62 protein-coding genes, 5 tRNA genes, 1 other RNA gene and 1 other annotated feature (1 of these 69 running past the window's edge) are annotated in these 57,671 nt (G+C 39.2%); of the genes, 11 read left to right on the top strand and 57 right to left on the bottom strand.

Features of this window, described 5'->3' with window-relative positions; genetic code table 11:
• The 4 genes from secA to AC6UD2_RS04725 form a co-directional block, all read right to left on the bottom strand.
• On the bottom strand, positions 1-88 hold the start of the coding sequence (gene secA, locus AC6UD2_RS04740) for a preprotein translocase subunit SecA (RefSeq protein ID WP_039144502.1). 2,279 nt of this gene lie to the left of the window's left edge; only the first 88 of its 2,367 coding nucleotides appear in the window; it begins with the start codon at positions 86-88; its stop codon lies off the left edge, out of view.
• Between the two features lie 138 nt (positions 89-226).
• Positions 227-760, bottom strand: coding sequence for a ribosome hibernation-promoting factor, HPF/YfiA family (hpf, locus tag AC6UD2_RS04735; protein WP_500698177.1), 534 nt, complete (start codon positions 758-760; stop codon positions 227-229).
• 88 nt (positions 761-848) lie between these two features.
• Positions 849-1,475, bottom strand: coding sequence for a phosphoribosyltransferase family protein (locus tag AC6UD2_RS04730; RefSeq protein WP_500698176.1), 627 nt, complete (start codon positions 1,473-1,475; stop codon positions 849-851).
• Between the two features lie 52 nt (positions 1,476-1,527).
• Positions 1,528-2,868, bottom strand: a complete 1,341-nt coding sequence (locus tag AC6UD2_RS04725; RefSeq protein ID WP_500698175.1) for an ATP-dependent helicase ComFA — start codon at positions 2,866-2,868, stop codon at positions 1,528-1,530.
• Positions 2,869-2,912: 44 nt separating this feature from the next.
• Between AC6UD2_RS04725 and AC6UD2_RS04720 the strand changes: the two genes are divergently transcribed.
• Complete coding sequence (locus tag AC6UD2_RS04720; RefSeq protein ID WP_039144510.1) at positions 2,913-3,563, top strand: YigZ family protein; 651 nt, start codon at positions 2,913-2,915, stop codon at positions 3,561-3,563.
• 7 nt (positions 3,564-3,570) lie between these two features.
• On the opposite strand, the gene AC6UD2_RS04715 is transcribed toward AC6UD2_RS04720, so the two are convergent.
• On the bottom strand, positions 3,571-4,725 hold the full coding sequence (locus AC6UD2_RS04715) for a glycosyltransferase family 4 protein (RefSeq protein WP_082019971.1): 1,155 nt from the start codon (positions 4,723-4,725) through the stop codon (positions 3,571-3,573).
• A 200-nt stretch (positions 4,726-4,925) separates the two neighbouring features.
• Between AC6UD2_RS04715 and AC6UD2_RS04710 the strand changes: the two genes are divergently transcribed.
• The 3 genes from AC6UD2_RS04710 (at position 4,926) to ade (ending at position 7,850) form a co-directional block, all read left to right on the top strand.
• The gene (locus tag AC6UD2_RS04710) at positions 4,926-5,348 is read left to right on the top strand and encodes a CidA/LrgA family protein (protein ID WP_039144512.1); all 423 of its coding nucleotides are present in this window, start codon (positions 4,926-4,928) and stop codon (positions 5,346-5,348) included.
• Positions 5,349-5,354: 6 nt separating this feature from the next.
• A complete protein-coding gene (gene lrgB, locus AC6UD2_RS04705) occupies positions 5,355-6,092 on the top strand; it encodes an antiholin-like protein LrgB (protein ID WP_039144514.1) in 738 nt (245 codons plus the stop codon).
• 84 nt (positions 6,093-6,176) lie between these two features.
• The gene (gene ade, locus AC6UD2_RS04700; protein ID WP_500698174.1) at positions 6,177-7,850 is read left to right on the top strand and encodes an adenine deaminase; all 1,674 of its coding nucleotides are present in this window, start codon (positions 6,177-6,179) and stop codon (positions 7,848-7,850) included.
• A gap of 51 nt (positions 7,851-7,901) precedes the next feature.
• On the opposite strand, the gene kimA is transcribed toward ade, so the two are convergent.
• The 20 genes from kimA to AC6UD2_RS04600 form a co-directional block, all read right to left on the bottom strand.
• Positions 7,902-9,737 (bottom strand): potassium transporter KimA, encoded by a 1,836-nt coding sequence (kimA, locus tag AC6UD2_RS04695; RefSeq protein ID WP_010021815.1) that lies wholly within the window; start codon positions 9,735-9,737, stop codon positions 7,902-7,904.
• Positions 9,738-9,888: 151 nt separating this feature from the next.
• Positions 9,889-11,514 (bottom strand): chaperonin GroEL, encoded by a 1,626-nt coding sequence (gene groL, locus AC6UD2_RS04690; protein WP_010021813.1) that lies wholly within the window; start codon positions 11,512-11,514, stop codon positions 9,889-9,891.
• A 32-nt stretch (positions 11,515-11,546) separates the two neighbouring features.
• Positions 11,547-11,831, bottom strand: a complete 285-nt coding sequence (gene groES / locus AC6UD2_RS04685) for a co-chaperone GroES (protein WP_010021812.1) — start codon at positions 11,829-11,831, stop codon at positions 11,547-11,549.
• 144 nt (positions 11,832-11,975) lie between these two features.
• Complete coding sequence (locus AC6UD2_RS04680; RefSeq protein WP_010021811.1) at positions 11,976-12,611, bottom strand: redox-sensing transcriptional repressor Rex; 636 nt, start codon at positions 12,609-12,611, stop codon at positions 11,976-11,978.
• A 151-nt stretch (positions 12,612-12,762) separates the two neighbouring features.
• The gene (gene tsaD / locus AC6UD2_RS04675) at positions 12,763-13,776 is read right to left on the bottom strand and encodes a tRNA (adenosine(37)-N6)-threonylcarbamoyltransferase complex transferase subunit TsaD (protein WP_500698259.1); all 1,014 of its coding nucleotides are present in this window, start codon (positions 13,774-13,776) and stop codon (positions 12,763-12,765) included.
• A gap of 33 nt (positions 13,777-13,809) precedes the next feature.
• Positions 13,810-14,406: a ribosomal protein S18-alanine N-acetyltransferase gene (gene rimI, locus AC6UD2_RS04670; protein WP_500698173.1), complete on the bottom strand. Its 597-nt coding sequence runs from the start codon at positions 14,404-14,406 to the stop codon at positions 13,810-13,812.
• Positions 14,390-15,115 carry a tRNA (adenosine(37)-N6)-threonylcarbamoyltransferase complex dimerization subunit type 1 TsaB gene (gene tsaB, locus AC6UD2_RS04665; RefSeq protein ID WP_500698172.1) on the bottom strand — a complete coding sequence of 242 codons (726 nt, stop codon included), beginning with the start codon at positions 15,113-15,115 and terminating at the stop codon, positions 14,390-14,392. The genes rimI and tsaB overlap by 17 nt, the downstream gene beginning before the upstream one ends.
• A gap of 1 nt (position 15,116) precedes the next feature.
• Entirely contained in the window at positions 15,117-15,884 is a 768-nt protein-coding gene (locus AC6UD2_RS04660; RefSeq protein ID WP_500698171.1) for an acyl-[acyl-carrier-protein] thioesterase, read from the bottom strand.
• 11 nt (positions 15,885-15,895) lie between these two features.
• Entirely contained in the window at positions 15,896-16,777 is an 882-nt protein-coding gene (gene rsmI, locus AC6UD2_RS04655) for a 16S rRNA (cytidine(1402)-2'-O)-methyltransferase (protein WP_500698170.1), read from the bottom strand.
• A 5-nt stretch (positions 16,778-16,782) separates the two neighbouring features.
• Positions 16,783-17,109: a DNA replication initiation control protein YabA gene (locus AC6UD2_RS04650; RefSeq protein ID WP_010021802.1), complete on the bottom strand. Its 327-nt coding sequence runs from the start codon at positions 17,107-17,109 to the stop codon at positions 16,783-16,785.
• Positions 17,110-17,122: 13 nt separating this feature from the next.
• Entirely contained in the window at positions 17,123-18,148 is a 1,026-nt protein-coding gene (gene holB / locus AC6UD2_RS04645; protein WP_500698169.1) for a DNA polymerase III subunit delta', read from the bottom strand.
• An 8-nt stretch (positions 18,149-18,156) separates the two neighbouring features.
• Complete coding sequence (gene darA / locus AC6UD2_RS04640; protein WP_010021798.1) at positions 18,157-18,483, bottom strand: cyclic di-AMP receptor DarA; 327 nt, start codon at positions 18,481-18,483, stop codon at positions 18,157-18,159.
• Positions 18,484-18,494: 11 nt separating this feature from the next.
• Positions 18,495-19,145 carry a dTMP kinase gene (gene tmk, locus AC6UD2_RS04635; protein ID WP_500698168.1) on the bottom strand — a complete coding sequence of 217 codons (651 nt, stop codon included), beginning with the start codon at positions 19,143-19,145 and terminating at the stop codon, positions 18,495-18,497.
• A gap of 97 nt (positions 19,146-19,242) precedes the next feature.
• Positions 19,243-19,461, bottom strand: coding sequence for a YaaL family protein (locus AC6UD2_RS04630; RefSeq protein ID WP_225416838.1), 219 nt, complete (start codon positions 19,459-19,461; stop codon positions 19,243-19,245).
• A gap of 37 nt (positions 19,462-19,498) precedes the next feature.
• Entirely contained in the window at positions 19,499-20,098 is a 600-nt protein-coding gene (recR, locus tag AC6UD2_RS04625) for a recombination mediator RecR (protein WP_010021794.1), read from the bottom strand.
• A gap of 17 nt (positions 20,099-20,115) precedes the next feature.
• The gene (locus tag AC6UD2_RS04620; protein WP_010021792.1) at positions 20,116-20,430 is read right to left on the bottom strand and encodes a YbaB/EbfC family nucleoid-associated protein; all 315 of its coding nucleotides are present in this window, start codon (positions 20,428-20,430) and stop codon (positions 20,116-20,118) included.
• A 15-nt stretch (positions 20,431-20,445) separates the two neighbouring features.
• Entirely contained in the window at positions 20,446-22,245 is a 1,800-nt protein-coding gene (gene dnaX, locus AC6UD2_RS04615) for a DNA polymerase III subunit gamma/tau (protein WP_500698167.1), read from the bottom strand.
• A 132-nt stretch (positions 22,246-22,377) separates the two neighbouring features.
• Positions 22,378-22,464, bottom strand: an RNA gene (gene ffs / locus AC6UD2_RS04610) — signal recognition particle sRNA small type.
• A gap of 47 nt (positions 22,465-22,511) precedes the next feature.
• Positions 22,512-22,976, bottom strand: a complete 465-nt coding sequence (locus AC6UD2_RS04605) for a nucleoside deaminase (protein WP_500698166.1) — start codon at positions 22,974-22,976, stop codon at positions 22,512-22,514.
• Positions 22,969-23,583, bottom strand: a complete 615-nt coding sequence (locus AC6UD2_RS04600) for a class I SAM-dependent methyltransferase (RefSeq protein WP_500698165.1) — start codon at positions 23,581-23,583, stop codon at positions 22,969-22,971. Before AC6UD2_RS04600 ends, AC6UD2_RS04605 begins: the two co-directional genes overlap by 8 nt.
• 160 nt (positions 23,584-23,743) lie before the next feature.
• Between AC6UD2_RS04600 and nrdH the strand changes: the two genes are divergently transcribed.
• From nrdH to nrdF, 3 genes are all read left to right on the top strand, one after another.
• Positions 23,744-23,974 (top strand): glutaredoxin-like protein NrdH, encoded by a 231-nt coding sequence (gene nrdH, locus AC6UD2_RS04595; RefSeq protein ID WP_010021786.1) that lies wholly within the window; start codon positions 23,744-23,746, stop codon positions 23,972-23,974.
• Between the two features lie 78 nt (positions 23,975-24,052).
• Positions 24,053-26,218 (top strand): class 1b ribonucleoside-diphosphate reductase subunit alpha, encoded by a 2,166-nt coding sequence (nrdE, locus tag AC6UD2_RS04590; RefSeq protein ID WP_500698164.1) that lies wholly within the window; start codon positions 24,053-24,055, stop codon positions 26,216-26,218.
• A gap of 17 nt (positions 26,219-26,235) precedes the next feature.
• Complete coding sequence (nrdF, locus tag AC6UD2_RS04585) at positions 26,236-27,243, top strand: class 1b ribonucleoside-diphosphate reductase subunit beta (RefSeq protein ID WP_010021783.1); 1,008 nt, start codon at positions 26,236-26,238, stop codon at positions 27,241-27,243.
• A gap of 48 nt (positions 27,244-27,291) precedes the next feature.
• Here nrdF and mprF read toward each other — a convergent pair whose 3' ends face one another.
• From mprF to AC6UD2_RS04515, 14 genes are all read right to left on the bottom strand, one after another.
• Positions 27,292-29,850, bottom strand: coding sequence for a bifunctional lysylphosphatidylglycerol flippase/synthetase MprF (gene mprF, locus AC6UD2_RS04580; protein ID WP_500698258.1), 2,559 nt, complete (start codon positions 29,848-29,850; stop codon positions 27,292-27,294).
• Positions 29,851-29,998: 148 nt separating this feature from the next.
• Entirely contained in the window at positions 29,999-30,364 is a 366-nt protein-coding gene (rplL, locus tag AC6UD2_RS04575; RefSeq protein WP_010021780.1) for a 50S ribosomal protein L7/L12, read from the bottom strand.
• Between the two features lie 38 nt (positions 30,365-30,402).
• Positions 30,403-30,921 carry a 50S ribosomal protein L10 gene (gene rplJ / locus AC6UD2_RS04570; RefSeq protein WP_010021778.1) on the bottom strand — a complete coding sequence of 173 codons (519 nt, stop codon included), beginning with the start codon at positions 30,919-30,921 and terminating at the stop codon, positions 30,403-30,405.
• Positions 30,922-30,947: 26 nt separating this feature from the next.
• Positions 30,948-31,063: a sequence feature (ribosomal protein L10 leader region), on the bottom strand.
• A 56-nt stretch (positions 31,064-31,119) separates the two neighbouring features.
• The gene (rplA, locus tag AC6UD2_RS04565) at positions 31,120-31,812 is read right to left on the bottom strand and encodes a 50S ribosomal protein L1 (RefSeq protein WP_010021777.1); all 693 of its coding nucleotides are present in this window, start codon (positions 31,810-31,812) and stop codon (positions 31,120-31,122) included.
• 91 nt (positions 31,813-31,903) lie between these two features.
• A complete protein-coding gene (gene rplK, locus AC6UD2_RS04560) occupies positions 31,904-32,329 on the bottom strand; it encodes a 50S ribosomal protein L11 (protein ID WP_010021774.1) in 426 nt (141 codons plus the stop codon).
• Positions 32,330-32,453: 124 nt separating this feature from the next.
• Positions 32,454-33,014, bottom strand: coding sequence for a transcription termination/antitermination protein NusG (nusG, locus tag AC6UD2_RS04555; RefSeq protein ID WP_010021773.1), 561 nt, complete (start codon positions 33,012-33,014; stop codon positions 32,454-32,456).
• Positions 33,015-33,116: 102 nt separating this feature from the next.
• Positions 33,117-33,296 carry a preprotein translocase subunit SecE gene (secE, locus tag AC6UD2_RS04550; RefSeq protein ID WP_010021772.1) on the bottom strand — a complete coding sequence of 60 codons (180 nt, stop codon included), beginning with the start codon at positions 33,294-33,296 and terminating at the stop codon, positions 33,117-33,119.
• 13 nt (positions 33,297-33,309) lie between these two features.
• Positions 33,310-33,459, bottom strand: coding sequence for a 50S ribosomal protein L33 (rpmG, locus tag AC6UD2_RS04545; protein ID WP_010021771.1), 150 nt, complete (start codon positions 33,457-33,459; stop codon positions 33,310-33,312).
• A 48-nt stretch (positions 33,460-33,507) separates the two neighbouring features.
• Positions 33,508-34,089, bottom strand: coding sequence for a sigma-70 family RNA polymerase sigma factor (locus AC6UD2_RS04540; RefSeq protein WP_039144555.1), 582 nt, complete (start codon positions 34,087-34,089; stop codon positions 33,508-33,510).
• Positions 34,090-34,279: 190 nt separating this feature from the next.
• Positions 34,280-35,032 carry a 23S rRNA (guanosine(2251)-2'-O)-methyltransferase RlmB gene (gene rlmB / locus AC6UD2_RS04535; protein WP_500698163.1) on the bottom strand — a complete coding sequence of 251 codons (753 nt, stop codon included), beginning with the start codon at positions 35,030-35,032 and terminating at the stop codon, positions 34,280-34,282.
• Positions 35,022-35,447, bottom strand: coding sequence for a Mini-ribonuclease 3 (locus AC6UD2_RS04530; RefSeq protein ID WP_500698162.1), 426 nt, complete (start codon positions 35,445-35,447; stop codon positions 35,022-35,024). Before AC6UD2_RS04530 ends, rlmB begins: the two co-directional genes overlap by 11 nt.
• Positions 35,448-35,452: 5 nt before the next feature.
• Complete coding sequence (gene cysS / locus AC6UD2_RS04525) at positions 35,453-36,862, bottom strand: cysteine--tRNA ligase (RefSeq protein WP_500698161.1); 1,410 nt, start codon at positions 36,860-36,862, stop codon at positions 35,453-35,455.
• A gap of 99 nt (positions 36,863-36,961) precedes the next feature.
• Positions 36,962-38,344 (bottom strand): DNA repair protein RadA, encoded by a 1,383-nt coding sequence (gene radA / locus AC6UD2_RS04520; RefSeq protein WP_500698160.1) that lies wholly within the window; start codon positions 38,342-38,344, stop codon positions 36,962-36,964.
• Between the two features lie 15 nt (positions 38,345-38,359).
• Positions 38,360-38,896, bottom strand: a complete 537-nt coding sequence (locus AC6UD2_RS04515; RefSeq protein WP_500698159.1) for a dCTP deaminase/dUTPase family protein — start codon at positions 38,894-38,896, stop codon at positions 38,360-38,362.
• 158 nt (positions 38,897-39,054) lie between these two features.
• Between AC6UD2_RS04515 and rpiA the strand changes: the two genes are divergently transcribed.
• Positions 39,055-39,744 (top strand): ribose-5-phosphate isomerase RpiA, encoded by a 690-nt coding sequence (gene rpiA, locus AC6UD2_RS04510; RefSeq protein ID WP_010021762.1) that lies wholly within the window; start codon positions 39,055-39,057, stop codon positions 39,742-39,744.
• Positions 39,745-39,839: 95 nt separating this feature from the next.
• Here the strand turns inward: rpiA and AC6UD2_RS04505 are convergent, their stop codons facing one another.
• The 3 genes from AC6UD2_RS04505 to AC6UD2_RS04495 are packed head-to-tail and all read right to left on the bottom strand — an operon-like array spanning position 39,840 to position 42,511.
• The gene (locus tag AC6UD2_RS04505; protein ID WP_039144573.1) at positions 39,840-40,511 is read right to left on the bottom strand and encodes a 2,3-bisphosphoglycerate-dependent phosphoglycerate mutase; all 672 of its coding nucleotides are present in this window, start codon (positions 40,509-40,511) and stop codon (positions 39,840-39,842) included.
• Positions 40,512-40,534: 23 nt separating this feature from the next.
• On the bottom strand, positions 40,535-41,512 hold the full coding sequence (locus AC6UD2_RS04500) for a DMT family transporter (protein ID WP_500698158.1): 978 nt from the start codon (positions 41,510-41,512) through the stop codon (positions 40,535-40,537).
• A 51-nt stretch (positions 41,513-41,563) separates the two neighbouring features.
• Positions 41,564-42,511 carry an AEC family transporter gene (locus AC6UD2_RS04495; protein WP_056998348.1) on the bottom strand — a complete coding sequence of 316 codons (948 nt, stop codon included), beginning with the start codon at positions 42,509-42,511 and terminating at the stop codon, positions 41,564-41,566.
• Positions 42,512-42,698: 187 nt separating this feature from the next.
• Here AC6UD2_RS04495 and AC6UD2_RS04490 point away from each other — a divergent pair, with 187 nt between their 5' ends.
• The gene (locus tag AC6UD2_RS04490; protein ID WP_500698157.1) at positions 42,699-43,853 is read left to right on the top strand and encodes an LCP family glycopolymer transferase; all 1,155 of its coding nucleotides are present in this window, start codon (positions 42,699-42,701) and stop codon (positions 43,851-43,853) included.
• Between the two features lie 48 nt (positions 43,854-43,901).
• On the opposite strand, the gene AC6UD2_RS04485 is transcribed toward AC6UD2_RS04490, so the two are convergent.
• The 7 genes from AC6UD2_RS04485 to AC6UD2_RS04455 all read right to left on the bottom strand — a co-directional run bounded on the left by AC6UD2_RS04485 (position 43,902) and on the right by AC6UD2_RS04455 (position 51,546).
• Positions 43,902-45,344: a catalase gene (locus AC6UD2_RS04485; RefSeq protein WP_500698156.1), complete on the bottom strand. Its 1,443-nt coding sequence runs from the start codon at positions 45,342-45,344 to the stop codon at positions 43,902-43,904.
• Positions 45,345-45,493: 149 nt separating this feature from the next.
• Positions 45,494-45,579, bottom strand: a tRNA-Leu gene (locus AC6UD2_RS04480).
• Positions 45,580-45,635: 56 nt separating this feature from the next.
• Complete coding sequence (gene thrB, locus AC6UD2_RS04475; protein ID WP_039144584.1) at positions 45,636-46,523, bottom strand: homoserine kinase; 888 nt, start codon at positions 46,521-46,523, stop codon at positions 45,636-45,638.
• 6 nt (positions 46,524-46,529) lie between these two features.
• Positions 46,530-46,979, bottom strand: a complete 450-nt coding sequence (locus AC6UD2_RS04470) for a SprT family protein (RefSeq protein ID WP_500698155.1) — start codon at positions 46,977-46,979, stop codon at positions 46,530-46,532.
• 12 nt (positions 46,980-46,991) lie between these two features.
• Positions 46,992-49,160 (bottom strand): Tex family protein, encoded by a 2,169-nt coding sequence (locus AC6UD2_RS04465; RefSeq protein ID WP_500698154.1) that lies wholly within the window; start codon positions 49,158-49,160, stop codon positions 46,992-46,994.
• 70 nt (positions 49,161-49,230) lie between these two features.
• A complete protein-coding gene (nadE, locus tag AC6UD2_RS04460; protein WP_500698153.1) occupies positions 49,231-50,070 on the bottom strand; it encodes an NAD(+) synthase in 840 nt (279 codons plus the stop codon).
• Positions 50,071-50,079: 9 nt separating this feature from the next.
• Positions 50,080-51,546 carry a nicotinate phosphoribosyltransferase gene (locus AC6UD2_RS04455; RefSeq protein ID WP_500698152.1) on the bottom strand — a complete coding sequence of 489 codons (1,467 nt, stop codon included), beginning with the start codon at positions 51,544-51,546 and terminating at the stop codon, positions 50,080-50,082.
• 84 nt (positions 51,547-51,630) lie between these two features.
• On the opposite strand from AC6UD2_RS04455, the gene AC6UD2_RS04450 reads away from it, so the two are divergent.
• Positions 51,631-52,365: a WecB/TagA/CpsF family glycosyltransferase gene (locus AC6UD2_RS04450; protein WP_500698151.1), complete on the top strand. Its 735-nt coding sequence runs from the start codon at positions 51,631-51,633 to the stop codon at positions 52,363-52,365.
• A gap of 36 nt (positions 52,366-52,401) precedes the next feature.
• On the opposite strand, the gene AC6UD2_RS04445 is transcribed toward AC6UD2_RS04450, so the two are convergent.
• The 4 genes from AC6UD2_RS04445 to AC6UD2_RS04430 form a co-directional block, all read right to left on the bottom strand.
• On the bottom strand, positions 52,402-53,103 hold the full coding sequence (locus AC6UD2_RS04445) for a GntR family transcriptional regulator (protein WP_039144602.1): 702 nt from the start codon (positions 53,101-53,103) through the stop codon (positions 52,402-52,404).
• A gap of 69 nt (positions 53,104-53,172) precedes the next feature.
• Positions 53,173-53,244, bottom strand: a tRNA-Gln gene (locus AC6UD2_RS04440).
• Between the two features lie 8 nt (positions 53,245-53,252).
• Positions 53,253-53,335, bottom strand: a tRNA-Tyr gene (locus AC6UD2_RS04435).
• 128 nt (positions 53,336-53,463) lie between these two features.
• Positions 53,464-54,948 (bottom strand): peptide MFS transporter, encoded by a 1,485-nt coding sequence (locus tag AC6UD2_RS04430; protein WP_500698150.1) that lies wholly within the window; start codon positions 54,946-54,948, stop codon positions 53,464-53,466.
• 127 nt (positions 54,949-55,075) lie between these two features.
• Between AC6UD2_RS04430 and mscL the strand changes: the two genes are divergently transcribed.
• Complete coding sequence (gene mscL, locus AC6UD2_RS04425; protein WP_039144668.1) at positions 55,076-55,441, top strand: large-conductance mechanosensitive channel protein MscL; 366 nt, start codon at positions 55,076-55,078, stop codon at positions 55,439-55,441.
• A gap of 37 nt (positions 55,442-55,478) precedes the next feature.
• Here mscL and glnA read toward each other — a convergent pair whose 3' ends face one another.
• From glnA to AC6UD2_RS04405, 4 genes are all read right to left on the bottom strand, one after another.
• A complete protein-coding gene (gene glnA / locus AC6UD2_RS04420) occupies positions 55,479-56,819 on the bottom strand; it encodes a type I glutamate--ammonia ligase (protein ID WP_039144605.1) in 1,341 nt (446 codons plus the stop codon).
• Between the two features lie 12 nt (positions 56,820-56,831).
• A complete protein-coding gene (locus AC6UD2_RS04415) occupies positions 56,832-57,215 on the bottom strand; it encodes a MerR family transcriptional regulator (protein WP_010021739.1) in 384 nt (127 codons plus the stop codon).
• A gap of 250 nt (positions 57,216-57,465) precedes the next feature.
• Positions 57,466-57,538: transfer RNA gene (locus AC6UD2_RS04410), tRNA-Thr, on the bottom strand.
• Positions 57,539-57,594: 56 nt separating this feature from the next.
• Positions 57,595-57,667, bottom strand: a tRNA-Asn gene (locus AC6UD2_RS04405).
• Positions 57,668-57,671: the final 4 nt, after the last annotated feature.

Genomic DNA, 57,671 nt, shown 5'->3' with positions numbered 1-57,671 from the left:
ATGAGCTGACTTTATCGGCGAGCTTACCTAATCGTTTGAGTTCGCTTTTATCACTTTCAACCCATTTCTTTAAAAGGTTTGTTGCCATTGATTAATTTCTCCTCTAGTGTCTAAACCGCTTTTGTTGCTCGAATTCTTAGTCTATTTTCTCATTTTAACATTTTATCAAATCAATTAAAAACTCACCACAAAAAAACAGAAATATCTCATTTCTGCTTCTTTCTATCTATTGATCCGTTTTAATTAATCCATAATCACCATCGTGGCGACGATAAACGATGTCAGTCCGATCATCACTAACGTCAATGTAAACAAAAAAGTCATGACCAATTAAATTCATTTGAATAATGGCTTCCTCGGCCGTCATTTTTTGTAAGGGGACTCGTTTCTTTCTAACAATTTTAGATTCAGTTATCTGACTCCTGGGATCCTTAAATGCCAAATTCTTGCCGTGTTCGGTTAATTCTTCATTGACCTTCGACCCATACGTATCAATTTGTTGCTTAATATCATGAACGGCGATGTCGATGCTTTTATGAGTATCGTTTGAATTTCCTTCCCCGCGCAATAAAAAGTTTGGAAGCACAATTGTGATTTCCGCTTTAATTCGTTCGTTTGAGTAGTTCATCAGGTCAACATGAGCTGTACCCTGAATGTTCATATTGAACCGTTCGTCAATTGTTTTAATGTGTTGATTAATGTAATCACGTAGATCACTGGTGATTTCAACGTCATCACCTCTTAGTTTAGTTTCAAGCATCTTGATCTCTCCTACGTTTAGCGTCAAATATATCAAACGAACCTTCTATCATCATTATAAATTTTAATCTATTAAATAACAATTAATACTAATGCGCAAACGTAATGCTTGAGACGTTTTTAGCTCCATATGAATATAAAAGGTCCGCTGCTAAATGTAAAGTGGTCCCAGTAGTATAGACATCGTCAATTAGACAAATTGACCGATTTTTAAGGCGCCCCTCCCAAGCATTTCGAACTGAAAAGGGTTGTTTTAATTGCATTCGTTCCCGTTTGTCTTTTTTAGACTGCGGTAATCCAACCCGTGATTCAGCTTCTAGCACCCTTTGATAAGACAGACCTTCTAACCATCCCTCAACCTGATTAAACTTTCTCACCGCAAACGTCTTCTCACTGATCGGGATGGGAACAATCAGTGCTCCAGATGTAGATGCCAAAATAAAGCTTTGAAACTGCTTTTGAAATAATTTTCGTAGTTCATAATCTCCCTGAAATTTATACCGACTCATGTATTCCTGCACCGTAGCATACGGGAATAGTGCTCGATTAGATAATTGCGGCTCATACCTAGTTTGCCAAATTTGGCAATCTTCACATAATCTTGGCTGCTTCTGCCTTCTACCACAACCTGGGCATGCCGTCGCTTGATCAATGGGTGAAAAAAGTTGTCGACACTTTTCACACATAAGAACCGCAACATAGGGCTTAAAGCTCATGATAAAAGAAACCCTTAGCTCTTGACTGATTGTTTGCTTACACCATAAGCATTTATTTGCCATCTTTTAATTGCTTCCCCTTTCGATTCATGATCGTAATTTCTGCTTGAGCTCTTCTAATTCTCCCAGAATAATTCCCAACGAAAAAATCCACGTTTCCAGTGGGTCTCGTTTTCTTTCGCCCCACTCTTCCAGCAATTTGAACTAATGAAGACGTGGAGAAGACCGGGTCGTCCGCTCCAAGGACCATGACATCAATGTCAGGAAAGGTCACACCACGCTCCAAAATGGTGGTGGTAATTAAGAATAAAACATCGTGATCTCGCATGGCCTGAACTTTCGCCATTCGTTCACTATCAGCTGAATAAACACAGTCCCAGACCTTCTTCCCCCTCAGTTCCTTCTGTAGGATCTGATCAATCACCGCTAAGTCTTTGATTTGAGGAACAAATAACAAAAACCTTCTTCCAATGGCAATGTTATGCTGACACATTTTAATCAAAATCTTAGATAATTTCTTTTTAGTTAGTTTCATCCGCCAATTCCTTGAAAGATGAATCTTAATCTGTGGCAAAAGATGACCATGAAAACGCAACGGTAGATAACTAACATCCCCATGTTCTTTAATCACTTTTTCTCTTAGTTTTATTCCCGGCGTGGCACTTAACATGATAGTCTGACCATCACGCTTTCGGGCATGAGTAACAGCAAATTTAAGGTTGACATTTGCGACAAAGGGAAAGGCATCGACTTCATCAATTATTAATAGATCAAAGGCGTGAAAAAAACGCATCAACTGATGAGTGGTACAGATTGTTAATTGACAATATTGATATTGTTCCTTACTTTTACCATGCAATAAAACCATATCTAGATTAGAAAAGGCTGCCTGTAAGCGGGGATATAGTTCAGAACATACGTCAACTCTGGGAGATGCAATCGCGATTCGTTTTTGATGCTCAATTGCCCACTTTAAGACTGGAAATAGCATCTCCGTCTTCCCCGCTCCGGTCACGGCCCACAATAAATGGTTCCGATGATGTTGAACGGATGTAATGATTTTACTAGCACAATCCTTTTGAAATGCCGTCAGGTGACCTTTCCAGGTCAGGATTTCCGGTGGGATCATAAAATCATTTGCCTCGGGCACGGTTACTAACTTCATGCTGGTATCAATTCTTCCCATTTCAATACAATTCGGACAATAAAAAATCCCATTAGGAAGTTTACACTTCGTCTTTTCACAATTAAAACCACATCGGTTACAATGAATACTAGTTTTATTAACCACTACTGCTGAAGTAAACTCAAGTAACGGATCACTTAGAAGTAAGGGATCAACTAAAACATCGGGAATGAATCTTCCCATTAGGTCTGTTCGATCTTTAATCATCAGTATCCCCTCCGATCTAAAATACGCAGAATAGGAATATCGCAATGAAAAATTCTTTTCTAACCATCAAACAAGTTGACAGTAACGAGCTTGTCATCAAAAAATCAAAATTCATCGCTCACGTCGATCGGGTTACGACCGAGGCTGAAGCTCAACAATTTATTACCAAGATTAAAGATCAAAATAAAAAGGCCACTCATAACTGTTTTGCCTACGTCGTGGGTGCCACTGACAGTATTCAACGTGAAAGTGATAACGGTGAACCCAGTGGTACCGCTGGAGTGCCAATTCTTGATGCCATTAAGAATATGAACCTTCATAATACTGCCGTGGTGGTAACAAGGTACTTTGGAGGCATCAAACTGGGAGCTGGTGGATTAATTCGGGCATACAGTAACTCGGCTTCAGATGTCATGGAAAAGAGTGGCATTAGTCAAATGACACTGAAAACCGGGATCACCGTTTCTGTATCTTATAAGTTAAACGAACAACTGCAATACTTTCTTAAGCAAAATGGATTACAGGTTTACAAAACTAATTATGGAACTGACGTCCAAGTTGAAACGGCCGTTATTAGTGACTCCGTTTCAAAATTTGAGAACCAGGTCACCAACTTACTTGCAGGTGACGTTCAATTCAAAATTGGTCAGGAATCATACTTCGAAAGTCCATATCATCCAAATAAAAAGGAGTAACCACGGGTTACTCCTTTTTATTATTTTGTTTGGCTTTATTTTTAGCCTTCATTTTAGTGACTTCAATTTCATGATTTGATTTACTGGTAGTTCCAGTAACCACCCGCTTAATCAGGTTCAGTAATGGTTGCCGATTTTTCCCGACTAACCCGATGGCTTCGACAAAAAGCTCGATACCGATCAGGGTTGCCACGGTTAGTAAGATCGAACCCCAAAAACTCGACAATGGATACAGGAGGGAAATAAACGCAAAGATTAACGCAATTCCATAAATCACTAGCACCGTTTGGCGATGGGTTAAACCGATCTGCATTAATCGATGGTGTAAGTGATGTTTGTCAGCGTGAGAAATTGGTTGTTTGTTAAGCAATCGTCGTAAGATTGCGTAGGCCGTATCCGAAATGGGAACACCCAGAATAACCACGGGAATAATAACGGAGATAAAGGTCGCGTTTTTTAAACCCTGTAACGAAAACACCGAGATCATGAATCCAATTAGTAGTGATCCCGTATCACCTAGATAAATTCTGGCTGGGAAAAAGTTGTACGGCAAAAACCCTAAACAGGCGGCCGCAAAGGTAAAGATCATAATGGAAACATAGATGTTATCGACGTTCAAGAAAAATAACGCAATGATCCCCATCGTGGTCAGCGCAATAATTGCCACTCCCGTTGCCAGACCGTCAAGGCCATCAATTAAATTAATCGAATTAGTAATACCTAAGATCCAAATCCAGGTCAAAGGTAGGCTCAACCATCCCAACTGGATGTTACCTAATACTGGGAGCGTAACCGAACTTACCTGAATTCCAGCAAAAATGTAAACCCACAACGCCGCTAACGAAATTCCAATGACCTTTTGTCTCGGTTTTAAGACAAAAATATCATCGATAATTCCAGTCATGACGATAATTAATTCTCCACCAAGAATTCCCCATAGCTTACTCGACGGAATCTGATTGCGTAAAAACACGCAGGTTGTAACGGTGTAAGCAATCAAAATCGCCAAACCACCTAAAGTAGGCATTGGAATCTTGTTGACACGTCTCTTATTCGGTTTATCGATGGCGCCAATCTTGAATGCTAAAATCCTAATAAACGGGGTTAAGACCGCTGACATAATGGTCGTCGCAAACAAACAGACGAATATTTCAAATTTCAATTGACAACGCCTTTCCCAACTAATTTATCTTTAATTATACAAATGGAAAATAATAAACACAAGGTTACCTTCGACAATTTAATGATAATTAAATCTAATGATCCAATTTAAAATTTTAGTTTGTTTTTTAATTAATTTCATATATGATATTAAATATAGAAATAGCTAAATTCATCACATGCTTTTGAAAGGAGTAAAACATGAACAACAAAAAAGAAACAACCAAGGAGGCCGCTCCACTGCTAACCCAACTTGGAATCTTTGGAGTCATTTTATTCGTGTCAAGTTTAATTTCAGCACTCTTTCCAGCCAACTTCCCGGTTCCCACTCCAGTAATTGGATTAGTCATCTTGTACCTTCTACTTACTTTTAAAATCATTAAACCAGAACAGGTAGAGAAAGTGGGTTCCTTTTTCATTGGCATTCTAGGATTCCTGTTTGTCCCCTCTGGAATTCAACTTGCCGCCTCCCTAGACATCATGAAACATTCGGGAGTGAAATTAGTGATTATGATCATTATCTCAACGGTTGTCATGCTAGTATCGGTAGCATTAGTTGCTACCTTTCTCATCTGGGCCCGTAATAAAATTTTCGGTAAAAAAGAAGATCTTGATAAGGAGTAAAACCATATGCAAGCTGAATTATTAAAATTTTTAGGTAATCCAATGTTTGGAATCGCTCTATCGTTGGTAGTTTACCTAATTGGATCATTTTTATTTAAAAAGTTTAACGGATTTTTCCTTTTTCAACCGTTATTCGTTGGAATGGTACTAGGAATCTTTGTCCTGTGGTTAATGAGCAAAGCCACTGGCGTGAATGTCACCTGGATCTACACCAACCTCTACAAGCCAGGTGGTGATATTATCTTTTGGTTCCTCTTTCCCACTACAATTGCCTTCGCGGTCCCTTTGTTCAAACGAAATGACATTGTGAAGAAATATTGGTTTGAAATCATTTTATCGTTAATCATCGGTCTAACTATTTCCGTTATCATCATGTACTTTGTATCCAAATTAATTGGACTGAACAAATCAGAAATTGCGTCCATGCTTCCCCAAGCAGCTACTACTGCTGTTGCAATGCCAATTGCTCAAGGAATTCATGGAGTGCCTGCCATTACCGCCATGGCATGTATCTTAAACGCTGTCATCATTTATGCACTGGGTGATTGGATCATCAAACTATTCCACCTTAAGAATCCCATTGGGATTGGACTAGGACTTGGAACTGCGGGACATACGATGGGTTCCGCCAAAGCCTTAGAACTCGGTGAGGTTCAAGGATCCATGGCTGCAATCGCGGTGGTAATCATCTCGGTAGTAGTGGACATTATCGTTCCATTGTTTGCTAATATTGTTCATCTGTAAAATAAAAGTATAAAATATCCTTAATTGTTAGATGTAATTAACCTAAGAACTAGGGATATTTTTTTACCTCGGGAGGAAAAGCTGATGGCTGAATATGATATCAAGATTATCAATGGTAAGGTTTTAGATCCAGATCGTATGAAGTTTATTGTTAAGGATTTATTTATCAATAATGGTAAATTAGTTAGTTCTGATCAAGTTAGCAATTTGCATCCCAAAACAACAATTGATGCAACGGGGAAAGTGATTGTCCCCGGCTACATTGACTCCCACGTCCACATTGAGAGTTCGTTAGTGACTCCGAGTGAATTGGGCAAGTTATTATTAAAACATGGCGTAACCACCATTTTTGCAGATCCACACGAAATTGCGAACGTCATCGGTAAGGATGGGATTAAGTACATGATTGCCGATAGCAGAAAAACACCCTTAGACATCTTTTACATGTTGCCATCCAGTGTTCCGTGTGTCCCATTTGACCATAATGGCGCCACTCTTACCGCTAACTCTTTACACGAATTTTACCAATATCCGGAGGTAAAGGGACTAGCCGAGGTAATGGATTATCCCGCTGTTGCTAGTGGTGAAAATGATATTATGGCTAAAATTAAAGATGCCAAGCAACATCATCTAAGTGTTGACGGTCACACTGCTGGATTTAACGATCAACAATTAGCCGTCTATGAGAAAGCCGGAATTCAAACCGATCACGAAAGTACCACTCCGCAGGAAATTAAGGAGCGACTTAGACATGGCTTTAAGATCTTTTTACGTGAAGGAACGGTCGAACGCGATCTAAAAAATACGCTACCCGCCATGAAAGGAGAAGATCCCGTTAATTTCTCCTTTTGTACTGATGATAAGTTGATTTCGGATTTAGTTGACGAAGGAAGCATTGATGACAACATTCAGCTAGCTTTAGGAGCGGGCGTTAAACCAGAATTGGCCTACACCATGGCCAGCCTTAACACTGCTAAAGCCCATCAGTTAAGACAAGTGGGAAAACTCCAACCAGGGTTTAAGGCCGACATTAATATTTTGAATGATGTTAACAATCCAACCCCCGTTCAAGTAATTAAAAACGGTCAGATTGTCACCGAAAATCATAGTCATCCTACGCCCTTTACAGAAAATACCGTTCATGCCCAATTTAAATCTAGCCAACTCCATTTACCTCTAACTACTGGTAAGGCCCACGTCCTTGGCATCAAACCTAATCACATCGATACAAAACACCTAATTTTAAATATCCCTCCTACTGATAACTTTCAAAGTAACCCAAGTCAAGATATTTTAAAAATCGTGGTAGTTGAGCGTCACCACAACTTAGGTACCGTTGGAGTTGGCTTAGTCCAGGGATTTAAAATTAAACATGGTGCAATCGCAACCACCATTGCTCACGATGATCACAATATCGTAGCCGTTGGAACGAGTGATCATGACATTGAACAAGCTATCAATAACTTAATCACTGCTGGTGGTGGAATTTCAGTTGTAAACAAGCAACAAACGTTGAGCACCCTTGCTCTTCCCGTGGCTGGACTGATGTCAGATAAGGATTATCGAACGGTTGCTAAGGAAACCAAACAAATTTATCGCGATTATAAACAAATTGCCGCTCCAATTGATTTCGATCCATTCATTACCCTGTCCTTTTTAACGTTGCCCGTTATTCCAACTCTTAAAATGACCGATCAAGGATTGTATGACTTTAACCAACAACAATTTATTAACGTTAATGCCTCTTCTCATATGTAAACTAAATAAAAAAATCAGGCTACCCGTGAAGGTAGCCTGATTTTTGTTTAATTACTCACTCAAATGATAGTTGTAAGTCGATACAATAATATCTTGACGTGAATTTAACGCAGTTCTCAATCGAACAGCAGTCTGGTTATGAAGAACCTGTTGCCAGTAGTGTTTTGGCACAAATTGAGGAACCAAAACCGTGGTCGTATAATTACGATCTTCATCCTGCTTAGCAATTACATCACAGAATCTCAGTACTGGATCAACCACTGAACGGTACGAAGTATGAATATCAACAAATCGAATGTCTGGATATTCTTCTTTGAATTTCGTGGAAATCTTCTCTTCCTTTTGTGGATTATCAGCGAACGAAACATGCATTGCAATTACGTTATCACCAATGGAACGCGCGTAATTAATCGCTTGTCTAGTAACTTGAGTAACGTTTCCAACTAACACAATTACCGTTGAACCAGCGTACGTATGATTCTCGTAATTAGGATCAGTTGAGATCCGAAGTTGTTCCGCAATTCGTTGATAGTGAAGATGAATCTTGTAAAACATCAAGAGAAGTAATGGCATGATGATCAAGTATGGCCATACGTTTGCAAAGTGAAGTGCAAACAGGAAGACCACCAGCATAACCGAGATAAAGGCTCCAATGAAGTTAATCACGGCCTTCATTGGCCACCAACCCTCTTTGTTTCTGAACCAATGAACGATCATTCCTGATTGAGATAATGTAAATGGAACGAACACACCAACGGCATAAAGTGGAATTAAGAGGTTGGTCTTACCCTTAAAGAGCACGATCAAAACGATGGCACCCAATGCCAATGAAATAATTCCATTTGAATAGCCTAATCGGTCACCCTTATCTAGGTAAGCGTGAGGTAGGTATTTATCCTTAGCCATGTTGTAGGCCAGGATTGGGAAGGCTGAAAAACCGGTGTTAGCAGCAACGGCCAAGATCAATGCGGTTGCCAACTGAAGTAAGTAATACATGATTCCGTGACCAAAGACATTCGTACCAATCTGTGAAAGGACGGTATCTTTGGCGTTAGGAATAACTCCCATGTAATAACTCAGGAAGGTAATCCCAGCAAAGAAGATTCCTAAAATAATGGCCATAATTCCTAACGTATTAGCAGCATTCTTTCGCTTAGGTTGCTTAAAGTTAGGAACCGCATTACTGATCGCTTCAACTCCGGTTAACGATGCTGATCCAGATGAGAACGCCTTAAAGAATAGAACTAGGGTCATTCCCTTAACGGAAGCATTTAATGGTGCATAAGCATGATAAGTAATTTTATTAGTTAAAATATTGTAAGCACCGACAATGATTAAAATGATAATCATCACGATGAATAAGTACACTGGAATAACCAAGAAAGATGCGGAATCATGCATTCCCCGCAGATTCAAAATCATGATAAACACAACAATTAAGATGGCAATTGGAATCTGATAATTGTACAACGCAGGAATGGCTGAAGTAATCGCTTCAGTTCCTGATGTAGTTGAAACAGCAACCGTCAGCATGTAATCAACTAGTAGTGAGCCACCTGCCACTAGACCAGCTGTATCACCCCAGTTAGTTCTAGCAACTACATATGCCCCTCCACCTGAAGGATAAGCATAAATGATCTGTCGATAAGACAATGTGATCGCGGCTAACAGAACTAATACTAGTAGTGCAACCCACATTTGATACATCAAAGCTGCAGTTGATAAAGTAATCAAAACTGCAGTGATCTGTTCAGTACCATAAGCAACTGATGACAAAGCATCCGATGATAATAAGGCTAAGCCTTTGAACTTAGTAAGAGACTGACCAGAGCCTTCCGTTGTTTTAAGCGGACGTCCAATAATTAGTCTTTTTAAATACCGCCACATTTAATCCATACTCCTTTAATATGTCATATTTAACTTAATAAATCCTTAATTTTAAAGTCAAATGCAATTGTACTACATTAACCTAGATAATTCATCATAATTGAGAATAAAAAAAGAGTCCGTATGGACTCTTTTTTTAATCAAACTTTGATTACATCATTCCACCCATTCCAGGTTGTTGTGGAGCGGCTGGTTGATCATTATCATTTTTTGGTTGTTCGGCAACAACGGCTTCAGTAGTCAATAGAAGAGCTGAAACAGATGCAGCGTTTTGAAGTGCTGAACGACTTACCTTGGTTGGGTCAACAACTCCAGCATTGATCATGTCTTCGTACTTACCAGTTAAAGCGTTGTAACCAACTCCTGGTTTTTCATCTTTCAAATGATCAACGATAACTGAACCATCGACACCAGCATTTTCAGCAATCTGTCTTACAGGAGCTTCAAGTGCTTTAACAACGATGTTGATTCCGGTTGCTTCATCACCTTCAGCAGGGATCTTAGCAACGTCCTTTAAGATGTTGACATATGCAGTACCACCGCCAGGAACAAATCCTTCTTCAACGGCAGCTCTCGTAGCATTTAGAGCATCTTCAATTCTGTATTTACGTTCTTTAAGTTCGGTTTCAGTAGCTGCACCAACTTTGATAACAGCAACTCCACCTGCCAACTTAGCCAAACGTTCCTTCAACTTGTCACGGTCAAAGTCAGAATCAGTGGCATCAATTTGTTGTTTGATTTCATCGATTCGTTTGTCGATTGCTTCTTTGCTACCCTTACCTTCAACAATAGTAGTGTTGTCTTTAGTAACGTTAACTTTGTTAGCTTGACCTAATTGATCAATAGTGGTGTCTTTTAGATCTAAACCAAGATCAGAAGTAATTACAGTGCCGCCAGTCAAAGTAGCGATATCTTGTAATTGTTCCTTACGACGGTCGCCAAAGCCAGGAGCTTTAACAGCAACTACGTTAAATGTTCCACGCATTTTGTTCAAAACTAAGGTTGGAAGTGCTTCACCACCAATGTCATCAGCAATGATCAATAGTGAACGACCTTGTTGAACGACTGATTGAAGTAATGGCAAAATGTCTTGGATATTATTAATTTTCTTGTCAGTAATTAGAATGTAGGGATTATCTAAGTTAGCTTCCATTTTTTCTTGGTCGGTAACCATGTATTGTGACATGTATCCGCGATCAAATTCCATTCCTTCAACAACGTCTAGGCTAGTATCAACACCACGTGATTCTTCAATGGTAATAACACCATCATTACCAACTTTTTCCATTGCGTCGGCAATCAAATTACCAACTTTTTCGTTGGCAGATGAAATTGAAGCGATTTGAGCAATATCATCTTTGCTAGTTACTTGATGGCTCATCTTGTGAAGACTGTCAACGGCTGTTCTAGTAGCTTTTTCAATTCCTTGACGAACACCAACTGGGTTAGCACCGGCGGTAACGTTCTTCATACCTTCCTTGACAATTGCTTGAGCAAGAACAGTAGCAGTAGTAGTACCGTCACCGGCAACATCATTAGTCTTTGAAGCAACTTCAGATACTAATTTTGCACCCATGTTTTCAAAGTGATCTGGAAGGTCAATTGATTTAGCAATTGTAACACCATCATTTGTAATGGTTGGATCTCCAGCTTTTTCTTCTAGAACAACGTTACGTCCCTTAGGACCCATCGTTGTTTTTACAGTGTCAGCTAATTTGTCAACACCATTTAACATTGAATTTCTAGCATTTTCAGAAAATTTAATCTCTTTAGCCATGATTATCACCTCATATTAATTTATTTTTTTAATTATTTAACGATTGCAAGTAAATCTTTTTCATGCATTACAAGGTATGGAGTACCATCGTATTCAACCTTTGTACCTGCATATTTATCAAACATTACCATGTCGTCTTCTTTAACAGAAGGGGCAACTTTTTGTCCGTTATCAAGAACTCGACCTGCGCCAACAGCGACAACTTTACCCATCTGTGGTTTTTCTTTAGCGTTGTTTGCTAAAACAATTCCACCGACATTTTTTTCTTCTGGTTCTTGCACTTCGACAATTACGCGATCTCCTAATGGTTCTAACACGTTAATCCCTCCAATGAATATCTTTATTAAATTTTAGCACTTGCACTTATCAAGTGCTAACTTACATTCTTAATATATTATTTTTTTCAAATTATTGCAAGAACTTTGCCCGGCAAAAACAAAAAAGCATCCAAAATTGGATGCTTAATCTTTATCATAATGATCAATAAAATAAATCAATGTTTGTAGTTCATTGGTTAAATCAACATTATGAACTCTGATTTCTTTTGGAACCGATAGTCGAACCGAAGTAAAGTTTAAGATTCCCTTGACCCCAGCCTTAGCCACTTGATCTGCAACCTGCTGAGCAACTTTACCAGGTACCGTAAGAATCACAACACTGATTTGTTGATCTTTCAGTTGTTTAACCAACTGATCCATTGGATAAATAGGAACCCCACCCTGAATGGTATTAACGTTTTTAGGGTTAACATCAAAAGCAGCAGAGATCCGAATATTACTATCCATATGAAAGTTAAAATTCAAAAGAGCGTGTCCCAAATTACCAACACCGATTAAAGCTACATTGGTGAGTTGGTCTTGGTTCAGGATCTTCTTAAAGAACTCTAGTAAACTATCTACGTCATATCCGTAACCCCGTTTACCAAGGGCACCAAAATATGAAAAGTCACGACGAATGGTGGCAGAATCCACCTGAATCGCGTCGGCTAATTCATTTGATGATATTCGTTTCTTACCACCGTCATGTAAAATATTCAAATAACGGTAGTAAAGCGGCAATCGTTTTGCGGTTGCTCGCGGAATTTTTGTCTCAGCCATTTCTAAATCTCCTATTATTATTGTCGAGATTAATAAGTCACAAGACCAATTCTACCATAAAGAAATTGTTTGTGAAATAATATAAAAATGAAAGCGTCTGAAAAGCCCGACAACGTAGGACAAATTAATTTTTTAATTTGTTATTAACGATTTAATTCTCATTTGGAGCCCATTCAAATTCTAATCCAGGATCAGCATTTAACGAAGCTTTGCCAGCTTCCTGATGGTGCTGCATTGCCGCCGCAGCGGCACCTATCATAGCTGCATTATCACCACATAACTTTAATGGTGCTTTAACAAATTCGACATTTTCCTTACTTGCGACTGAAGCCAGTCGTTCTCTAATCCCATGATTGGCTGCTACTCCACCAGCTAAAATGAACTCTTTGGCAGGATATTTTTCAAGTGCACTTTGTGATTTTTCTGCCAATACGTCCATCACAGCGGCTTCAAAACTGGCCGCTAAATCGTTCTTATTTAGAGTCTTTCCAATCTGATCGGCATGATGAACCGTATTAATAAAAGCACTTTTTAATCCGCTAAAACTAAAATCATAATTATTATCTGCTTCCATAGCACGTGGAAAGGCAAATGTATCCTTACCCTTTTGTGCCATAGCATCGACGGTAGGACCAGCTGGATAATTAATTCCTAGTACTCGTCCAATTTTATCAAATGCTTCACCAGCAGCATCATCCCTTGTTTCACCAATGATTTCGAACTTACCTTCCTTGGGCATCCAAACTAGCTCGGTATGACCACCAGAAACAACGAGTGCCATGGCTGGAAAAGTAATTGGTTTAACAAAGTTAGTTGCGTAAATATGCCCCGCAATGTGATTAATCGGAATTAGTGGCAGATTATGTGCCCAGGCAACCACCTTAGCAGCTGTCACTCCGATCAAAAGAGCACCAACAAGTCCAGGACCATATGTCACAGCGACTGCGGTTAAATCATCGTATGTAACGTTAGCTCGCTGTAAAGCATCATTGATACAAATGGTAATTTCTTCAATATGATGTCGACTAGCTACCTCGGGAACCACTCCGCCAAATCTTTGATGACTCTTAATTTGAGTTGCAACAACATTGGATAAAATTTTATTCCCGTTTTTTATGACGGCCACACTTGTTTCATCACAACTACTTTCAAATGACAAAATCATACTGTTTTCTTGCATCTCACTCACCGTTTCTAACTATCTTCCAAAATTATTCGGGGCTACTTTTTGCTTAGATAGATCTAATTTCATTACTACGGCATCTTCACCATCGTTATAGTAATCCGGATCAATTCCAACCTGAATAAACCCAAGATCACGATTTAAATCTTGCGCCTTAATATTACTTAGACGAGTCTCAACTGAGACACTCCGTAATTTCATTAATCGTGCTCTTCTAATTACCATCGTTAATAAGAAATAGCCAAGGCCACGATTCTGAAATTTTGGTAACACGGCGATGTTTTCAACGTGACAGTTTTTACTATCACGTGAAATGTAACACCCAACAAACGCAATCAATTCATCCGCTTTACGAATCACCATGTATAAACTATTTTTATGTTTTTTTAAATCATTTAAGAAACGTTCTCGATTCCAAGCAGCCTTTTTATCATAAACTTCTTCTTCAACGTTCACAATATCAGGAATGTCGGTAATAGAACCCTTTCCAAAATAGTAATCAGTTCCGTTAATATCCACAATGTGGTTTTGAATCTGAAGTCCCCGTTGAATTTTGGCTTCTTCTTTTTTCTTCAAATTCTTTTTTAACCATGATTCAATTTTTCTCAACATAGGACTCGTTTTCCCTCCCAGGGTTCAACTTTTGCCAGTCGGCTTGTGCTTTAGTTAAACGAAGATAATTAGGATTAAAATTATTAATGTTGGAAACCGGGTCCTGCTTTTCTCCATAAACTCCGATCTTGGCAGCTTGTGGTAAATTATCAATTCCGGTTAAGCTCTTAAAATTCGTTCCAAAATGTGATTTCAAACGATCTACAAAATGATCAACATCACTTCCAACGAAGATGATTGGTTCATTAAATTCGTCAAGCTTCTGTAACCACTTATCAAAATTGATGTGTTGATCTTCAATCACAACCTCGGGACCACTTTGAGAAGTCCGATACAATCCTGTAAACAAATTATCATTTCTACCATCAAAAAGCGGAACCACCAGCTGATGTTCCTTTTGAACGTTTAGGACAAGTGCCATTAAACTTGAAATACCAACTAAATCAATGTTTAAAGTATCTGCTAACACCTTCCCGACCGTAGTGGCAATCCTAATTCCGGTGTAAGACCCTGGTCCGTTACTTATAACAACTCGATCTAAATCCTGGGGAGTTAATTTGGCATACTTAACCAGTTTCTCAACAATGGGCATTAAATATTCCGCATGCTTTCGATGCGTAGTCATGGTAGTCGTTGCCAAGACCCGTTCATCATCAAGAACGGCCACTGTTAGTGGTTGATTAGAGGTATCAATTGCTAAAACATGCATGTTATTTGCTTCCCTTTTTATCCAACTTTTTCCATTTCACTTCAGCAATCGATTTAGTACTTCCATTAACTGAAATATCATGAACAGTTTGAATTTGATTATCGGTATTGATGAACTTACCTCGACTTAACACGGGATCTCCGTACGTAACTTCGTCTTCATATTTGATGCTTACTTCCGTTGGCACATGAGAAGCCAGAAAATCATAAGGCAAGACGTCTACCATCCATCCTATGTATTTAGCATTATTAACATGAGAATTCCAATCAATATCAGTAAAACGAACGTGGTACTCGGTTTGCATAATATCATGTTCATCATGAATCTTCGGAATCTTGTTTAACCGTTGAATTCTTCTGACTCGATCACAGTGATAAGGGATGACCATGGCTTCATCCAACTTCACCATTTTTCTGGATTGAATATCCATCATGACCCATAGGCTACCAACATGAACTAATTCATTTCCATCCATATCTCTTACCCAGAACTCACGATATGCAAAGTACTTTGTATATGATGATCCCCTCGTTTGCACTTGAACCTTTTCATGAACCTTCGGTAAACGAGTGATATCCATATCAGTTTGAGCTACCACCCATGTAACACCATGTTCAATGACATACTGAGTCCCTACCCCAAGTGCAGTGGCTTGATCTTGTGAAATCATGATAATCACATCAGTTAGCATGGATAAGGTCATGTTACCTAAAAGGTTAGTCTCATAGTATTCAACTTCATGATTTTCAGAAAAAATATCTCCAGTCATTTTATTTCCTCTTATTCTAAGTGATGGTATTGATTATAGACATCTTGGCGTACTAACCCATTTTGCTTAGCTACTTTCTTGATTGCAGCATTGGGCTTATCACCATTACTAATCAATTGGTCAATCTGTTCTTCAACCGATAATTGGGCTTTATTTTCATCTGGCTTCATGATTTTAAAACCATTGGGATTACCAGCGACCAGAATCACAAATTCACCCCGAATTTCATTCTCCTTAGACCAGTCTACCAAATCATCAATTCCACCACGCACGTATTCTTCGAATTTTTTGGTAAGTTCTCTTGCTAAAGTTGCTTGTCGGTTGCCAAACACTTTTTGCATGTTTATTAACGTCTTTTTCAATCGGTGTGGCGCTTCATAAAAAATCAAGGTTGGATATGCTTGCGCTAAAATTTCCAACTCATCCACTTGTTCCTTTGGCTTTCGTTTTAAAAATCCATAAAACAAAAAGGGCTGTGGTTTAAGCCCGGAAGCAATTAAACTAGTAAGCCCAGCATTGGGACCAGGAACGCTTATCACGGGAATGTCATTTTCAACACATTGTTGAACTAACTCACGTCCGGGGTCACTAATTGAGGGCATCCCCGCATCACTAACCTGTGCAATTGAGGTGCCTGCTCTTAGTTTTTCAATTAATTCCGGTGCCCGCTGTTCTGTATTGTGTTCATGAAAACTAATTTGCTTGGTCGTAATGTCAAAATGATTTAACAGCTTCTGCGTGTTTCTGGTATCTTCGGCAGCAATTAAATCCACATCTTTTAAAATATTAATCGATCTAATTGTCATATCATCAAGATTCCCAATTGGGGTGGGGACCAGATACAAGCTGCCAGTATTATGATTTGCAAAACTCTTTTGAACTGATAAATCCACTTGAATTACCTTTCTCCGTATATAATATCGGTACAAAACATACAACTACTGTTACTATCACGCCGTTTGCCATAAAACTGGGTACAAACATGAAACCCTTCATTGTACAATTTCTCTAAATTCTTCTTCGACATTGAAAGTTGTTGTTTCTTTTTATTTTTGCCGTCTTTTCCAGCAATTAATTCCCGAAGATGTTCATTTTCAATTTTCAGTTCTGAATTCTCCTCAATGACTTTATCCACTTCATCACGAAGGTCGCCAATTCTCTCACTCATTAATTCTGATTGCGACTTTAAATTATTAAATTCCTCGTTAACATCTGATTCTTTCAATCGACTTTTACTCCTAACCTTCAATGACTGCTAGACAATTTAGGGTAATAACTTCCAAAATGTTCTGGAAACTAACATTTATATCTTGTTTTCGGGTACTACCTAAAATTGATGTAATGATCGTAATCAATTGTTCATCGGACAATTTGAGTGCCATTTTCTTCAAAGCAGTATACTGATCGCCAAATCCTAAACTATCAGGTTGAGAATCTTTAAATTTTACATCAAAAACATCCTTAAAAATCTGATAAATCATCTTTAAGGTCATTTGTTGCTCAAAACGTCCCGTGACAAGTGGCATAAAATTGGTTTGAACATTCGTAAAAGCACGATAATCGTCCTCAACTAACTCATTAAACCACCGTTCAACGGTTGCTTTCATCTTGTTAAACCAACCATCTTCGAGCATCTTGTCAAGTGACGCTAAATTGCCAGTTAGTTCTAAGATTAACTGGCTAGATGTTTTAGACAACCCTTTTTTAGTTACGTATTTAATCAGATCATCTTCGTTAATCTTAGGAAATTCTATCAACTGTGTCCTTGAAATAATCGTCGGTAAAATTTTTCGATAATCGTCGGTAAGTAAAAAAGAATTAACTTGTCCGTTCGGCTCTTCGATAAACTTCAACAAGCTATTAGCAGCACTGGTGGTCATAGTATCAGCATCATCAATAATAAAAACCTTTTGATTCCCTTCAACGGCACTCTTAGAAAACTCACGCTTTAAATAGCGAATTGAATCAACTTTGATACTCCGTCCATCAGGTTTTACCATCACAACGTCAGGATGCTCATCCTTAGCAATTCGAATACATTCACTGCAAACACCACAAGGCATGCCATCTTGAACGTTTTTACAAAATAAACGCATGGCAATGGTTTTAGCAACCGCTAGCTTTCCAAGACCGTCTACTCCTGAAAAAAGGTAAGAATGACTAAGATCATTAGCTGTCACCACTCCCATAAAGTGTTGGGTCAGTGATGGCTGCTTTCGTTTTGCTTCATTAATTACGCTTTGCGCAGGATTTTCTTCTACCATTATATTAATTAGAAACGGTTTAGTGATTCCATTGGTAAAATCATCACCGTAGCCCCCCCAACTTGAACTTCAACTGGGTAAGAAGTTTCGCTAATGCTACCAGCTAAACTAACGGGTGGTGTCATGTACTGCTTTCTGGTTTCACAAGTTGACTTAATGATATCTAGAATCTCGTCAACTTTGTCATCTTGAGCACCAATTAGATAGGTAACGTTCTTAGCCTTTAAAAATCCACCCTTAGTAGATAATTGGGTGGCCTGAATCTTATGTTTGATGAATTCAGATTGTAGTTTAGCTGCGTCCTTATCCTGGACAATTGCAATAATTAGTTTCATGGCTGATCCTCCTATTTGTTCTTATTAAAATAATTTCCTGCTCGTTTATATAATACGGAAAGTACTTGATTTACTACTTCATCAATTGGTTTGGTAGCATCAATTTTAATAACACGCTTAGGATCCCGCTTAGCGATGCGGTCATATGCATCATGGACCCTAACGTAAAAATCATGCTCCTGAAGGTCAAGCCGGTTAACTTCACCACTTCGATGCTTGGCAATGCGTTTCAAACCAACATCAACGGGAACGTCAAAGTAAATCGTCGTGTCTGGCATGAGTCCCTCAGTAGCAAATTGATTCATGTCCAAGACGGCCTTTTCGCCAAGCTCACGACCACCACCCTGATAAGCAATCGAACTATCAAGATAACGATCACACAACACTAATTGATTGCTTTTTAAAGCTGGTAAAATGGTTTTTACCAAATGCTCCCTTCTGGCAGCCGCAAATAAAAGTGCCTCACATCGATCATCCATATCAGTCTCATCTTTATTTAAAATGACCTTTCGAATCTGTTCTGATACAGGATTACCACCTGGCTCTCGAGTAGTTAACAATTGCTTACCAAGGGCTGGTTTGATTTCATCAACCACCTGGTTTAAAACCGTAGTCTTACCGGCTCCATCAGTACCTTCAAATGTAATAAATTGTCCTGTCATATTCGATTCATTCCCAGCATTTTTGCTATTTTCATTGTACTTTAAGTTATATTTAATGTCTATTTAAAAAGCCAGCTAGTGTTTAGCTGGCTTGCGTTTAGTTTTCGTATACTGATGGCTGAATTCGATCATTTTTAATGTTACGTTTCCGTGCTTGACGATACATAAACATATATTTTTGTTTGGTCAACATCGTCTGAGCAAACAAGTGATTATCTGTCTCAGAAACAGCTTGTTCAGTCTGGACCGCCTGATCCCAATCATTTTTTAAAAAATTAATCGTATCTAACAACTGGTCATCATAATTTTGTTTCATAGAACTATATCTAAATAAAGAAAACATAGCTAATTCCTCACATTTCAGTTCGTCCCGAAACTGCCTTAGAAAGTGTCATCTCATCTGCATACTCAATGTCGCTTCCGACAGACAATCCATGAGACAATCTGGTAACTTTAATTCCAGCTGGTTTGATTAACTTTGCTAAATACATTGCCGTAGCTTCTCCTTCTGGAGTGGCATTGGTGGCAATGATGACTTCTTTAACTTCTTCATTTTTCTGCAAGCGCTTGATAAGCGAGCTGATGTTGATGTCCTCGGGACCCTTTCCCTCAATTGGTGAGAGAACCCCATGTAAAACATGATAAAGACCGTTGTAATCCTTCATCTTTTCCATGGTCATAACGTCTTTAGACTGTTCTACAACCATGATCTTGCTTTGATCACGGGTCGGATCGGAACAAATCTCACATGGATCTGTCTCGGTAATGTTGCCGCAAATTGAACAAAAACGTAAGTCATTTTTAGTTGAAGTCAAAGCGTCCGCAAAGTTTTTCACGTCAGTTTTATTCATATCAACCGTATAGAAAGCCAATCGGGTAGCCGTTTTTCTGCCAATTCCTGGTAGATGCATGTAACTATCAATCAGCTTAGCAATTGGTTCTGGATATTGCATTTAAATCCCTTCTTCTACTACATGCCAGGAATATTCATTCCCTTAGTGTACTGACCCATTTTATCTTGGGTATCCTTTTCAATTTTTCCTAAAGCATCATTAACGGCACTGATCACCAAATCAGAAAGCATGTCAGGATCATCAGGATCAATGGCATCTGGTTTAACGTTCATGTCTTTCATCTTACGATCACCAGTGAAAGTAACGGTTACCATATCTTCAGGTGCTTTACCAACAAATTCACTTTTTTCAATTTCAGCCTGTTCAGCCTGCATCTTTTGTTGCATTTTTCTGGCCTTTTGCATCATCTTACCCATATTCATTCCGTTCATTATTATTTCTCCTTTTTAATCGTCTTTAACATTAATTATATCATTACCAAACATTTGCTTGGCTTGATTAAGGGAATCATTATCTTTTTTACCTTTTGTATCTTCAGGTTGTTCATCACTTGAAGCATCAGGGGCATCGGAATTGGCCTCTGAATTATTCGCTTCTGACTTGTCAGCTCCTGATCGGTGCTTCTTTAGATAGTCACTTCTAATTTGAGGCCACTCATCATTTGGAACAAACACCACGGTGGGAACAAAACCGAGAATCCGATCAAGCCCATTTTGGAGAGCATCCATCAGATCTCCATCAGCTCCAGCTTTTTGGTACAAAAAGCCATAATCAAACGCAACTACAACACCCTGATCACTTGCCGCAACAGGATTAGAAACGTGCATTACAGCTCGTTGAGTGACTGACAGCGACTGCAACAACTCCTGCCAAATATCTTGGTAAGCCGTTAGGTCTTTCCTGGTAGCCTTGCCCAACACCTCGTAGGCTTTAGTAAGGTTCACCTGAACTTGCTTATTAGCATCTTGATGATGAACTGGCTTGGACTTAGTGACATTTTGATCTTTAGTCTCATCAACGGGTGACTTCTTTTTTGAACCACTCAGTTCAGACTTTAACTCCGAAACCTGGTTCTTGAGATCTAAGAGTTGCTGTTCAAGTTCCTTAGTCCTACTACTTTCACCATGATCCTCATCTTTTGAACCAGCAACTGTCCCAGATTTCTTGGCGTTAGCAAGTTTAACCGTTAGTATATCAAGATAAACATCAGGATGAGATGAATAACGCATCTGATTTTGAACATCACTCATAATTTCAACGTACCGATAGATTAGTTCACTACCGATTTCGCCAGCAATCTTTTTAAAATTGCTGCCCAAAAGTCCTAACTCACTCTTTTGGACCATTTCGGGATCTTGATGATAAAGCAAAATATTCTGACAATAATCAACTAAATCTTCAATAAATTGATTAGCGTCTTTCCCATCATCTAAAATTTCTTGAACCATTTTTAATCCCGTTTGAACGTCAGAATTAAAAACAGCTTCAATGTATGACTGTAGCTTATCCCTAGTTACACTTCCAGTCACGGAAAGTGCACTCTCATAAGTTACCTTATCATTACTATATGAAAGGGCTTGGTCTAAGATGCTCAGTGCATCCCGCATTCCACCTTCAGCACTTTTAGCGATTACTTTCAGGGCTTTATCATCATAATCAATGTTCTTTTCTGAAAGAATGTATTCCATTCGCTTTAAGATGTCACTAGCTTTAATCCGCTTAAAATCAAACCGCTGTGTCCGTGAAATAATGGTAGCCGGAATCTTTTGTGGTTCAGTGGTCGCTAAAATAAAAATCACGTGTTCTGGTGGTTCTTCTAATGTTTTAAGAAGGGCGTTAAAAGCCCCTGTTGATAACATATGAACTTCATCAATGATATAAACCTTATACTTCCCTTCGGTGGGAGCATACTTGGCCTTATCACGAATATTTCTAATCTCTTCAACTCCGTTGTTGGAGGCGGCATCAATTTCAATGACATCGTTAAATGCACCCTTATTGATAGCTAAACAGGTGGCACATTCGTTACATGGTTCCCCATCTTTTAAGTTAGGACAGTTAACCGCTTTGGCTAAGATTTTAGCTGCCGAAGTCTTTCCTGTTCCTCTGGGGCCCGTAAATAAATACGCATGGCTAATCTGATTAGTTATCAATGCGTTTTTTAAAGTTTGAGTAATGACCGGCTGGCCAACAATTTCATCAAATCTTTGTGGACGCCAAGTCCGATACAGTGCTTGATAACTCATGAAATGCTTCCTTTCATTGAAAGTTGGTACCATTAATTATTATATATTGAAAATTGATGAAATGCTAATAACTTTAAACCTCAATTTTTCCAAAAAAAATCTCCCAGTCAAACGACTAGGAGTTTAATTTCTAAAAACGAGAAGCACAAGGCAAAAGATACTTAGTGCTGCTTCCTTCCGGACCTGACACGGTTCGTAAGTCCGCCCTTGCTTCAGGGCCTTACGGCACTAATTATCATAACCGAAAATCCATCAAATGTCTAGAATTATTTCCGATGTTTCCGCTTACCTTTAAAGAATTTTTTCATGGTAGCACCTGCTTGAGCGGCTCGCAAACCACTTGAAACCTGAACTTGATGATTTTGTCTGGGATCATTTAAAGTGTGATATAAACTTTCCACTGCTCCTGCATTTTCATTTTTAGAACCATAAACCAATCTTTTAATTCGAGTGTTAATAATTGCACCCGCACACATCAAACACGGTTCAACGGTCACAAACATTTCGCAGTCATTTAAGCGCCAACTTTTTAGATGAGCACACGCTTCTTCAATCGCTACGATCTCAGCATGCTCCGTTCCCATTTCAGTGTGTTCACGCAAGTTATGTCCTCTTCCAACAATTTGATCATCTTGGACGATAATTGCTCCAATAGGAACCTCTCCAATGATGGCGGCATGATTGGCTTCAATTAGAGCTTGATCCATAAAATACGCGTCGTTTTTATTCATCAGCGGCAGCCTTTCTACTCTTTAAAAGATAGTATCCCTTATCACGTTTAACGATTTGAACGTTTCCAAAAATTTGTTTCATAAGCTTCTTAGCGGACGGAGCTCCCTGCTTCTTCTGTAAAACCACCGTTAACGTCCCATCGTCTAGTAAATGATCATAAGATCCGGTGATCATCTCATCTACCACTTTTTTTCCAGCACGAACGGGTGGATTGGTAACGATCCCAGCATATTTTTGGGTGATATTCTGATACCCATCAGAGGCAAAGATGTCCACATTACTGATCTGATTCAACTCAGCATTCTGTTTGGCAAGGGACAAGGCCAGATTGTTAACGTCGACCATGGTAAACTGACGTTCTGGGTGAGTTTTAGCCAAGAAGAGCCCAATCGGACCATAGCCACACCCCATATCCAGAATCGGTCCTGCGGGCATTTCGTTAGTATCAACGTTCTTAATTAAAACTCGTGACCCATAATCAACCGTATTTTTAGAAAACACACCGTTGTCCGTTACAAAACTTAGCGTGGTTTTTAATAAAGAAAAGTTCCAATGTTTTTCCTCATGTTTAACATCAGGATTTGCGGTATAATAAAAATTGTTCAAATTTAACACATCCTAAAAAAATTAATATTTAAAATTACAAGCACTACATATAGCGTCCTTTCATCATCATTTTCACTATATGTAGTGCTTTTATCTGTTGAAAATTCCGATTTTTGAGAGTAAACTCATCAAGTGAACGATATCAAGGAGATGAAACAAAATGAAAAAAATTACTGTATTTACCAAAAATAATTGCATTCAATGCAAGATGACAAAACGTTTTCTTAGTGAACATAACGTTGATTTTGTTGAAAAGAACACATCTGAGAATCCAGAATACGTGGATTATCTAAAGGGCGAGGGATTTCATGCTGTACCAGTTGTTGAAAGTCAATCACTCGATGCATTCAGCGGATTTCAACCTGAACAATTAAAAAAGCTCGTTGGTTAATTGTTGTACTTATAGTATAGTACAAAACCAACATTCACGATATTTTCGCATGACACGATTAAGGGAGAATAGTCTAATATGTCTTTAAAGGATTTGCACGATGTTACGTATTACAAACTAAATAATGAAATTAATATCCCTGTCGATGGCCGGATTCAACTGGAAAAAGATCAGGAAGCACTGAAGGCTTTCTTTAAAGAAAACGTTAATCCGAATACCGTTAAGTTTGATTCGTTAAAAGATCGTTTTAATTACCTAATTAAGCATAACTACATTGAAGAGGGTTTCGTTAATAAGTACCCATTTTCATTCATTGAGAAGTTATACAAGTATTTGGATAGTCAAAATTTTCACTTCAAATCATTCATGGCTGCTTACAAGTTCTATGCTCAATACGCAATGAAAACTGACGACAACTCCATGTACTTAGAAGGCTACATAGATCGGACAGCAATGAACGCATTGTTTCTAGCTAATGGTGACCAAAAATTAGCTATGAATCTAGCTGATGAATTAATTCATCAGCGTTTTCAACCTGCTACCCCTACTTTTTTGAACGCTGGAAAGAAACGTCGGGGTGAGTTGATTTCATGTTTCTTACTTCAGACCACCGATAACATGAATACGATCGGTAGAACCATTAATTCAGCTCTTCAATTATCCAAAATTGGTGGAGGAGTTGGAATTAATCTTTCTAACCTAAGAGCTGCTGGTGATCCCATTAAACACATTCAAGGAGCAGCCAGTGGTGTTCTTCCAGTAATGAAGTTACTAGAAGATAGTTTCACCTATTCCAACCAACTAGGACAAAGAAACGGTGCTGGAGTTGTTTATCTTAGTGTTTTTCATCCTGACATCATTCAATTCTTGGGAGTTAAAAAGGAAAACGCCGACGAAAAAATCAGAGTAAACACCCTTTCACTTGGTGTGGTTGTGCCAGATAAATTTTATGAGCTCGCTAAAAATGATGATGATATGTACTTATTCAGTCCATATGATGTTGAACGTGAGTATGGAGTTCCCTTCTCATATGTTGATATTTCTAAAGAATACGATAATATGGTCAAGAACAAGAACATTTCTAAGAAAAAGATTCGAGCTCGTGAACTTGAAACCGAAATCGGAAAACTACAACAAGAATCTGGCTATCCATACATTATCAACATTGACACCGTTAACCGTGATAACCCGGTTGACGGTAAGATTGTCATGAGTAATCTGTGTACCGAAATTCTCCAGGTTCAGACACCTTCCATCGTTGACGATGAACAAAACTACGAACAGTTAGGAACCGATGTCTCATGTAATCTGGGCTCTACTAACGTAGTGAACCTCATGGCATCACCGGACTTCGGTAAATCAGTTGAAGCCATGGTGAAAGCTCTAACCTTCGTTACTGACCACTCATCAATTAACGTGGTTCCATCAGTTAAACACGGAAATGAACTAAGTCACTCAATTGGTTTGGGAGCCATGGGTCTTCATTCATATTTTGCTAAAAATCATATGTACTATGGCTCACCTGAGTCCATTGAATTTACCAGTACCTATTTCATGCTTTTAAACTACTGGACCCTGAAGGCTTCTAATCAAATGGCTAAGAATCGCGGAAAAGTTTTCCATAATTTCGAAAAAAGTAAGTATGCTGATGGATCTTATTTCGATCAGTACACTACCAAGAGTTGGGCTCCAAAGTCAGATAAAGTAAAATCACTGTTTGATGGTGTCTTTATTCCAACCGAAAAAGACTGGAACGCTTTAAAACAATCAGTCATGGAGTATGGTCTCTACCATCAGAATCGCATGGCCGTAGCTCCTAATGGTTCAACTGCTTACATTGGGGATGCAACAGCAAGTTTGCATCCGATTGTTCAAAAAATTGAAGCACGCCAAGAATCAAAGATTGGAACCATTTACTACCCGGCTCCATACCTTTCAAATGACACCATTCCTTACTATGAATCAGCCTATAACACTGACATGCGTAAAGTAATTGATGTTTACGCTGCCGCTCAAAAGCACGTTGATCAAGGAATGAGTTTAACCCTCTTTATGCGTTCAACCATTCCAAAGGGTCTTTATGAATGGAAAGATGGTAGAAGTGACAAAATGTCAACCAGAGATTTAACGATCCTTCGAAATTATGCTTACAAAAAGGGCATTAAATCACTCTATTACGTAAGGACCTTTACTGACGATAATACTGAAGTTGGTGCCAATGAATGTGAAAGCTGCGTAATTTAATCCTTAGGAGGAAATACATGGACATTAATAAAGTCTTAACCGGAAAGTCAAAAGGAAACTACAAAGCGATTAACTGGAATTCTATTGATGATGAAATTGACAAAGCTACCTGGGAAAAATTAACCGAGCAGTTCTGGCTTGATACTAGAATTCCACTATCAAACGATCTAAAGGACTGGCGTTCACTTGATGATGATCACAAATGGATCGTTGGTCACGTCTTTGGGGGGTTAACCTTACTGGATACCCTTCAGTCTCAAGACGGAATGGCAGCCCTTCGAAAAGATGCGGTAACGCAACATGAAATTGCGGTTTTAAATAACATTCAGTTTATGGAATCAGTACATGCTAAGAGTTACTCTTCAATCTTTTCGACTTTGAACACTCCTGATGAAATTGATGAGATCTTTCATTGGAGTGACACGGAAGAATTTCTTCAAAACAAAACCAAAAAAATCTATTCACTATACCACGATGATGGACATCCACTTAAAAAGAAAATTTCAAGTGTCTTTCTTGAAACATTTCTTTTCTATTCTGGATTCTATACCCCTATTTGGTATCTCGGTCATAACGAACTTCCAAACGTTGCTGAGATCATCAAATTAATTATTCGTGACGAATCCGTTCATGGAACTTACATTGGTTATAAATTCCAAGTTCAGTTCAACCAATTAGGTGAAAACGAACAAAACGACTTAAAAGATTGGATGTATAACTTTTTGTACGATCTTTATCAAAACGAAGAAAAGTATACTCATCTGCTTTACGATCAAGTAGGATGGACTGACGATGTTTTAACCTTCATTCGTTACAATGCCAACAAGGCATTAATGAATCTAGGACAGGATCCGATGTTCCCCGACACTGAAGAAGATGTTAATCCAATTGTTATGAACGGAATTTCAACGGCAACGGTTAACCATGACTTCTTCTCACAAGTGGGTAATGGTTACCGCCTAGGAAACGTAGAAGCTATGAGTGATTCCGACTATGATATCGGTGATAAGAAAAACAAAAAATAGTTTTCAAACAAAAAGGAGTTTCAGAATTAATTCTGAAACTCCTTTTTTTTATGGAATATTTTCTTCTACATTTTCAATCGTAGGTCGTTCACTAACTACTGACAAGAGCTGTAGCATCGTGAATACCAACGAATTGTCTTTCCGGTATACGAAGTACTTGGAGACCCAATTATCAACGTATTTTTGCTTATAAGAACGCAATCCTTGGAAGCTATAGAAAGCATCACCGTACTGGTAAATCAAATGGGCAATCTTCTCATTAATAAAACTAAACTTCGATTCACCCACGTTAGCAAGCGGAGCCATTCCAAGGTTAAACCACTTATAACCCTCATCTTGAGAATACTTAAACAGGTGAATAAAAATTCCGTCCATGATTCCAGAGGGTGCATCGTTTCCTGATCGCATCAAGTCAACCGACGTCATAACTCGATCACCAGTTGGCATGATATTAGCGAAGGCAACAATCTTCCCCTCCTTATCCCTGATAACAGCGATCGGAGCCTGATTCAAGTAATAAGGATCAAAGAAGCCCAGCGAAAAGCCCTTTTCATCACGACCATTCAACCATTCATCAGAGATACGTTTAAATTCAGCCATCTGCTCTTTAGGAAATGGTGGATCTAGAACCTCAAAGTGGTAACCTTCGCGATCAAATTTATGCATAAGAGCTCGCTCGCCACGATGTCGTTTTCCAGCAAGTGAAAAATCAGTGAGATTAACGTGACCTTCTTCACCCGCTTTAATGAAATCAAAGCCTTTTTCATGAAGTAACATCGTTAACGATTCCCCAACTTCATAAAATACTAGAGTGAAATCCGCTTTATCGGCATCACTCATAAATTGATCAATGGCAGCATCCAACTTGTCTTGATTACCAATTGGTTCACCCATCACAATTAACTTGTTGGCCTTCTGCTTATACATAAAGATCACTTCGTCTTCACTGTCTTCAGCGTAAAAGTAAACTTTTTTATCACGTAGAAAGACCAGGTGACTAACTTCATTTCCACCAAACTTATCAATCACATTTCGAATCCTAACTTCATCAAATGGTTGATTTAACCACGGAATCCGTGCGTATGTTAGATACTTATAGAGCATAAATAAGATAATAAACGCAATAATAATTCCAATAAATCCAGTTAACCAAACCTGCTGGGAAGGTAAGAGGTAGACATTCATCATTTTAATTGGACCACGACTGGGAAGATGATGATTGCTCATGTAGATCCCAATAATGGAGTAAATTAAGAAGGTCCCGATGAAGATCACCCCATCGAAAATGGCGTTTCCCCATGAATAAGTTAACTTCTGGCGATACATTCCCTTCCTTGATAACCACAAGCAAATAATGATAAAACCAAGTAAAAGCGTCAACTTTAAGGGAAAGTCTTCCTTCCAAAGCGTGTTCGCAATGGCAAATACCAAAATGATAACGGTTGGCCAGAAGGCTTTGTGGACCCGTGAACCAACTCCACGAGCTAGTCCGATCAATAAAATCCCAATAATCACGTTGGACAGTTGCCCCAAGAAGAATAAAGTGTAGGGTGCAAGTGACACATAAAGTGGATTGACCAAAGCCAGATTAGGAATGGTAGCGTACACAATCATCATGATTCCTGAGAAATACATGAAGATAGTGATGATAATCTGAGCCGATCTGTGAATAATCGTTTTAGGAATATCATCAAGAAAGTTGTTAATCCGTGCTCCCATTTCACTGAAGAAAAGAACCACACCAACGAAGAATGGTAAGAAGTAGTAGAAAACACGGTATAAAAGGACCCACACAGCAGCAATTGTTGGAGAGACACCCAGAGCACTTAAGCTTCCAATCATCATCGTATCAAATGATCCTAGTCCTCCTGGTAGCATTGAGACAACTCCAATGACATTCGCAATAATAAAAAGCGGAAAGACATTCCACAAATTAATGTTAAGTTTCATGAAATAACCAATGATCAAGAAGAGCATGGCACAACTACCCCACTCTAAACACGAACCAATGATTAATTGAAACTCTCGTTTTAAGGTTAAGTCACTGAAAAACTCGGAATTATTAAATCTAGTAAAGAGAAAAATGACAGGAAAATAAATCCCACCACCAACTAACCAAATCCAATCCTTGGCATACTGGGATCCGATCCCAAAGCCAAAGATCAAAACTAGTGAAACTAGACAGTACGTGGAAAGTCCTGCCAGTAAAAATAAAGCAATTTTAGAAATCGCATATAAAACCTGCTTCTTGGTGGCGTCCTTACTGTAAAACATCGCTCTTAGACTGGCACCGAGAAAACCACCAAAACCAGCAATGTTAGTAAACGAATTAACGATCCATCCACTTTTGATTATGTAAGATGGTTTAAACTTACCAGGCAGGAATTCCGTGATGGTAAAGTCGTAAATTAACATTGGTAACACGGCCACGAATCCCAGAATCGTTAAAATAATCAGGGTCGTTGGTGACTGAGATGCTAAACTTTCTCGCATCTGCTTTCCATTAATCTCTGAAAGGACGTGCGTTGCTTCATAAACAACAAATACAAGGACTAACACAACGAAAATCCCTTTAATCCAATTCGAATATTTGTTATAGAAATCCATAACTTTGTTAAATGCTTTTTTCAATTGTTAACCCCCAAAAATTGGCTAACCTCATTCTCTCAATTTTTATCACATAAAACAACTTTATTTACACAAAATTAAAGCAAAAAAAAGAACGTGCTTAGGCACGTTCTTTTTTGGGTGTAAACTACTTAAGAGTTACAGTAGCACCAACGGCTTCAAGCTTATCCTTAATGTCGTTAGCATCTGCTTCTGAAGCGCCTTCTTTAACAGCCTTAGGAGCACCGTCAACTAAGTCCTTAGCATCTTTCAAGCCAAGACCAGTGATATCTCTAACTGCCTTGATAACCTTGATCTTTTCTTGACCTGCTTCAGTAAGTTCAACATCGTATGAATCTTTGGTAGCACTGTCGTCACCGGAAGCACCTGCAGCAGCAACTGGGGCAGCTGCTGAAACATCGAATTCATCTTCGATTGACTTAACTAAGTCATTTAATTCAGTAATTGAAGCTTCTTTTAATTGAGCAATAATATTATCTTTATCAAAAGCCATTTTAATTTCCTCCTATTAGGACATTTAATTTATTTTTATTAAGCTGCATCACTGTCGTCACCATTGTCATCTTTATCAACAACAGCATTAACAGCATAAGCAACCTTACGGATAGGATCTTTCAAGATATTAGCAAGAGTTGAAAGCAATTCTTCACGGCTTGGTAGAGCAGCAAATTCATTGATTTCATCAAGTGAAGCAATCTTACCTTCGATAATTCCACCCTTGATTTCAAGTTCTGGATTATCATCAGCAAAATTCTTCAAGATCTTGGCAGGAGCAACTGGGTCTTCATCAGAAAATGCAACGGCAGTTGGTCCAACAAAAGTATCCTTTAAATCTTTAACGTCGGCTTTATCAGCGGCACGTTCCAAAATTTTGTTCTTAATAACACTCATTGATACATCATTATCACGTAGTTGTTTACGTAAATCAGTATCTTGAGCAACACTTAAACCACGATAATCAACAACGATTGCTGATACGGCTTTTTGAAGTTGATCAGCAACTTCATCAACCTTCTTGGCTTTAGCATCAATAACGTTCTTTCTTGGCATATTATTTCACCTCCCAATGTATTTTGGGACTTAATAAAAAATCCCTATGTTCGCCAAAACATAGAGAAAGAGTGTTTTACTCCTCGGCAGGCATAATTAAGGTTAAAACCACCTGAGTCTTAGGCGAATCATATTCAACTAATAATCTATCATAACGATAAATATTAGTCAATTAGGGATTATTTAATTAGTTAGTAACTAAAACGATTCAGGATCAACAGCGACACCAGGTCCCATTGTTGATGAAACAGAAATGTTACTAATGTAAGTTCCACGAACAGATGCTGGACGATTCTTAACAATCACATCATTGATGGTGTTAAGGTTTTCAGCCAACTTATCTGCATCGAATGAATCTTTACCGATTGCAACTGCAACGTTTCCATCACGGTCAGTTCTGTAAGTAACCTTACCGGCCTTAGCATCAGAAACCGCCTTTGAAACATCCATGGTAACAGTTCCAGTCTTAGGGTTTGGCATTAATCCCTTAGGTCCTAATACACGACCTAAACGACCAACTTGAGCCATCATATCAGGAGTAGCAATTGCGACGTCGAAGTCGAGCCATCCATCTTGAATCTTTTGAGCTAAGTCATCGTCACCAACGTAGTCAGCGCCAGCATCCTTAGCGTCTTGGGCTTTTTCGCCCTTAGCAAATACTACAACAGTCTGATCCTTACCAGTACCATTAGGTAAAACTACGGCACCACGTAATTGTTGATCAGCTTGTTTAGTATCAACGTTTAATTTGTAGACAACTCTGATAGTGTCATCAAAGTTAACTGCATCTAATTTTTGAACTAATTCTACAGCATCTTGAGCAGAATACTTTTTACTCTTATCAATTTGCTTAGAAGCATCTTCGTACTTCTTACCTCTCTTACGAGCCATTGTGTCTTCCTCCTTGCAATTGTGGTTATAACGGAATTTCCTCCCACTAGCACACTATCTTTCGATGCCGTGCTGTCCGGGCATAGTGAAATTAACCTTCAACAGTGAATCCCATACTACGTGCCGTACCTTCAACCATGCGCATAGCTGCTTCTACATCAGCTGCGTTTAGATCTTGCATTTTAGTTTCGGCAATTTGCTTAACTTGGTCTTTGGTAACCTTAGCGACCTTGTTAGTATTAGGTTCACCGGAACCGTGTTCAACACCAGCGGCTTTCTTTAATAGGACAGCGGCTGGAGGGGTTTTGGTTACAAAGTCGAATGAACGATCTTCATAAACAGTAATCACAACTGGAATAAGCATTCCTGCTTGATCAGCAGTACGTGCGTTAAATTCCTTGGTGAAACCCATAATATTAATTCCAGCTTGACCTAAAGCAGGTCCAACTGGAGGAGCGGGTGTTGCTTTACCCGCAGGTATTTGTAGTTTAACTACATTAGCTACTTTTTTAGCCACGAGACATACCTCCTTAAGTCCGTGTGTGGTAAATGAAGATTAAAATTTCTTCTCCCACGTTAATTTATGCAATACGCATACTAGATAAATATACCACGTTTATTTAAACGTGACAATGAGTAATTTACTGAGAATCTGCTTCTAAGGGTTTAACTTGATCAAATTCAAGCTCAGTGCTGGTTTCTCTACCAAACATATCAATGTTAACTTTGAGTTTTCCCTTAGTATTATCAATCTCAGTAATCTTACCAGAAAGACCTTTGAATGCTCCTTCAACGATGGTAACTGTGTCACCAACTTGGCTATCCAATGGCTTAACATGCTTTTTTACCCCAATGGTCGACATTACGTTATCAACCTCTTCAGGTAATAAGGGATTAGGCTTAGAACCTTGCCCATGAGAACCAATGAATCCAGTAACACCTGGCGTGTTTCGAACAACATACCAAGCTCTATCAGTCATTACCATTTGAACCAAGACGTACCCTGGGAAAGTTTTGTTCATTACAACTTTTTCTTTGCCATTCTTAACTTCATGTTCCTCAGTTTCTGGGACCACAATGTCAAAAATATAGTCTTCCATTCCCATAGATTCTTTTCTAGATTCAAGATTCATCTTAACTTTGTTTTCATAACCAGAGTATGTATGCAATACATACCATTGCTTCTCAGCAGTCTCTACCACAATGATTATCTCCTTTAACTTAAAACAAAATAAAAAAACTCCGCGTAAACGAAGTTCTTATCACTAAAGTAACTATAACAGAAATTAACATACTAATCTAGTTTAGGCCAACAACTTCAAAGCTGCTTGAATAGCCCAGTCAATTACACCAAGGAAAATTGCAAAAAAGATGGTGGTCCAAACAACGATTGAAGTATCAGTTCTCGTTTGTTTAGCGTTCGGCCAAACAACCACTTTCATTTCTGCAACAACGCTTTTTAAAAAGTTCCAAAATCGTTTCATGTAAATTCCCTTCTTAGCGAGTTTCGCGGTGCAACGTGTATTTCCCACAATGCTTACAAAATTTATTTACTTCCAATCGTTTAACGCGATTAGGATTGCTAGCAATGGTGTAGTTTCTTGAACCACATACAGAACAGGCTAGTGCCACTTTTTTCTGTGCCATAAGCTGCACCTCCTTAATATCTAATTAATACTATCATCAATAGAGACATTAGTCAATTCGATTAATCTCATGATACTTGCGTCGGCAACGTGCCATCGCATTCTTCAATCTCATCATATTTTCATCAGAAAGGTTAGCCATTTTTTCAAAGGTAAGGTTTTCAAGAGATTTAATAACCACTAGCCTTTCCACTACTGAAGATTTTTTCATTAGAATCTGTAAATTTTCATAGATTGAAAGCACTCGCTCTGGATTAGCAGCATGAACGTCAGCAATTGTATCCGAATAAAACTGGCTGTAAGCACTAAAAGATGCTTTTTTGGAATCAGGAAGTCGCTTTTGTGCCCGTTTTCTTCGTAAAATATCATATAATCGATTTTTTAAATTCGTTTTGTAATAGCTGCCAAAGGTCACATTTCGACTTGCATCATATCGAATAATTGTCCGGTGAAGAACAATGGCCGCTTCTTGCTTCCAATCTGATAGCTCCATGTCCGAAACGTAAAAATCATTCCACAGTTTTAAATAAATTGGTGCATATTTTTCAAATAATTTAATAAAGTCAGCATCATTCCACTTAGCGTCTTCAATTAGTTTTAACTCTTTAGCACGTCCATTTTCTTTGTTCACAAGTTGGTTCTCCCCCTCAATCAATTAATTAACAATTAATATCGTACCCAAGTAGATTTAATCAAAACAAGCGAACAAATGTTTGATACAGAAAATTATCCACTAACCAATTTTTAATATCGAAAATCCGATATTAAGGTAACAAAAAAGGAATGATCCAAAAGTATCATTCCCAAACTAAATTATTTAATTATAACGGATGACGGGAATTAAATCCCTGATACATCACAAGACCCGCTGCTACCGAAGCATTAAGGCTCTGAATGTCGCCTACCATTGGAATCGTGAGGGTCTCATCGACCTGTTTCTTAAGAAGGGGAGCGATCCCCTTACCTTCACTACCAATGATTAATGCGGAAGCTCCACGTGCATCCCAGCGCCGATAATCGGTTCCTTTCATATCCGTTCCAAAAATCCATAAGCCACGATCTTTAAGTTCTTTAACGGTATTAACCAAGTTAGTAACTCGTGCAACTGGGACCCGTTCAATGGCCCCCGCTGATGTTTTTGCTACCGTTGAAGTCAGCCCTACCGCACGACGTTTAGGAATAATGATGCCATGAACTCCAGCAGCATCCGCAGTTCTAATGATAGAGCCTAAGTTATGTGGATCAGCAATATTATCCAAAATAACGAAATACGGCTTTTCACTCTTAGATTGGGCATTCTCAAACAAATCATCAATTGAAGCATATTTAAAAGAAGCAATTGCGAGCATCACTCCCTGATGATTCTGATTGTCTGACATTAGGTCTAGTTTCTGTTTAGGGACTTTCGAAATGACTAGATGACGTCCCTTTGCCAAACGAATGATGTTTTTAACCGTGTCATCATCCTGACTAATTCCACTTTGCAAAAACACCTTATTAATCTCTTGATCCTTACTTCGCAAGGCAGCAACTGCCGGATGTCTTCCAATTATAAAGTCTTCATTATCTCTCATATTCCACTCTCCCAGCGTCTACTTGATCAATGCACCACTTGGCCAATTCATCAAGACGCCTGTCCTGACCACTAAGTGATAAGAAACCAAAAAGGGCTTCAAAACCAGTTGAGATCCGATAAGTAACAACACTCGTATTCTTAGCATGGGTATAGCTCTTAGCGTTACGCCCACGTTTAAAGAAGTAAGCCTCTTCATCACTTAGAATTCCATCATGCTTCATGAGGTCAATTAGTCCAGCTTGGGCTTTAGCGGATACATATTGGGTGGCAAACCGTTGTAGTTGATTTGGTCTAGCAATCCCCTCATCAATTAGATGACGTCTGATATATACCTCATAAACTGCATCCCCCAAATAAGCCAATACAATTCCATTTAACTGTCGATATTGAATATTGTCGTCCGCTTCACTCATCTAAATTAATTTTCCCTTCTGAACCGTGTTCCTTGCGGTGTATCTTCTAGTATAATTCCCTTATTTTTTAATTCATCACGAATTTCATCGCTTCGGGCAAACTGCTTGTTCTCCCGAGCGTTATTTCTTTCTTGAATTAATTCTTTAACTTTATCATCATTTAATTCGCTACTTTGGAGTTTAATTCCAAAAATGGAAGATAACTGTTCCAGTCGCTTCATCAACAATTTGATTGATTCTTTAAAAACAACGGGACGTTCCGCGTAGACATTGCCGAGTTTAGCTAGCTCGTAAACCTTTGCGATTCCATTTTGAACGTTAAAATCATCATCCATGGCATCCTGAAAATCAGCTTGAATTTGCCGAATTTCCTGATCTAATTTTGGATCATTGTAATCCTCAGCATCCTTTAATCGGTAATTTAAATTGTCAAAGGCGGTTTGGATTTTTTGCAGATTAGTAGCTGCTTCGTCAACTCCCTGCTGGCTAAATCGAATTGGACGCCGGTACTGGGTAGTTGAGATTAGAAACCGAAGTGCCTGTGGGTTATCCTTTTTCAAGAGATCGTGAACCGTCACAAAGTTTCCCTTTGACTTACTCATCTTTTCATCATCGTCACCGACGGTAACAAAACCATTATGAAGCCAGTAATTAACAAACTTCTGATCAGTCTTGGCTTCACTTTGAGCCCGTTCATTTTCATGGTGAGGAAATTCTAAATCGATTCCACCTCCGTGGATATCAAAAGTATTACCCAAATACTTAGTTGACATCACTGAGCATTCAATGTGCCAACCTGGGCGTCCCTTTCCCCACGGTGAATCCCATGAAATCTCGTCTGGTTTTGCTTTTTTCCAGAGGGCAAAATCAATTGGATCCTCCTTCTGAGCTAGTTCTTCACTTGAAACGTGTTCACTTGCACCACTCTCAAGATCATCAATGTTCTCATGACCTAGCAGGCCATATGATTTAAACTTTCGGGCACGATAGTAGACCGTTCCGTTAACATTGTAAGCATATCCCTTATCAATTAAATCAGCCACAAAGGCAATGATGTCTTTAATATTATCCGTTGCCCGTGGATTAACGGTTGCGGGCTTTACGTTTAGAGCTTTAGTATCTTCCATGTAAGCATTGATGTACTTATCAGCTAACTTAGGAACCGTCGTTCCCTCTTTCTTTGCTTCGTTAATCATTTTATCGTCAACGTCAGTAAAATTGGACACATAGTTCACTTGGTAGCCACAATACTCCAGATACCGCCGAATGGTATCAAACGCTACCACGCTTCTAGCGTTACCGATATGAATGTAGTTATAAACAGTTGGACCACAGACATACATATTAACCACACCGGGTGTAATCGGCTCGAATTTTTCTTTTTCATTTGTAAGTGAATTATAAACTTTTAGCATGTCCAACCTCCTAATTATTATTCAATACTAACATACTCATAATGACCCAAATCAATGATCCCATCCATTATGAACTAGACCAATTGAAAAGAAAATATTTTACTTTTTTAGTGCCGTCTTCAACGCTTCACCAATGGTTGAGACACCAACTACTTGAATGTTCTTTGGTGGCGTCCATCCCTTTAAGTTGTATTTGGGAACAAGTACTCGCTTAAAGCCTAACTTTTGGGCCTCAATAACGCGTTGTTCAATTCGATTAACCCGTCGAATTTCACCAGTCAAGCCAAGTTCACCAATGTAGCATTCTTTCGGATCGGTTCCCACGTTTTCGTAACTGGAGGCAATACTGATTGCCATTGCCAGGTCAATCGCTGGTTCGTTTAACTTCACTCCACCAGCAGCCTTTAAATAGGCATCCTGATTTTGCAACATTAATCCAGCTCGTTTTTCTAAAACCGCCATAATCAACGAGACCCGGTTCCGATCAAGACCAGAAGCGGTCCTTTGTGCGTTCCCAAAAACCGATGGAACAATGAGAGCCTGTAATTCCACCAGAATCGGACGAGTTCCCTCCATTGCTACCACAATGGCAGAGCCGGTGGCATTTTTTAAGCGTTCTTCCAGAAAAATTTCGGATGGATTTTTAACCTCTTTGAGACCGTCTTCGTCCATCTGAAAGATTCCTAGTTCGTTAGTAGAACCAAATCGATTCTTAACGGCCTGTAATAGTCGATAAGAATGATGTTTGTCCCCTTCAAAATAAAGGACGGTATCCACCATGTGTTCAAGTGTCTTAGGTCCTGCAAGCGTTCCACCCTTGGTAACATGACCCACTAAGAAAATAGTAATCCCATTCGTTTTAGCAATATTCATTAAGTCAGAGGTAACTCCTCGAACCTGGGTCACAGATCCAATGGCAGAGGGAATTTCATCCTCCTGCATGGTCTGAACTGAATCAATAATGACCGTATCGGGTTTTACTTCTTCAATGGCTTTTCTGATTGAAGCCATGTCAGTTTCAGGATAAATGTATAAATTACCATTTTCGGAAACATTCAGTCGATCGGCTCTCATTTTAATCTGATCGGCACTTTCTTCTCCCGAAACATAGAGGACCCTTTGTCCTGAGTCAGCCAACTGACCAGAAACTTGCAAGAGTAAGGTTGACTTACCAATTCCTGGATCACCACCAATTAATACCAGTGACCCAGGTACGATTCCACCACCTAGGACACGATTTAATTCATTTGAATCCACCTGAACTCTAGGAGCACTTTCTGCGTTGACCTGTCCGATTAACTGTGGTTGTGATTTGTTGCCACTAAGGGAAACTCGACTAACATTAGCCTTTTTCGGATCGGTCTTCTGAACGGTCTGTTCCACCATCGTGTTCCACTCACCACAGTTGGGACAACGTCCCATATAGCGTGGTGAAATGTATCCACAGTTGGAACAAACGTATTGTGTTTTTGTTTTAGCCATTAAATCATTTCCTAACTATTTGCCAGAAGAGCCAAATCCCCCATTTCGAGTTAATTTTGGTCCTTCATCTTTGTCCGCCAATAAATAAGGCATAAAGATTCCCTGTCCAATTCGGTCACCCTTTTTAATCTTGCGATCAACGATGCCGAAATTTAAAATCTGGACAAAAATCTCCCCCTCATTACTCTCATTATTATAGTAATCAGCATCAATGACACCAATCCCATTAGGAATCACTAAGTTTCGTTTAAGTGGATTACTCGAACGATTTGCAATAATCAACACTTCGTTTGGTTGCATGTAAGCCTTGATTCCGGTTGGAACCAAGAACGGTTTTAGAGCCTTTTCTGAATCCATAATAGCTTGCTGATCTAAATTCTTTTGTGCCTTGATAATGGCAAACGCATGCATCAAACCGGTCTTCCAGATTGATGGGATGGTCATATCACAAGCACTGGCAAAGTCATAGCCAGCCGCTTTTTCCGTTGCTCGTTTTGGTAACGTTAAATTTTCGTTCTGATATTTTGAAACAATTTCAAAGCCTCTTAGCATAATCGATTACCCCTTCATTTCTCAAAAATTCCTACTATTATTTTACCAGTCTTTTCTAAAATTTGACATTGCTTGACAAAATCATGAAGACCAGTGAAAATTAATATTAGTGGTCAAGTTACTGAAAGTAACGACTTAATTTGAAGGGGAACAATCAAATGAATTCAGCAGATCAGCGAGAGTTAAAGAAACACGTTGGAAAAGAAGCTGTTAAACACGTTAAGGATGGAATGGTCTTAGGTCTTGGATCGGGAACCACCATCAAGTACATGGTAGATGCTCTGAGCGAACGCATTAAGAACGAAGGCTTAGACATTATTGGGGTACCAACTTCTAACAAGACTAAGCGTTATGCTGAAAGTCTTGGGATTACCACCAAGGACGTCGACAAAGTCGATCACATTGACCTCACCATTGATGGGGCTGATCAGATCGATAAGAACTTCCAAGGAATTAAGGGTGGCGGTGCAGCGCACTTAATGGAAAAAATCGTTGCCATTAACTCTGATCGTAATATGTGGATCGTTGATGAAAGTAAGATGGTCAAAAAGCTCAACTATCCACTTCCACTTGAAGTAATTCCATACGGTAGTGGTCAACTTTATCGCCGTCTTAATCGAATGGGACTTCATCCCAAGTTCCGGCAAAGTGGTCATGGAGGAAAGCTAACGACTGATTCCGGTGATTACATCATTGATCTTGGACTACCAGAGATCACCACCCCAGTTCAACTAGGTGAAAAACTCGATAGTATGACCGGAATTGTGGAACATGGTTTGTTCCTAAACATCGTTAATACCATTATTGTTGAACATGCTGACGGTCCTGAAACAATCGAAGCCCGTTAGGTTCGAGAAATTACAAGAATAATTACGCAAAGTTTTAACAATCTTAGCCAATAAAAAGGACGAAAACTTAAATAAAAGTTTTCGTCCTTTTTATTTTACTTCAGATACGTTTTATCTAAAATGTCTAAATCAGGATCAAAGGTATAGATGATAGGACGACCATTTTTAACTTCGACTCCATCAATTCCCTTATCACTAATGTTTTCTAAGTATTTAATTAACGCTCGTAGAGTACTTCCGTGAGCCACTATCAATTGATTTTTGCCATCAAGAAGTCGAGGAGCAATCTCATCCTGCCAATATGGAATCATACGATCATAAGCCATTTTAAGACTTTCTGCTGGCGGTTCAACCACTCCCAGTCGTCGATACTTTCGCACCGGCGGGACTTCGTCTAATTTCGGTGGGACCGCATAAAAACTCCTTCGCCACTTCATAAACTGGGTATCTCCTACCCGTTTTCTAACTTCTTCTTTATTTTGGCCCCTTAATGCACCGTAATGCCGCTCGTTTAAGCGCCAACTCTTGTGTTCAGGAATAAAATCCTGATCAATCACATCTAGGACAATCTCCGCGGTCACAATAGCACGTTTTAAAACGGAAGTATGGACGTCACTGAATTGAATCCCGGTTTCTTTTAACCGTTTGCCAGCTTTAATGGCCTCTTCAGCACCCTTTTTAGTTAGTGGGACATCACTCCATCCAGTAAAGGTATTAGTGTGATTTGCGACACTTTCGCCGTGTCTCATAATTACTAATTTACTCATCCAATCGCCTCAATAAACTAAGATTACTTACTTTCCTCAATCGTCTTGTCATTTAACATGGTGGCATCGGTCTCCTTGTAGCGTTCTCCGATAAAGGTAACCACGGAACCAATCAAAATGATCACGATCCCGACGACGGTTGGCAAATTGATCTTCTCACCAACAAAAATCATGGCTAAGATTGGTGCCAAACCAGGTTTTATGAAGAATACTAGGGACGCAATGGAAACCCCAGACTCCTGCATGGCCAAGAAGTAGAAGGCAAATCCACCACCAGTCACACAAACTCCAATAAAAAACAAAATCCAAAAGTTTTGTAAGTTAACATCTTTCAAAATGGGAATGGCAGCGAACTGGCTTAACCATCCCACCGTTTTCATTCCGCTAGCCACAGCAGGAATGTTGGTAATCAATGATAGAACAAAAAGTTCAAAAGAACCAGCAATAAATGTAAAACAGGTAATGGTTATCCCATCTAAATTCCTTTTCACCGAACAGGATTGTGACAGAATACTATAGAAGCCAAAGGTAACCGCTGACAGAAGGGATAAAATAATTCCAACTGGATTAGTCAGATTAAACGGATTGACAATCACAATTAACCCAATAACGGAAATAATAAGCGAAATTAAATTTGCTCGTCCAATTCGTTCGTGCAAAATGAAATAGGCAAAAATAACTGCAAATACTGGATTACAACTAAACAAAACGGCCACAATGGCTGGTTTATCATAAACGATGGCTAACTGATACAAAGTCATGCTGATAACCACACATGCAAATCCGGTAAACGCAAAGGCTTTCCAGTCATCTAGATTAAGCCTCCGCCGTCTTTTATGTAACTCATAAAAGGCAAACGGCAACAATACTACCCCACCAATGAAGAATCGCAGTAAATTTAACTGAATTGGATTAAACTCACTGCCAGCAACCTTTAAGGCAATCTCCATCGAACTAAACATTAACGTTGAAATTAAAACATATATCACTGATTTTTTCACTTTACACTACTACTCCCATTCTTTACTTGTCTATTTTTCAATTGACTCGTCTTAATGGATCTGTTGTACGATCACCATTAAAATGGGTAAAACAATCAAACTGATGATGGTCGTCTCAGTAACCATCAATGAAGCATAATCGGCGTCCGCACCATACTTTCTGGCAACAATTGGGGCATTTGTCATAACTGGCATGGCCGCTTGCATGATAAAAACCTGTTTCATTAAAATTGGCATTCCGGTTGGAATTACCAAGAGCGCCATGAGGGATGGCGAAATGATAAACCTTCCTAGTAAGATCCCCCAATTGGAAGCACTCAAATCGAACTTGGCAAGATTGACATTTGCCATTGAAATTCCAATGAACATCATGGAAAGTGGAATCGTCAAGTTCCCGACGTACTGAAAATCACTCATTAAGAAACTAGGTAGTTTGATCCTAAGAAGGACCAAAATGACCCCAATAATGAATCCTAGAAGTGGCGGTGAAAGGATCTTCCCGATCGTCTTTTTCCAATCAAACTTGGAATTGGCATCCCCGTCCATTTGAATTAGGTAAACTCCAATGGTCCAGAAAAACGTCGTGTTGGCCATGTAGTACACCAGAACGTATGGGAGGCTTTGTGCTCCAAACAACGCCATATTAACCGGCAAACCAACAAAGACCGTATTAGAATTTAAAAACATCGATTCAAACAAGCCCCGATGATACTTTTTAATGCGAATAACTCGTGCAATTGCCACAGAAATGCCGAACATGATCAACATACTTACCACGGGGAACCGCAAATCTGGCAGGGTCGAAAGTAGAGTATCAGCCGTAAAATCATGACCAATGGTGTAAATCATGTAACACGGTAAAGCAACGTCAATCACCAATTTTACAATTAAGTTCGTGGAATCATCGTTGAACCAATGCCGTTTTGCCAAAACAAAACCAAGTATAATCATGATTAACACGATTAGTATTCCTGAAATACTTTTAAAAAAGATCCCCATTAGACCATCCTATTCCTATAAATTTAACTTAATTTATTGTACCATATGATTTTGTGCCATTAAAAACTACTATAATGGGACAATATGGTTATATTAAAATATACTAAAAAGTTAAGAAATAACTAGCGTTTGTCTTCAAGACTGCTATATAATTTGAACCAGTATTAATAATAAGTGGGGGCTGCACATGTCAAATAACGATAACAATAATGACAATTATCAATCACGTAATCGTCGGTCCGGTAATCCACACTTTGCGGAACCACAATCTGAACCCGCCGTTGATTATGATGAAGAACCACATCATCCAATCGCATGGACCTTTATGGCCATCGTCTTACTAATTGTCCTCATTGGACTAGCGTTCGGATTTCGAGCTTATACGCAAGCACGTCATTCGTTTGGCGGAACATTTCAAGATGATGGCATTGGAAAATCACGAAACGTATCTGGGATCCTCAAAAAAAGAAAGCCCTTTTCCATCCTATTGATGGGAACCGATACAGGGGCACTGGGGAGACACGACGTTGGTCGTACTGACACAATTATCGTTGCCACCGTTAATCCACAAAAAGAAACTACTTACCTAACCAGCATCCCTCGTGATACTAAAGTGGTTGTTAACGGCGATTCCCAGCCATACGAAAAAATTAACGCAGCTTATACCATTGGCGGTCCTAAAACTGCCATTTCTACCGTCCAGGATCTTCTTAACGTTCCCATTGATTATTTTGCCATTGTTAACATGGGCGGATTAAAACAGATGGTGAATTCAGTCGGTGGAGTTGACGTTAAACCACCACTCACATTCAAATATGGCAATGCAAACGTAGTTAAGGGCAAAATGACTCACCTAGATGGAGACCAAGCCCTTGACTATTCCAGAATGCGTGATGACGATCCAAAGGGTGATTATGGACGGCAACAACGGCAACGTCAAATTCTGGAGAAGCTGGTGATGAAAGGAATGGGAATTTCTTCCATTCCTAGGTACCAACAAATTCTTGAATCACTAAACGGCAATCTCAAGACTGATTTGTCCTTTGATGACATGATTGCGATCAGATCCAAGTATGGTCCAGCTACTCATCACATTAAGTCGGAAACACTACAGGGAAATGAAGCCATGATTAATGGGATTAGTTACCAAGTAGCTCAACCCGATGAGCTAATGAACGTTTCTAATCATATTCGGACAACTTTGAATCTCGATCCTGCTAAGGGATTAACTTCCAAGCAACAACAAACTAACTCCCCTAGTAACGGAAATGGCGGGGGTCAAGCTAATAATCAAGATTCAAGTGATAACTCTAGTTCCGCTTCAACCGCGCCAGCATACTAAAAAAGCACTTCACATAACGTGAAGTGCTTTTTATCTTAATTTAATTTTTTATCTAATTTCATTTAAATCAAGGCCTAATGCTTTGGCAACCCGAGTTCCATATTCAGGATCAGCCTTATAAAACTGTCTGGTCTCCAGGACCTTAATCTCATGGTTATTAACGGAACCTAAAGCGCCCTTGATGGTCTGAATCAAACGATCTCGTTCTTCAGGCTTCATAACATGGTAAAGCTTCCCAGCCTCACTATAATAATCGGTATCGTAAGGTTTAAAGGCACCAGTTTCACCCTCGACCTTATCAGGACTGGTTGAAGCACTGAGATCCTCAACTGGACCGCCTTTACCATTTGGCTCATAGTTAACCGATCCGTCTTGTCCTTGTGCCATTAAGCCATCTCGTTCATAGTTATGAACACCATCAACAGGACGGTTGACCTTAAGTTGTTCATAATTAGCTCCTAAACGGTATCGCTCAGCATCCTTATAGGCAAACAAACGTCCTTGTAACAGTTTATCTGGACTAGCTTCGATTCCAGGAACTAGGTTAGCTGGTGAGAAAGCTAATTCCTCAACGTCGTCAAAATAGTTAGTTGGGTTTTGATTAAGGGTAAATTCACCAACTTCTTGCAGTGGGTAATCTTTATGAGAAACAACTTTAGTGACATCAAAAATGTCAGGTTTATAGTCAATTCCAGCTTGATATGGGAGAATTTGGACGTAAACCTTCCATGTTGGATAGTTCTTTTGTTCAATCGCATCGTACAGGTCATGAATAAGGTAATCCGTATCCTTAGTAGCTGCTTCAGAAGCCTGCTCATTCGTCATGTTTTTAACACCCTGTTGACTAATAAAGTGATACTTAACCCAAAATGGAGTTCCTTCTTTATTAACCCACTTATAGGTGTGACTACCATAACCATTCATGGTTCGGTAACTAGCCGGATTACCACGATCACCCATCAAATAGGTTACTTGATGAACTGATTCCGGTGAATGAGACCAGAAGTCCCATTGCATTTCTTGAGAACGCAAGTGAGTCTTAGGATCACGTTTTTGAGAATGAATAAAATCAGGAAACTTAAGGGGATCATTTACGAAGAATACCGGAGTATTGTTTCCGACGATGTCATAATTGCCCTCTTTAGTGTAAAACTTCAACGCAAATCCACGAACATCCCGCACTGTATCAGGATAACCAGCTTCTCCTGCAACCTGAGAAATTCTGATTGTCATCGGGGTTTCTTTCCCCTTTCCGTTAAAGATGTCAGCCTTAGTGTACTTGCTCATATCATGAGTTAGTTTAAAAACACCCTTGGCACCAGCACCTTTAGCGTGAACAACTCGTTCTGGAATTCGCTCACGATTAAAGTGAGCTAACTTTTCCAGTAGTTGATAGTCTTGCATTAAAACTGGGCCACGAACCCCAGCAGTTTGTGAATGTTCATTGTTAGCCCATGGTTGGCCAGCTTCAGTTGTTAATTTATCTGTCATAATCACATCATCCCTTGATAATTAATTAATATACCCACTTCTCTAAATTAATCCTAGCGCGCTGAAAGTCAATCAAAGGAACCTAAAAGCCAAAAAATAACACCTAATCTTAAGAAAGATTAGGTGTTATTTGAATCATTATTCAATTATGCGGCCAAGAAGACTCGAACTTCCACCGGGATAAATCCCGACAAGATCCTTAATCTTGCGCGTCTGCCAATTCCGCCATGGCCGCATTGCTACAATAAACATCATAGCAAATTTAACGACGAAGCGCAATGAATTTTTGAATTAATCTTCACCACGAATGGTAGCACCATCACGATCAAGATCAATTAACCGACATTTTCCGTCCAACTGATCGTTACTTTCAATCTTGCTTTGTAAGGTCGTTAAGTGATCATAGTCACCTAACGTAATGATTGAGGAACCCACTCCACTAATGTAGGTTCCATAGATTCCTAATTCATGAGCGGTTTGTTGAATAACCTTAAAGTCTTTAAAGTCATTCCCCTGACCGGTTCGAATCAGACTATCAGCTTCAACCATATGAGCAGCCTTATCCCAATCTTTCTGCATTAAAGCCGCAACAAATACATTCGAAGCACTACTGGTTTGAACCTCTTGGGCAAATTTAATTTCCTTAGGGAAACGTTCCATTCCCTTCTTTTGGGTAATTTTTTCGTTTCTGATAAAGACCAAGGCTTGCATTTCATCAGGCATATGAGCTTTTACCACGTCGGTTTTACCATCTTCATAATGAGAGATGGTAATGTCACCTAAAATTGCCGAAGCGATGTTATCCGGATGGCCTTCCATCCGACTACCAATGTTGATCTGATCATTAACAGATAAGTTCATGTTTTCGAGTTTGTTGGCAATTTTAATTCCCGCTGCTATTGCCGTAGTGCTCGAACCCAGTCCTTTTTCAAGCGGAACATCTGACATTACTGTTAGTTGGTGGGGCATAATCTTAGGATTGACCTTCAAAATAGTTTGAACCACTAGGTTCTTGTCGTCGTGAGGGACTGAGTCACCAAAAGCGTGGTTAACCCGCCATTTTTCCGTCTCTTCTTCAACAATAACCGTGTAATACATGTGAAGAGCAAGTCCGATTGAACTATATCCGTTTCCAACGTTTCCTGAGGTTGCAGGAACTCTAACAATAATTTTTTCCATGATATTTCACTCCTTTTTAACTAGTTTTAGCTTACCACGACACTTACTACATACAAAGCGGGAAATATTTACCCGTCGCTTACGTCGATAGATCTGACCACAATTTGTACACTGGTAAAGATAATAAATTGTCGATTTTGCTTTTAAATTAGGGGCATATCTACTTCCACCGACAGCTTTAAGTAACTGCTTAAATTCTTTAGAACGATGATTAGCTGAGTAACCAGCTAGGTGTAAATGATAATGAACCAGCTCATGCTTAATGATTCCAATCAGTTCATCCTCTGAAATCACATCTGCCATTTTTCGATTAATATCAATATTATGATCTTTTAAGTGATAACGACCACCCGTTGTTTTCAGGCGCCCATTAAAATAAGCCCGATGCCTAAATGGTTTTCCAAACGACTCTAACGAAATTCGTTCAACTAACTTCTGTAATTCATCATCTTGCAACTGGCTTCGCTCCTATTCTGGTCCCACCATTGAAAGTTGGATACGTTTTCGATCAAGATCAACGTCTAAGACCCAAACATCAACAATATCACCAACGGAAACGACCTTCGCCGGATCCGAGATAAACTTGTGACTCATTTTAGAAATATGAACCAGACCGTCCTGCTTTACTCCAATGTCAACAAATGCTCCAAAATCGGTTACATTTCGCACCGTTCCTTGTAATTTCATTCCGGGTTTTAAATTATCAATCTTCATGATGTCTGATTTCAAGAGGGGCTTAGGCATGTTATCCCGTTGGTCCCGTCCTGGATTCTTAAGACTAGTCAGGATATCGGTCACGAGTTGTTGATCAATTGATAATGATCGGGACAACTGTACTGGATCAGCTTTTTCGAGCTGTTTCTTGCCATCTTCAGAACTAAAATTATCAAGGGTTAATCCCAATTCATTTAAAATTTGCTTAGCTTCTGGATAACTTTCTGGATGAATATCAGTGTTATCCAGTGAATTCTTACCGTTGATAATGCGCAAAAATCCAACCGACTGCTCAAAAGCTTTTGGTCCAAGCCGCTTAACCTTTTTAAGCTGATTACGATTCGAAAACATACCATTTTCATCCCGATACGTCACAATATTTTGGGCAATGGCCTTTGAAAGACCCGAAACATGTTCTAAAAGGTCCGGGCTCGCGGTATTCAAGTTCACCCCAACTTGATTAACCGCCGTCTCAATCACTCGGTCCAACTGGTCATCGAGATTACTTTCAGAAACATCGTGTTGATACTGACCAACCCCAACCGCCTTAGGATCAATCTTGATTAGTTCCGCAAGCGGATCCTGTAAACGACGTCCGATGCTAATTGCGGACCGTTCCTCAACGTGTAAATCTGGAAACTCTTTTCTGGCATTGTTACTAGCGGAGTAAACGGACGCTCCTGCTTCATTAACAATTACGTAATGAACCGGATAATTAATCTTCTTAATGGCATCCGCCACAAACTGTTCTGACTCACGGGAAGCCGTTCCGTTTCCAATCGCAATCATTTCAACGTGATACCGTTTAATTAAATCAATGAGTTGTTGCTTTGCACGGGCCTGCTCGGAAGCAGTGGCTGGTTTGGTTGCTTTAATAATTTTCTTGGTTAAAAATTTTCCACTAGCGTCAATCACAGCAAGTTTACATCCCGTTCGATAAGCTGGATCAAATCCTAGTACTACTTTCCCCTTGATGGGCGCCTGCATCAATAAGTGATACAGATTTCTACCAAACACTTCAATGGCATGTTTTTCGGCCGTTTCAGTCATGTTGGAACGAATTTCACGTTCAATGGCAGGACCAATAAACCGCTTGTAAGCATCTTTTCCGGCTTCTTTTACGAACGCCAAAGATGGCCCCTTATGATTACTAACTACATGGAAATCAATGTAATGCATGATAGCATTCACATCAACATCCAGTTTCACGTTTAAAACCTTGGCTTTTTCACCACGGTTAATGGCCAGGATCCGATAACTTGGAACTGCTTTTGCTCGTTCACTAAAGTCATAGTAGTCACTATAAACGCCACCATCATCATTTTCCTTTCCCTTGGTTTTAACCTTGGTCACTAAAATGGCATTCTTGAGGGTATAATTTCGAATCCACTCTCTAAGCTTAGCGTTATTACCAATTGCATCAGCGATGATTTCATGAGCCCCGTCTAAAGCATCATCAGTTGAATCAACGTTCTGCTCATTATTTACAAACTTTTGCGCCAACTGGGCTAAGGGTTGATCACGAAACTTTAAAATGGCAGCTGCAAGTGGCTCTAACCCACGTTCTTTAGCAACCGTAGCTTTGGTCTTGCGCTTCTGTTTGTATGGAAGGTAGAGATCTTCAACTATTTGCATGCTTTCTGCGTTTAAAATTTCATTCTTTAGCTGTGAGGTTAATTGTCCTTCTTCATCAATCTTTTTAATGACTTCGGTTTTTCGATGACTGAGTTTCTCTAATCGTTTGTAGGTATCCTCGAGTTCCCTAATCTGAACTTCATCTAAGTTTCCGGTTCGTTCTTTTCGATAACGGGCGATAAAGGGAACGGTATTTCCATCATCTAGCAGTTCTAGGGTGACTTCAATCTGTCGTTTTGAAATGTGGGGTAAGGCCCCGGCGGTTTTGTCAATTAGCGTTTTATCCATCTCTTAATCATCTTCCTTCAAAGAAAAACTCCATTAAATAATTAACGGAGTTTAGTACACTTACATTTACTTATTTCCAAAATGTGTCATAAACATTAATTGGAAGGTGACGCTTATGTTGGGTCTTCAAATACCAGTTTTCAATGACTTGAGCTGCGTCTGAACTAATATCTTTCCCCTCCAAGAAGTCATCAATATTTTTATAACTGACCCCTAGTGCCTTCTCATCTGGAAGTGACGGACGATCGTCCTCGAGATCAGCCGTTGGAGTCTTCTCGTAAAGATGTTTAGGAGCACCAAGATATTCCAACAAAGCGCGTCCTTGACGCTTGTCTAAACGCCAAATAGGAACAATATCTGAGGCTCCATCCCCAAATTTGGTATAAAATCCAGTCACCGCCTCGGCAGCATGATCAGTTCCAAGGACAATTCCTTGATTGGCACCGGCAATCGTAAACTGAGCAATCATTCTAGTCCGAGCCTTAATGTTACCCTTATTAAAGTCCGAAATAGAATCACCATTGGCTTCCACCGCTTTAACCATCGAGTCGACCGATGCCTTGATGTTGACACGTTCCACACGATCAGCATCCATGAAATCAATGGCTTCCATTGCATCGGATTCATCAGACTGTTCGCCATAAGGAAGTCGAACGGCGATGAATTGGTACTCCGTATCTCCCGTTTCCTCTCTTAACTCGTTCATGGCCATGGCGGCTAATTTTCCGGTTAAAGTCGAATCTTGCCCACCAGAAATTCCTAATACAACCGACTTAATAAAGGAATTCTTTTGAACGTAATTCTTGATAAAATCAACGCTACGACGAATTTCAGTTTCTGGATCAATCTTTGGCTGCACCTTTAAATCATCAATAATTTGTTTTTGAAGTTGTTTTTGCTTTTCATCCATCGTACTCACCTACTCTAATTTTTGTTCAACCCCATTATGAATCTGATTAATCAAATTCATCTTGTGATCCCAAGCTTTCTTAGAAAGGTCAACCGGATAATCTTGTGGATTAAGCTGACGCTTGTATTCAGGCCACAAAGCTCCAAGTGAGTCCGTAGCATGTTGCTTGGTCTCTTCTAATGATGGCAAAGAATAAACCTGTTTTCCATCTTTAAAAATATCTTTAAGGAGTGGCTTAGCATTAAAGTTTTTAATGGTCTTATTGATGTAAGTGAAGTGGGGATGAAACATGAACAATGACGACTGTTCTTGTGGATCTTCCCCGGCAAGGGTGATGTAATCACCCTCGGACTTCCCATCATCTTTTTCAGTAATTCTCCAAACCTGCTTCTTTCCAGGAGTTGAAACCTTTTCAGCATTGTTAGAAAGCTTAATGGTATCAACCATGTGACCTTGTTCATCCTCAACTGAAACCAGTTTGTAAACTGCGCCCAGTGCGGGTTGATCAAAGGCCGTAATTAACTTGGTTCCAACTCCCCATGAATCAATTTTAGCATTCTGCATCTTCAAACTGCTAATGGTATACTCATCTAAATCATTGGAAGCAACGATCTTAACGTCTTTAAAACCAGCGTCGTCCAGCATTTCTCTGACCCGCTTGGATAGATAAGCCATATCACCGGAGTCAATTCGAACTCCCTCAAAGTTAATTTTATTACCCATCTTTTTAGCAACCTTAATGGCATTAGGAACTCCGCTTTTGATGGTATCAAAGGTATCTAACAAAAAGGTGCAGTTCTTATGCGTCTGAGCATATGCCATGAAGGCATCGTAGTCATTTCCAAACGATTCGATCAACGAGTGCGCCATTGTTCCACTAACCGGAATGCCGAATTCTTTACCAGCTAAAACGTTAGAAGTGGCATTAAAACCACCAATGTAAGCAGCCCGCGTTCCCCACAGTGCGGCAGAAACTTCTTGAGCTCTTCGACTACCGAATTCCATTAGCGGATCATTACCCGCTATCATACGAATTCGGGCAGCCTTAGTTGCAATTAGTGTCTGGTAGTTCACCATGTTTAAAATGGCAGTCTCAACTAACTGGCACTCCGCAATCGTTCCCTCAACTTGGACGATTGGTTCATTGTTATAAACCAGGTCACCTTCAACAGCAGAACGAACGGTTCCGGTAAATTTAAAGTTCCGTAAGTAATCCAAAAATTCATCGGAATAATCTCCAACTGATTTTAGATAATTAATATCGTCTTCGGTAAAGTGAATGTGGTTAATGTACTCAATGATATGCTTTAATCCAGCAAACACTGCGTAACCATTTCCAAATGGCATGTCTCTGAAAAATACTTCAAAAACCGCATGGCGATTTTGCATGTGTTTCTCAAAGTAAGTTGCCATCATATTGATTTCATAATCATCAGTGTGTAAAGTTAAATTATCAGGATCTCTTAATGTTGACATTTTTAAATCTCCTTTAGCTAGAAGCTAAGACACTGTTACTTAAGTCACATTGTATCACAAATTCAACCTAAGGAAGGATATCAAATGACCCCTAAATTTAAGACCACCAACATCGTTTCAATTCCCTTTGTTAACACGACTTTCAATGATTTTATGAGGACAGTTGAAGCACGCATTAATGATCACAAAAACACGTTTGTGGTAACGGCTAATCCAGAAATTGTGGTGTATGCGGATCATCATCCCCAATACCAAAAAATTCTGAAATCAGCCACCTATGTCGTTCCAGATGGAATTGGAATTATTAAGGGAGCCCAAATGTTGAATGATCCCATTCCCGAAAGAATTACCGGTTATGATATTTTTTGCCGCTTATTAGAATGGGGCAATCAGAACAACAAATCAGCATACTTTCTGGGTGCTAAACCAGAGGTGGTGTTTGACCTCCGCAAGATTCTAACGGTTAACTACCCCAATTTAAACATTGTTGGGATGCAGGATGGTTATTTCAAAAATGAGACTCCTATCGTTAGTACCATCGAAAATCATGATATTGACATGATCTTTGTGGCCACTGGATTTCCCTTCCAAGAGGAGTTCATTGAGAAGTATAGAAACAAAAACAACGGCTTATGGATTGGCGTTGGTGGTAGTTTTGACGTACTTGCTGGTCACACCCAAAGAGCACCACAATTTTGGATTGATCATCACATTGAGTGGTTGTATCGCCTAATCAAGCAGCCCACCCGCTTCAAACGGATGCTAGCAATTCCAGAATTCCTAAAATTAGTCAGAAAACAAAAAAAGGATGAGAGGTAATCTCATCCAGAGCGGATCCACTTGTGGGTCCGTTTTTTATTTATTTAAATAAAATTCAAAGCGTTCGGCTGCATACTGAGTTTGAACAAATTCAAATGGTTGCTGATTTTGAAGATAGGAAATCTGCTTTAATTTTAGGATTGGGGCCTTTGCATCAATGTCAAGTAAATCGGCAATCCGATCAGTGGCTAAAATGGCCGAAATAAACTGTTTCGCACTTCTTGGACGAAGACCCTTCTTATCCTCTAAAGAACGATACAGAGAACTTGAGACATCTTCTTCACTTAATCCTTCGACCATGGAAGCATTCACCGCCGCTACCTCGTAACAGATCGGTACCTCATCACCATAACGAATCCGATTCATACGCAGCACTCGATCATCCTGACTAAGTCCCAGGACGGAAGCTTCCTTAAATGTTGGTTCCACAATCTTATACGATAGTGTCTTAGTGGAGGGTTGTTTGCCTTGTGCCAGCATGATGTTAGTAAAACTCGTGACCCCTGACATCTTCTCTTGTACCTTTTGATTGGTAACATACGTCCCTGATCCGGCCACACGTTTTAAAATACCATCTTCAACAAGCGCTTGCACAGCCTGTCTAAATGTCATCCGACTAACCCCATACTGTTCGGACAATTTCCTTTCAGAAGGAATTCTGGTCCCTACTTTCCAGCTCCCATTCTCAATCTTGTTCTTGATATCATCGTGAATCTTAATATAAACAGGTACTGTCATAATTACTCCTACCTTGGTATAAAAAAATCGACTAACATCTGTTAGTCGATTTTACACCAATAATTAGTATTGGGCTAGCTGGGTTCGAACCAGCGCATCACAGGATCAAAACCTGTTGCCTTACCACTTGGCTATAGCCCAAGAATTAATGGAGGGGAGTGGATTCGAACCACCGAACCCGAAGGAGCGGATTTACAGTCCGCCGCGTTTAGCCAGACTTCGCTACCCCTCCATAATAAATGAGTAATTCGTAGCAACGAATCAACGTTTATTATATTACACGGAAATGATGGTTTCGTCAACACTTTTTTGCAAAAAATAAAAGACGCTAACTTTACAGCGCCTTTCATTATCGTGATTTTAATTAACTCCATCCATTAACTTCTTAACTGGTTTGATCATCAATAGTAAGACAATCCCAAATGCGATGGCAACCAGTCCAACAATCCCGAAGTATGCAATTTCATGTCCAGGAGTATAGAACTTAACAATTTGTGAGTTAACGGCCTGCCCAGCAGCATCAGCTAAGAACCACATGCTCATCATCTGTGACTCAAATGCCTTAGGAGCAAGTTTAGTGGTAACTGATAAACCAATTGGAGAAATCAACATTTCAGCAATTTCAACAATGGCCCAACTACCAATTAACCAGAGTGGACTAACCTTAGCAGATGATCCAAACAAGAAGATTGGAATGATCATGAATAAGTATGAAAGTCCGGCGAAAAACATTCCCCAAGTAAACTTAGCTGGTGAACTTGGTTCATCTTTTCTCTTTGCAAGATAGGTCCACAAGAATGCAAAGAGTGGTGTATAAATCATAATAAATAATGGGTTTAATGACTGATACCACGTTGCATTAATATGAAGAAATCCTAAGTTATTATTAGTCTGATTTTCAGCAAATAAAGCTAAAACAACTGATCCTTGTTCTTCAATTGCCCAGAATACCGCAGCAGCGATAAATAATGGGATATAAGCTAAGACCCGTGAATGCTCGGTCTTCGTAACCTTCTTACTCCGTAAAATAACAACAAAGTAAATAATGGGAGTTAAGATTGCGATGATACTTAATAACAAAACAAAGTTATCAATGCTCAAAACCTTGAAGTACCACATTCCTGCGATGATAGCAGCAAAGACAGCTAAACCACCAATGATTTCAAGAACTAACCGATTTAAATCGTTTGGTTCTAAGGGATCACTTGGATACAAGCCATCGATACTCAAAGTCTTTTTACCACTGAAGTAGTAGTAAATTAAAGCAAAGAACATTCCAATCGCAGCAAGTGAGAACCCAGCGTGGAAGTTAAAGTCCATTCCAACAGTTCCGACTAGGATTGGAGCTATAAATGATCCTAAGTTAATTCCAAAAACAAAAATCGTAAATCCGGTATCTCGCCTTGGATCATTTTCACCATACAGAGCACCAACCATTTCAGAAACATTTGGTTTTAAAAGCCCAGTACCAACGGTGATCAATACGATCGAAATAAATAATGCTCCGGCGCCAAATGGTAACGACAAGACCACGTGACCAAACATGATTAAAATTCCACCGTATAGAACGGTCTTTCGACTACCCCAGACACGGTCACTTAGATAGCCACCTAAAACTGAGGTTAGAAATACCAGTGAACCGTAAATCGCCATAACTGAAGCTGCGGTGGTTGGAGAGAATCCTAATCCACCCTTTGCAACTGAGAAATACATGTAGTACAGAAGAATTGCACGCATCCCATAGTAACTAAATCGTTCCCACATTTCAGTGAAGAACAGTGTTTGCAGCCCCTTTGGCTGTCCAAAGAACGCATGGTCGAGACTTTTCTCGCCTTGTCCGTCCATAAAATCTCCTCCTGTCAATCTTTTAACAATTATCAGAAATAATACCATTCTTGATTTTCATTTACAATCATATTTCGACAAAAAATTTGTTAGAATAGTGATTATCAAGGAAAAGGAAGTGAATATGTTGTTTAAGGAATTTAAAGAATTTATATCACGTGGAAATGTTATCGACATGGCCGTTGGAATTATCGTTGGGTCTGCCTTTACTTCCATCGTAACGTCATTGGTTAATAATATTTTTAATCCGTTTATTGGCCTATTCTTAGGAAAAATCGATCTTTCATCTCTGGCAATTACCGTTGGTAAGGCAAAGATAAAGTATGGGTTGTTTCTAAATTCGGTAATTAATTTCTTATTGATTGCTTTTATAGTGTTTTTATTAATTAAATTCATTAATAAGTTATCTAACAAAAAACAAGAAAAGAAGGCTCAAGAACCGAGCCTTACTGATCAATATCTTGCAGAAATTATTAAACTGCTTAAAAAATAAATTTCCCTTTAAACATCAACTTTTTGTTGATGTTTTTTTATAGCATATCCAAGTATCTGTCTCGTTCCCATTGGGAAACATTTTGTCTGTAAGCATTCCATTCCATGTTTTTAGCGTCCAAGTAGTTCTGGTACATGTGAGGACCCATGGCCTTCTTCATGAGTGGATCGGCTTCATAGGCTTTTAGTGCGTTATGAAGAGTAGAAGGTAAGTTTTCAATGTGGTCTAACTTACGTTCCTGACCATCCATGTGGTAAATGTTACGGTCAATTGGTTCACCTGGTTCAATCTTATTCTTGATTCCATCTAATCCAGCTTCAAGAATTGAAGCAATTGCTAAGTATGGGTTAGCTGAAGGATCGACACTTCTAAGTTCAAGTCTAGTACTTAAGCCACGACTGGCTGGAACTCGAACTAATGGTGAACGGTTGGATGCAGACCATGCCACGTAGACAGGAGCTTCAAATCCAGGAACTAGACGCTTGTATGAGTTAACGATTGGATTACATACGGCTGTTAATGCCTTAGCGTGCTTTAAAAGTCCACCTAAGAAGTAATATGCCGTTTGTGATAACTGAAGATCACCATCTTTATCGTAAAAGACGTTGTCGCCATCTTTATCAAATAATGACATGTTAATGTGCATTCCTGATCCGTTAATACCATTTAAGGGTTTTGGCATAAAGGTTGCATATAAGCCGTATTTTCTAGCAACGGTTTTCACAACTAACTTAAAGGTTTGGATGTGGTCAGCAGTTACAACCGCATTATCATACTGGAAGTCAATTTCATGTTGGCCAGATGCAACTTCATGATGAGAAGCTTCAACCCGAAAGCCCATGTTTTCGAGTTCTAAGACCATATCACGACGAATATTGGCTGCCAAATCCATTGGTGCAAGGTCAAAGTAACTTCCATGATCATTTAATTCAGTAGTAGGGTTACCCTTATCATCCATCTTGAATAGGAAGAATTCAGGTTCTGGACCAATGTTAAAGTTGGAAAAGCCCATTTCTTTCATTTCACCAAGAACACGAATCAAGTTGTTTCTTGGGTCACCGACAAACACCTTACCATCGGAAGTGTGAACACTACATGTTAATCGAGCAACTTTTCCGTGTTCATCACCCCATGGAAATACCATCCACGTTGAGAGATCTGGGATAAGATACATATCACTTTCCTCAATGCGGACGAATCCGTCAATTGAAGAACCATCAAACATAATCTTCCCATCTAAAACTTTGTCCAATTGGTTAACGGGAACTTCAACATTTTTGATGCTACCCATTAAATCAGTGAACATTAATCTGATAAATCGTACATCTTCATCTTTTACCATCTGGCGAATGTCGTCTTTTGTATAATCATGTACCATAAGTAATCTCCCTTATTTTAAATACTTGCCTTGTTGCTTTAAATCAGAATCATCATACAAGCGTCCAGCCTTTAAAATATCGTCCTTTAAATACTCACGCACATCTTCATCACTAAGTGATTGATTACTATCATGTAAAGCTTTTCGACGACGTTGTTTTTCAAAAACTCGCTTAACCTGAGCAATTGTCATTCCCTCAACTAAATAGTTGTGAATTTCAAGAATTTGATCGACGTTTTCTAATGAATATAAGCGTCGGTTCCCTGAGGTTCGTTTAGAATGAACAAGACCCTGATCATCGTAATATCTTATTTGTCTGGATGATAAGGAAGTAAGCTTCATCACGGTTCCCATTGGGAGAACCGCCAAGGATTTCCTTAATACTTTCTCACTCATATGCATATCTCCCTGATATGAGACCATTCTATTCGTTATTGGTATAAGCGTCAATATGGTATGTTATAAAAAGTAACATACAATTCAAATTATTCTAAAAATTAAGGCTAATTAAAAAGGCATCAGAGATTATTTAATCTCTGATGCCTTCATTATGTATATGGATCATTTAATCCATTATTATTTTTATTCACTCGTTATTTCTATGTCGGAATTCAAACGTCATTAAGAATGAATAAAACAAGATTTATGCCGGCTGCAGGATTTGAACCTGTGACCCTCGGTTTACGATACCGATGCTCTACCAGCTGAGCTAAGCCGGCAAAATGACGATAAATTAAAAGTGCTAACGGCAATTGTTGTTAGCACTCGGACATAGCTCCGGCAGGCGGGCTCGAACCGTCGACAACCTGATTAACAGTCAGGTGCTCTACCAACTGAGCTATGCCGGAATAA

It is taken from the genome of Fructilactobacillus sp. X2R5C2 (assembly GCF_059901375.1).
Note: the sequence above shows the minus strand (reverse complement) of the source record. Positions and strands in the feature narration are given on the sequence as shown.

Bases quoted from the DNA above. Each gene is read 5' to 3' on its own strand.
- hpf (WP_500698177.1), bottom strand. From the start codon at position 760: ATGCTTGAAACTAAACTAAGAGGTGATGACGTTGAAATCACCAGTGAT.
- AC6UD2_RS04730 (WP_500698176.1), bottom strand. From the start codon at position 1,475: ATGAGCTTTAAGCCCTATGTTGCGGTTCTTATGTGTGAAAAGTGTCGA.
- AC6UD2_RS04725 (WP_500698175.1), bottom strand. From the start codon at position 2,868: ATGATTAAAGATCGAACAGACCTAATGGGAAGATTCATTCCCGATGTT.
- AC6UD2_RS04720 (WP_039144510.1), top strand. From the start codon at position 2,913: ATGAAAAATTCTTTTCTAACCATCAAACAAGTTGACAGTAACGAGCTT.
- AC6UD2_RS04710 (WP_039144512.1), top strand. From the start codon at position 4,926: ATGAACAACAAAAAAGAAACAACCAAGGAGGCCGCTCCACTGCTAACC.
- lrgB (WP_039144514.1), top strand. From the start codon at position 5,355: ATGCAAGCTGAATTATTAAAATTTTTAGGTAATCCAATGTTTGGAATC.
- ade (WP_500698174.1), top strand. From the start codon at position 6,177: ATGGCTGAATATGATATCAAGATTATCAATGGTAAGGTTTTAGATCCA.
- kimA (WP_010021815.1), bottom strand. From the start codon at position 9,737: ATGTGGCGGTATTTAAAAAGACTAATTATTGGACGTCCGCTTAAAACA.
- groL (WP_010021813.1), bottom strand. From the start codon at position 11,514: ATGGCTAAAGAGATTAAATTTTCTGAAAATGCTAGAAATTCAATGTTA.
- AC6UD2_RS04680 (WP_010021811.1), bottom strand. From the start codon at position 12,611: ATGGCTGAGACAAAAATTCCGCGAGCAACCGCAAAACGATTGCCGCTT.
- tsaD (WP_500698259.1), bottom strand. From the start codon at position 13,776: ATGATTTTGTCATTTGAAAGTAGTTGTGATGAAACAAGTGTGGCCGTC.
- rimI (WP_500698173.1), bottom strand. From the start codon at position 14,406: ATGTTGAGAAAAATTGAATCATGGTTAAAAAAGAATTTGAAGAAAAAA.
- tsaB (WP_500698172.1), bottom strand. From the start codon at position 15,115: ATGCATGTTTTAGCAATTGATACCTCTAATCAACCACTAACAGTGGCC.
- AC6UD2_RS04660 (WP_500698171.1), bottom strand. From the start codon at position 15,884: ATGACTGGAGATATTTTTTCTGAAAATCATGAAGTTGAATACTATGAG.
- holB (WP_500698169.1), bottom strand. From the start codon at position 18,148: ATGGTAGAAGAAAATCCTGCGCAAAGCGTAATTAATGAAGCAAAACGA.
- darA (WP_010021798.1), bottom strand. From the start codon at position 18,483: ATGAAACTAATTATTGCAATTGTCCAGGATAAGGACGCAGCTAAACTA.
- tmk (WP_500698168.1), bottom strand. From the start codon at position 19,145: ATGACAGGACAATTTATTACATTTGAAGGTACTGATGGAGCCGGTAAG.
- AC6UD2_RS04630 (WP_225416838.1), bottom strand. From the start codon at position 19,461: ATGAAACAAAATTATGATGACCAGTTGTTAGATACGATTAATTTTTTA.
- recR (WP_010021794.1), bottom strand. From the start codon at position 20,098: ATGCAATATCCAGAACCAATTGCTAAGCTGATTGATAGTTACATGCAT.
- AC6UD2_RS04620 (WP_010021792.1), bottom strand. From the start codon at position 20,430: ATGAACGGAATGAATATGGGTAAGATGATGCAAAAGGCCAGAAAAATG.
- dnaX (WP_500698167.1), bottom strand. From the start codon at position 22,245: ATGAGTTATCAAGCACTGTATCGGACTTGGCGTCCACAAAGATTTGAT.
- AC6UD2_RS04605 (WP_500698166.1), bottom strand. From the start codon at position 22,976: ATGAATAAAAACGACGCGTATTTTATGGATCAAGCTCTAATTGAAGCC.
- nrdH (WP_010021786.1), top strand. From the start codon at position 23,744: ATGAAAAAAATTACTGTATTTACCAAAAATAATTGCATTCAATGCAAG.
- nrdE (WP_500698164.1), top strand. From the start codon at position 24,053: ATGTCTTTAAAGGATTTGCACGATGTTACGTATTACAAACTAAATAAT.
- nrdF (WP_010021783.1), top strand. From the start codon at position 26,236: ATGGACATTAATAAAGTCTTAACCGGAAAGTCAAAAGGAAACTACAAA.
- mprF (WP_500698258.1), bottom strand. From the start codon at position 29,850: ATGGATTTCTATAACAAATATTCGAATTGGATTAAAGGGATTTTCGTT.
- rplL (WP_010021780.1), bottom strand. From the start codon at position 30,364: ATGGCTTTTGATAAAGATAATATTATTGCTCAATTAAAAGAAGCTTCA.
- rplJ (WP_010021778.1), bottom strand. From the start codon at position 30,921: ATGCCAAGAAAGAACGTTATTGATGCTAAAGCCAAGAAGGTTGATGAA.
- rplA (WP_010021777.1), bottom strand. From the start codon at position 31,812: ATGGCTCGTAAGAGAGGTAAGAAGTACGAAGATGCTTCTAAGCAAATT.
- secE (WP_010021772.1), bottom strand. From the start codon at position 33,296: ATGAAACGATTTTGGAACTTTTTAAAAAGCGTTGTTGCAGAAATGAAA.
- rpmG (WP_010021771.1), bottom strand. From the start codon at position 33,459: ATGGCACAGAAAAAAGTGGCACTAGCCTGTTCTGTATGTGGTTCAAGA.
- rlmB (WP_500698163.1), bottom strand. From the start codon at position 35,032: ATGAGAGATAATGAAGACTTTATAATTGGAAGACATCCGGCAGTTGCT.
- AC6UD2_RS04530 (WP_500698162.1), bottom strand. From the start codon at position 35,447: ATGAGTGAAGCGGACGACAATATTCAATATCGACAGTTAAATGGAATT.
- cysS (WP_500698161.1), bottom strand. From the start codon at position 36,862: ATGCTAAAAGTTTATAATTCACTTACAAATGAAAAAGAAAAATTCGAG.
- radA (WP_500698160.1), bottom strand. From the start codon at position 38,344: ATGGCTAAAACAAAAACACAATACGTTTGTTCCAACTGTGGATACATT.
- AC6UD2_RS04515 (WP_500698159.1), bottom strand. From the start codon at position 38,896: ATGCTAAGAGGCTTTGAAATTGTTTCAAAATATCAGAACGAAAATTTA.
- rpiA (WP_010021762.1), top strand. From the start codon at position 39,055: ATGAATTCAGCAGATCAGCGAGAGTTAAAGAAACACGTTGGAAAAGAA.
- AC6UD2_RS04505 (WP_039144573.1), bottom strand. From the start codon at position 40,511: ATGAGTAAATTAGTAATTATGAGACACGGCGAAAGTGTCGCAAATCAC.
- AC6UD2_RS04495 (WP_056998348.1), bottom strand. From the start codon at position 42,511: ATGGGGATCTTTTTTAAAAGTATTTCAGGAATACTAATCGTGTTAATC.
- AC6UD2_RS04490 (WP_500698157.1), top strand. From the start codon at position 42,699: ATGTCAAATAACGATAACAATAATGACAATTATCAATCACGTAATCGT.
- AC6UD2_RS04485 (WP_500698156.1), bottom strand. From the start codon at position 45,344: ATGACAGATAAATTAACAACTGAAGCTGGCCAACCATGGGCTAACAAT.
- thrB (WP_039144584.1), bottom strand. From the start codon at position 46,523: ATGGAAAAAATTATTGTTAGAGTTCCTGCAACCTCAGGAAACGTTGGA.
- AC6UD2_RS04465 (WP_500698154.1), bottom strand. From the start codon at position 49,160: ATGGATAAAACGCTAATTGACAAAACCGCCGGGGCCTTACCCCACATT.
- nadE (WP_500698153.1), bottom strand. From the start codon at position 50,070: ATGGATGAAAAGCAAAAACAACTTCAAAAACAAATTATTGATGATTTA.
- AC6UD2_RS04455 (WP_500698152.1), bottom strand. From the start codon at position 51,546: ATGTCAACATTAAGAGATCCTGATAATTTAACTTTACACACTGATGAT.
- AC6UD2_RS04450 (WP_500698151.1), top strand. From the start codon at position 51,631: ATGACCCCTAAATTTAAGACCACCAACATCGTTTCAATTCCCTTTGTT.
- AC6UD2_RS04445 (WP_039144602.1), bottom strand. From the start codon at position 53,103: ATGACAGTACCTGTTTATATTAAGATTCACGATGATATCAAGAACAAG.
- AC6UD2_RS04430 (WP_500698150.1), bottom strand. From the start codon at position 54,948: ATGGACGGACAAGGCGAGAAAAGTCTCGACCATGCGTTCTTTGGACAG.
- glnA (WP_039144605.1), bottom strand. From the start codon at position 56,819: ATGGTACATGATTATACAAAAGACGACATTCGCCAGATGGTAAAAGAT.
- AC6UD2_RS04415 (WP_010021739.1), bottom strand. From the start codon at position 57,215: ATGAGTGAGAAAGTATTAAGGAAATCCTTGGCGGTTCTCCCAATGGGA.